Raw genomic sequence first — 57,671 nt, forward strand, 5'->3', positions numbered from 1 at the left:
GGTACCAGCGCATCCAGCCCGGGAAGCGCTGGACCAATCTGCGCGATTGCCACGAGCTCTATTGCGCCGGCCATCTGATCGAAGGCGCGGTCGCCTACTACCAGGCCACCGGCAAGCGCAAGCTGCTGGATATCATGTGCCGCTATGTCGACCATATCGCCGACACCTTCGGTCCGGAGCCGGGCAAGAAGAAGGGCTATTGCGGCCATGAGGAGATCGAGCTGGCGCTGGTCAAGCTGGCGCGGGCGACCGGCGAGCAGAAATACATGGACCTGGCCAGGTATTTCATCGACCAGCGCGGGCAACAGCCGCATTATTTCGACGAGGAGGCGCGTGCGCGCGGCGCCGACCCGAAGGCCTATCATTTCAAGACTTATGAGTACAACCAGTCGCACAAGCCGGTGCGCGAGCAGGACAAGGTCGTCGGCCATGCGGTCAGGGCGATGTACCTCTATTCCGGCATGGCCGACATCGCCACCGAATATGGCGACGATACGCTCAGGGTAGCGCTCGACCGGCTCTGGAACGATCTCACCACCAAGAACCTCTATGTCACCGGCGGCCTCGGGCCATCGGCGCACAATGAGGGCTTTACCAGCGACTACGACCTGCCCAACGAAACCGCCTATGCCGAGACCTGTGCCTCGGTCGGCCTCGTGTTCTGGGCCAGCCGCATGCTCGGCATGGGTCCCAACGCCCGCTACGCCGACATGATGGAGCGGGCACTCTACAACGGCTCGATCTCCGGCCTGTCGCTCGACGGCTCGCTGTTCTTCTACGAGAACCCGTTGGAGAGCCGGGGCAGGCACAATCGCTGGAAATGGCATCGCTGCCCCTGTTGCCCGCCCAATATCGGCCGCATGGTCGCCTCCATCGGCAGCTATTTCTACTCCCTGTCGGATGATGCGCTGGCCGTCCATCTCTACGGCGACAGCACCGCGCGCTTCGATATATCGAACCGGGCGGTCAGTCTGATTCAGACCAGCAATTATCCTTGGGATGGCGCGGTCTCGATCCGGATCGAAGCCGAAGCGCCGGTCGAGTTCACCTTGCACCTGCGCGTCCCCTCCTGGTGCGGCAAGGCGGCGCTCAAGATCAACGGCGCCGCGGTCGATCTGGACGGCATCACCAGCGACGGCTATGCCGCGATCCGGCGCGAGTGGCGCCAGGGCGACCGGGTCGAACTCGATCTCGAAATGTCGATCGCTCGTCTGTTCGCCAATCCGGAGGTGCGTCAGGACATCGGCCGCGTCGCACTTGCGCGCGGTCCGCTGATCTATTGCGTCGAGGAGACCGACAATGCCGGCCAGTTGCATCGGATCGCTCTGCCGCGAACGGCAAAAATCCAGGCGCATGCCGAGCCGAACCTGCTCGGCGGCATCGTCACGCTTTCGGCACTTGCCAGCAAGGAAGCCCAGGAAAACTGGGAAACCGGGCTCTATCGCACCGATCCGCCGGCGGTGAGCGAGACGAAAATCACCGCCGTCCCGTACTTTGCCTGGGACAACCGTGAACCCGGTGAGATGCTGGTCTGGCTGCGGGACGGATGAGTTACAGGCTGACGAACGCCGTCAGCGGCAAATGATCCGACGCAACCCGCGACAGCGGCGTGTCATGGGCTTCCACCGACGAGACCATGCCGTGCCGGTTGGCCATGATCCGGTCGAGCGCCAGCACCGGCAGGCCTGAGGGGAAAGTCGGCACCGCCGCCGGCGTGAAACCAAAGGTGGCGTGCAGCGTCTTGAGCGCCGAGCGGTTGCCCAGCCGCCATTCGTTGAGGTCGCCGAGCAGCAAGGTCGGCCTTTCATCCTGGTTGCTCATGATGTCGAGCACGACGCGGGCCTGCTCCGAACGCGAGCGGCGCAACAGGCCGAGATGCGCGGCGATGACGCGCAGAGTGCGCGTTTCGTCGAGGTCGATCTCGGCAACCAGCGCGCCGCGGGGCTCCAGTCCCGGAAGCTTGATCTGATGGACGTCGCGCACGGTGCCGCGCTTGAACAAAAGCACATTGCCGCGCCAGCCATGGCCCTTGCCGCTTCCGGAAACCGGCACCGGCACAAGCCCGGTTTCGTGTTCGATCCGGGCAAGATCGAGCAGCCCGGCGCGATCGCCGAAGCGGTTGTCGGCCTCCTGCAGCGCGATGACGTCGGGGCCGATCTCGCGGATGACGCGGGCGGTGCGTTCGGGGTCGAACCTGCGGTCGGTGCCGATGCATTTGTGGACGTTGTAGGAGGCGACCACCATCTGGGCGCCTTCAATGTGCTTGCGCGGCGTCGCGTTCGCCTTGCGCGCTTTCCTGCCGCGGATCGACAGGAGCACGGTTTCAGGAAGGCTGCGTCCGTTTATGTCCATAGGCCTGCGTTCAATCTGTCCTGATTCTAAAGATAGGGCGATCCCAGCCATAACAACCGGTCAAAAACCCGGATGACAAATGGCCGCGCTCTTAGGGTTGCGAGTGTGACGGGTTTGGCGGAAGCGATTGCCGCTCCGATGCGCCCCTCGATCTCGGCGGCAAAGCCGGTATCCAGCACCTCCAGGTCGATTTCGAAATTCAGCCGCAGCGACCGGGCGTCGAGGTTGGAGGAGCCGACATAGGCCCACACGCCATCGACCGACAACAGCTTCGAATGGTCGAACGACCCTTCATGGCGCCAGACGCGGCAATAGTGCTTCAGCACCTGGTCGTACTGCGCCGTCATGGCGCGGCCGACCAGGAAGAGATTGTTGACCGCGGGCACGACGATGTCGATCTCGACGCCGCGCCGGGCAGCCGTGACCAGCGCGCTGACAAATTCCCGGTCCGGCAGGAAATAGGGCGACATGATGCGGATCGATTTGCGGGCGACGGAAAATGCCCCCGTCAGCAATTTGTGGTTGGTTTCGATGCTGGCGTCCGGCCCCGACGCCACCGCCCGCACCAGGATCGGCTGACCGGGAGGCGGCGAGGGCTTTGCCACGTGCCAGACCTCGTCCTTGAGGGCCTCGTTGCCGGCAAAACGCCAGTCCTCGGCGGCAACCGCGAACAGGTCGGCCACGACCGGCCCCGTGACCTGGAAATGCGTATCCGCCGAGCTGGCAGTGCCAGCGAATTCAGCCGAGAACCCCTTGCGGATGTTCATGCCTCCGGTGAATGCCACCGCGCCGTCGACGATCAGGATTTTCCTGTGCGTCCTCAAATTCGCATAGGGAAGTCTCAGGCCCATGACGATGTTGCCGTTGAACAGATCGACGGTGACGCCGGCTTCCCGGAGTGTCCCAAGAATGCTGGGCACGGAATAGCGCACGCCCACCGCATCGATCAGCACGCGAACCGTCACGCCGCGCCGGACCGCTCCGGCCAGCGATCCGACAAAACGTCGTCCGATCTCGTCATTGTCGAAGATGTAGGTCTCGAGCAGAATGCTGCGCCGTGCGCCGTCGATCGCCCCGCACATTGCCGCGTAGGCTTCGTCGCCGGTCCTCAGGATGGTGATTGCATTTCCCGAAAGCAGGCCGCGCCGCGCCACCCTGTCGCCTAGCGTCTTCAGGCCGGCAAAGCGCTGGCCGAATTCGGCTGAGATGAGTGTTTCGAGCGCAATGTCGTGGTCGTGTTTGGCTGTCTCGGCTTCACCGGCGACGGGCCGCATGGCGCTGATCGTGGCGCGGCGGATGCGGTTGATGCCGGCAATGGCATAGATGATCGCGCCAAGGAACGGCGACAAGATCATCACGCCGACCCAGCCGGTGGCGGCGCGCACGTCTTCCTTGGTCATGATTGCGTGGACGATGCCGATGGCGGCCATCAGCATCGGAATGATCACAAGGATCAGAGGCCAGTAGGTCACAAAGGTCTGCCACATCGGCAGGACTATCGAGCCAGCGGCCGCAGAAGGCAATGCAACGGATCAACCAGGACGGAGGCGCTCGCGCCTCAGTCCTTCGCCCGCTCCACATAAGCGCCATCGGCCGTCATCACCACCACGCGGGTACCCGGCGCGATGTGCGGCGGCACCAGCGTGCGCACGCCGTTGGAAAGCACGGCCGGCTTGTATGACGAGGACGCCGTCTGGCCTTTGGTCGTCGGCTCCGTCTCGACCACTTCGAAAGTAGCGCGCTGCGGCAGCACCAGGGCTATGGCGATGCCGTTGAACTGCGAAATCTGCACCGCCATGCCTTCGAGCAGGTAGGGCGCCATGTCGCCGACCACGCTTTCCGGCACCGCGACCTGGTCGTAGCTTTCCGGGTTCATGAAGTGATACCCCTCGGCGTCGGCGTAGAGGAAGGTGTGCTCGCGCTCCTCGACATAGGCGCGCTCGACCTGCTCGGTGGTGCGGTAGCGCTCCGAAACCTTCACCCCGTCGGAGATGCGGCGCATGTCGAGCTGGGTGACCGGCGTACCCTTGCCAGGGTGGATGTTTTCGGCAAAGAGGATCACGTAAAGCTTGCCGTCCTTGTCGACGACATTGCCTTTACGGAGCGAACTGGCGATGACCTTCACCACGGTTTTCAATCCTAGACTTCGTTGGCCTGAAACGATCGTTCGGCGCAAATCGGCTGCGAGAGCCGTCGCCGTAGCGCATCTTGGCCCGAACCGCCAGCCCTGTCAGCAATTCCGTTGCCCGGCAAACCCATGACTGGCGCTTCGCCCTGGTGGACGCCGGATGTTCACGCCGACCGCCGGCCGCGGCTGATGGCGCGTAACGCCATAGCTGCCGCAATGCGCAGCTGGTTTGGCGAGCGCGACTTCATCGAGGTCGAGACGGCGGCGCTGCAGATATCACCGGGCAATGAGGCGCATCTCTCCGCCTTTGCCACCGAGGCTATCGGCGCCGACGGTGCGCGCCGGCCGCTTTACCTCCACACCTCACCGGAATTCGCCTGCAAGAAGCTGCTTGCCGCCGGCGAACGGCGCATCTTCAGCCTGGGCGCCGTCTGGCGCAACCGCGAGCGCGGTCCTTTGCATCACCCGGAGTTCACCATGCTCGAATGGTACCGAGTCGGCGAAACCTATGAGAGCCTGATGGCTGATTGCGCCGAACTGCTGAAGCTCGCGGCTGAGCGGGCCGGCGCCAAAACCTTCCGCTTTCGCGGCCGCGAGGCCGATCCGTTTGCCGAGCCGGAACGCGTGAGCGTGGCGGAAGCTTTTGCGCGTTACGCCGGCATCGATCTTCTTGCCACCGTTTCTGCCGATGGCGGCACAGACCGCGCCGCACTTCATGATGCTCTGGTCAAGGCCGGCCTGCGCACGGCCGACGATGACAACTGGGCCGATTTGTTCAGCCGCGTGATGGTGGAAAAGGTCGAACCGATGCTGGGGCAGGGGCGGGCCACAATCCTCTATGGCTATCCGATCTCCGAGGCCGCCTTGGCCCGGCCGAGCGCGGAGGACCAGCGCGTGGCCGAGCGCTTCGAGCTCTATTGCTGCGGCGTCGAGCTCGCCAATGCTTTTGGCGAACTGACCGATCCGGCCGAGCAGCGCCGGCGCTTTGCCGCCGAGATGGACGAGAAGGAGCGCGTCTATGGCGAGCGCTATCCGCTGGATGAGGATTTTCTCGCCGCCCTCGCCATCATGCCGCAAGCCAGCGGCTCGGCGCTTGGCTTCGACCGGCTGGTGATGCTGGCAACGGGCGCGACGAGGATCGATGACGTGATCTGGACGCCGGTCGCCACTCCTTGACGGAATCGGCCTCGGTTAAACTCACAAACCGGTCAAGCCGCGCGTCTGTGGCGCCGCCGCGGATGGCTTTGCGGGCCGCTTGGGCGCTATGCCGCAGCGGGACAATTGCCCGTGCGCCATTGCACAAGCCGCATTGGGACAATAGATGGTGCAGCAGCCGCTACCGCCCGGCGCGGCTTCAGCCAGGACCACGCGCATGACCGATACATCAGAGGCAGCGAAATTGACCGACCGCGTCGCGGCACTGGTCGAGGCTGCCAAGCGGGCCGGCGCCGACGCCGCCGACGCGGTTGCCGTGCGCGGCCGTTCGATCGGCGTGTCGGTGCGGCTGGGAAAGGTCGAGCACACCGAAGCGTCCGAGGGCGACGATGTCTCGCTGCGCGTCTTCGTCGGCAACCGGGTGGCGAGCGTCTCGGCGACGGCGGCATCGGACCCCAAGGCGCTGGCTGAGCGCGCCGTGGCCATGGCCAAAGTCTCGCCCGAGGACCCCTATCAGGGTCTCGCCGATCCGGCTTTGCTGGTTGGCAAGGTGCGCGACCTCGATCTGTTCGACGCCACCGAGGTTTCGGCCGATCAGTTGAAGGAAGCGGCCCTTGCCGCCGAGGAAGCGGCCCTTGCAGTCAAGGGTGTCACCAATTCGGCCGGCAGCGGCGCCAGCGCAGGCCTCGGCGGGCTGGTGCTTGCCACGTCGAACGGCTTCGTCGGCCACTATGTCGCGTCGCGCTTTTCGCGTTCGGCCAGCGTGATTGCGGGTGAAGGCACCGGCATGGAGCGCGACTACGAATACTCTTCGAACCAGCATTTTTCCGATCTGGACGCACCGGAATTGATCGGCCGCAAGGCCGGCGAGCGCGCCGTGCGCCGCCTCGGCGCCCGCAAGGCGGCGACCGGTCCGGTCAACGTGGTGTTCGATCCGCGCGTCGCGCGCGGCATTGCCGGTCATCTCGCCGGCGCCATCAACGGCGCTTCGGTGGCGCGCAAGACCAGTTTTTTGCGCGAGATGATGGGCAAGCAGGTTGCGTCGGCTGCCATCACCGTCACCGACGAGCCGCTACGGCGTCGCGGCCAGGCCTCGCGCCCGTTCGACGGCGAAGGCGTCGAGGGCGAAAAGCTGTTGATGGTCGAGAACGGCGTGCTGAAGCACTGGTTCCTGTCGACGTCCGCCGCGCGGGAATTGGGGCTGACCACCAACGGACGCGGCGCGCGCAGCGGCTCGTCGGTATCGCCGTCTTCGACCAATCTCGCCATCGAGCCGGGCGACAGGACGCCGGAAGACCTGATCAGGTCGCTAAAATCCGGCTTTTATGTCACTGAAGTGTTCGGCCAGGGCGTCGACATGGTGACCGGCGAATACAGCCGTGGCGCATCCGGCTTCTGGATCGACAATGGTGAGCTTGCCTATCCGGTGGCCGAGGTGACCATCGCCTCGAATTTGAAGACGATGTTCCTCAATATGGTTCCGGCGAGCGATCTTGACCGCGATTTCGGCACTGCCGCACCGACGCTGCTGATCGAAGGAATGACCCTTGCCGGAGCGTGACCCGGTCATATCGGCCGGGGCCTCGGAAGACCTCGATCTGCTGCGCGACGCCGCCCGCGAGGCGGGCGCGATCGCCATGCGCTATTTCGGCAAGAACCCGCAAGTGTGGATGAAGGGCGGCACCTCGCCGGTCAGCGAAGCCGACCACGCGGCGGACGCCTATCTGCGCGAGACCCTGCTTGCGGCGCGGCCGGACTATGGCTGGCTATCAGAGGAAACGACTGACGATCCGGCGCGGCTTCTGGCGCGGCGCACCTTTGTCGTCGACCCCATAGACGGCACCCGCGGCTTCCTCGAAGGTCTGCGCTCCTGGTGCGTCAGCGTCGCCGTGGTCGAGAACGGCCGCACGCTCACCGGTGTGCTCGAATGTCCGGCCAAGGGCGAAACCTATTGGGCGTTGCCTGGCCATGGAGCTTTCCGCAACGGCAAGCCGATTGCCGTGCGCGGCCTGGGTAAGACGGTCGAGATCGGCGGGCTGAAGCAGTTGATCGACCTGATGCCGGCGCAATGGCAAAGCCGGGTGCGGCGCGCGGCGCACATTCCCTCTCTCGCCTACCGGCTGGCGATGGTCGCCAACGGCACGCTCGACGCAACCTTCGTCAAGCCCAACGCGCATGACTGGGATATCGCCGCCGCCGATCTCATCTTGCGCGAGGCTGGCGGCGCCGTGCTCGACGGCCATGGCCGCGCGCCGCTTTATGCCGGGGAGATCATCCGTCACGGCGCGCTGGTCGCCGGCAGCGGGCAGCTGCTGACCGTGCTTGCCGGCGTCATTGCCGATACGGAAGCGTGATCGAAGGTTCCAAAGTCGGCAGCTTTGGGCTAGACCTGTCGCAAACTCACAATATGTGAAGGACCGAAATGGCCGCGGAAGACGGAAAGAAACAGCTTTTGCACCTGGTGTTCGGCGGCGAGCTGAAGCAACTGGGAGGCACCGAGTTCCGCGATCTCGACGCGCTCGACATCGTTGGCGTCTATCCGGACTATCAAACCGCGCACACCGCGTGGAAGGCCAAGGCGCAAGCCAGCGTGGACAATGCCCATATGCGCTATTTCGTCGTCCATCTGCACCGGCTGCTCGACCCTGAAAGCAAGGCCGCCGGTTGACAGTGATGGAGCATGAAGCGGTGAAAGGGCAGCCCACCGGCGCCGCGGTCCGAAGAAGACGCGGCGGCAGTTCGAAGACGTTCTGGCGCAAGATCCGCGAGCCGTTGGCGCAGTCGCGAATCGTCAAGAGCATCATCGTCAGCCTGCTCGCCCAGTTCGTCCGCCTGGTGCGCCTGACCAACCGCGTGGTCGAAGGCTCGGCTAAATTTTCAGGCGGCGACTACGCCGAATTCGAACCCGGCATCATCGCGCTCTGGCATGGCCAGCATCTGCTGACCCCAGCCTATTATCCCAAGGGACGGCCGCTGGTCGCCATGGTCTCGCGCAGCGCCGACGCCGAACTCAACGCGCTGATGATCGAAAAATTCGGCATCGAGGCGGTGCGCGGCTCCGGCGGGCGTGAAAGCACGAAGCATCTCGACAAGGGCGGCGCCAAGGCGCTCATCGCCCTGAAAAAGTCACTCGTCGCCGGCAAGAACGTCGCCATGATCGCCGACATTCCCCACGGCACGCCGCGCGACGCGGGGCTTGGTATCGTTCTGCTGGCACGCCTTTCCGGCCGGCCGATCATGCCTGCCGCCATCGCCACCAGCCGCCGCAAGGTGCTGGAAAGAAGCTGGGACAAGACCACCATCAACCTGCCGTTCGGCCGCTCCTCGATCGTCATCGGAACGCCGGTTTTCGTGCCGGCCAATGCCGACGAGGCCGAAATGGAGCGCAAGCGCCAGGAAGTCACGGCCGCGCTCAATGCCGCGACCGCCGAGGCCTATCGGCTCGTGGACGGCAGGCCATGAGCGTCGGCTGGGCGCGCGCCTTCCTGGCGGCGTACCGCCTTGCCGGTGCCGCCGCCTATCCGCTGATGGGTCCCTATGTCGCCTGGCGCACATCGCAGGGCAAGGAAGACCGCAGCCGCAGCCGTGAGCGCTACGGCGTTGCCGGGCGGCCGCGCCCTGAAGGGCCGGTGATCTGGATCCATGCGGCAAGCGTCGGCGAGACCCTTGCGGTCGTGCCGCTGGTGCAAAGCATCCTCGACTACGGTGTCAACATCGTGCTGACGACGGGCACCGTCACTTCGGCGCAGGTTGCCGACGAACGGCTGGGCGACCGCATCATCCACCAATATGTTCCGCTCGACCTGAAGCCGGCCGTCAGCCGCTTTCTCGATCACTGGCGGCCGGACCTGGCGATCATCGCCGAATCCGAGATATGGCCGATGACCATCCTCGAGCTCGGCGCCCGACACGTGCCGCAGGTGCTGGTCAACGGCCGGCTGTCCGACCGTTCGTTCAAATCCTGGAAGAAGCGCGCCAACATCGCCGAGGCGCTGTTCGAGAACCTCGCACATGTCGTTGCCCAGTCGGATGTCGACGGCGAACGGTTTCGCGCGCTTGGCGCCCGGCCGGTCACCGTGTCCGGCAACCTCAAGGTCGACACCTTGCCGCCGCCCGTCGACGAACGGGCGCTGGCGACGCTGAAGCGCCAGATCGCCGGCCGCCCGACCTGGGCGGCAATTTCGACCCATGACGGCGAGGAGGTGGTCGCGGCGGAAGTCCACGCCACGCTCTACAAGCGCCACCATGGCCTGCTGACAATCATCGTCCCGCGCCATCCCGACCGCGCCGAAGCGCTGGCAGCACAGATTTCCGGCATGGGCCTGAAGCTGGCGCGGCGCAGCAAGGGGGACCGGATCACCGCCGACACCGATATCCTCCTTGGCGATACGATCGGCGAGATGGGGCTTTATCTCCGGCTGACGGAAATCGCCTTTGTCGGCCGCTCGCTGACCTCGGAAGGCGGCCAGAATCCGCTGGAGCCGGCCATGCTCGACACCGCTGTGCTGGCCGGCCGCAACGTCCAGAATTTTCGCGAGGCCTATCAGCGCCTGCTCGACAGTGGCGGCGCCAAGCTGGTGCGCGACCGCGACATGCTGGCCGGCGCCGTCAATTTCCTGCTGAGCAATGAAGTTGCGCGCCATGAGATGATGGCGGCCGGTGCCGCCACAGTCGACCAGATGCGCGGTGCGCTGGCGCACACGCTGAAGTCGCTCGAGCCTTATATCCAGCCATTGATCGTCAAGTCGCGCCTGAAGGGCGCCGACGGGCGATAGGTGGCGTCGGAAGCACCACCTTTCTGGTGGGAAGCGCCGGACTGGCGGGTCTTTGCGCTGTCGCCGCTATCAGCGGTCTATGGCATGGTCGCCGGCCGCCATATGCATCGGGCGATACGTGAAAAGATCGACGCGCCAGTGCTTTGCGTCGGCAACTTCACCGTCGGCGGCAGCGGCAAGACGCCGGTCGCCATCGCGCTGGCCAAGCAGGCCCGGCGCATGCAGCTCAATCCCGGATTCCTGTCGCGCGGCCATGGCGGCTCGTTCGCGCAGCCGCATGTCGTCGATGCCAGTCACGACGCTGCAAAGCATGTCGGCGACGAGCCGCTGCTTTTGGCCGAGCACGCGCCGGTTGCGGTGAGCCCCAACCGCGCTGCCGGCGCCAAGCTGCTCCTGGAAGCCCATGGTTGCGATTTCCTGATCATGGATGACGGTTTTCAGAGCGCGCGCATCCATATTGACTATGCGCTGGTCGTCGTCGACGCCCGCTACGGCATCGGCAACGGCCGCGTCATTCCGGGTGGACCGCTGAGAGCCAACATCGTCGACCAACTGGTGTTCACCGATGGGCTGTTGAAGATGGGCGAGGGCGCTGCCGCCGACAAGGTCGTGCGCCAGGCGGCGCGCGCCGGCCGGCCGATCTTCGAGGCGCATGCCGAGCCCGCCGCCAAGGAGCGGTTCGCCGGCCGGCGGTTCCTCGCCTTTGCCGGCATCGGTCACCCCGAAAAATTCTTCGAGACGCTGCGCGGCACGGGCGCGGAAGTGGCGCTGAGCCGGTCGTTTCCGGACCATCATTTTTATGCCCCCGACGAACTCGCCGAACTGGCGGCAACCGCGCGCCGTGAGGGACTGGGCCTCGTGACCACCGCCAAGGACGCAGCCCGGCTGCGCCACGGCGCTGCCCCGGCCGATTTCCTCGCTGAACTCGCCGTGCTGGAGATCGACGCCACGTTCGAACTCGACACTGTGCCGGAGCGCATCATCGACGAGACGCTGGATGCCTGGAGACAGCGGAAGCTGCGAGGGTAGGGCGTGCAGCGTCACGCGGAGATGCTGGCGGGACAGCACCCCCCTCTGGCCTGCCGGCCATCTCCCCCGCAAGGAGGGAGATCAGCAGCTTTGCCAATGGCGCTCATTCTGCAACGCTGTTGATTTGGCGAAAGCAAAGATGATCATCCAATCTCCCCCGTTGCGGGGGAGATGTCCGGCAGGACAGAGGGGGGTGTGAAGGAACGCGACCAACGGCTCTGTGCGCGCCTTTAACCCCGGCTGCGCAGGTCCGGATGCATCTCGATCTCGCGGCGCAGCGAGGCGGCGGCGCTGACATAGGGCTCCTGCCTGGCGACGCTCCAATATTTGAGCTCGTCCAGCGGAATGCTCTCGCCGGTCACCGCGCAGCGCACGAAGGCGCCGGGGCTGGTGACCTGGAAGTCGCCGTCGAGATAGCGGATACGGGCTTCCTTGCCGCCGGGGCCTTCGAAGCGGTTCATCATGGAGTGGTGCCAAGGTTCATGCTGATTTCATCGCCATAAATTGCCGGCAAGGTCAAGCTTGACGCAATGCTGAGGCGCTATTGTCGCTCCAAACCATTCTTATGGGACCGGTATGGACATTTCATCCGCCCGCCTGACCGCGCTGCTGCGTGAGGCCATGATGTTGGCAGCGTTGCCGTCGGCGAAGGCCGATCCGGCGAAAGCAGCACTTATAAAGGCGCTGGTGCAGCCGCCGACGCCGTCCGGCGCGCCTTTGCAGCAGGCAGCGGCGCCGGCGCTGCAGGCGCTGTTGTCCGCAGCCACCGCAAAGGGGCAGCAGACGGGTTCTGCCGAGGTCCTGCAAGCCTATCTGGCCCTTGCCGAACCTGGTGACGCCACGCCCGACGATACCGGGCCGACAACCGCTGCGATAGGCAAGGCGACGCCAGCCAACGACGATGCACAGCGCGGTCTGCCGCTGCCGCCGGCAAGGGCCGAAGATGGCGCTGCCGCAAAGCCCGCAGGACTGCCCTGGTTTGCGCTTCTCGCACCCGTGGTTTCGCCGCAGCGCCGCGCTGCCACCACCGATATGCCAATGAAGCGGGAGCAGGCGACGTCTGGGCCGAATGACGCGGCCCAGCCGCAAGGCCGAAAGCAGACGCGTGTCGGTCTGATGGCGCTGGCAACCGGGTTTCTGGCCGTCGCCATTGTCGGGCTAGCCCTGCTGGTGCTTCGCTGAGCACCGAACGATCGCCGCTATCGCTCGGCTTCGAGGAATGCTTCCATCTTGTCCATCGCCAGCCCCGCCTCGACAGCGATACGGCGTGAAAGTTCGGCGGCAGCCGTGCGTGGCCGCCCCAGCGGTCGGTCGAGCCAGTACGACACCGGGTTCAGCGCCGTGCGCTCGTCAACGGCGACGATGCGGCCTGCCTCCAACTGGTGTCCGGTCAGCGGTGGCCGCGCCAGCGCGATGCCGAGCCCGTAAGCTGCGGCGTCGAGCACCAGATTGTAGTCCTCGAAGCGGCGATCCTGCGGGCGCGGGCGGTAGTCCATCCCTTGCGCGGCAAACCAGGCACGCCAGCCGGAGGCGTCGGAATCGTTGATCAGTGGAAACCTCAGCAGCCGGGCCGGGTCGCCGCGGCCGATCTCGCGGGCAAGGCCGGGCGCGGCGACGGGAAAGACATGTTCCTCGAACAGCTTCACCGAGATGCGGCCCGGAATGCCGCCGCGGCCGCAGCGGACCGACAGGTCGATGCCTTCATCGGCAAGGTCGGCCTGGCGGATGTCGACGTCGAGGACGATGCGCAGCTTGGTGGGATTGTTCTCCAGCGCCGCCATGCGTGGCATCAGCCACAGCCCGCTGACGGAGGGTATCGAGGTCAGCCGCACCACGGCGGTGCCGCGCGGCTCGACCCAGCGGTCGGAATGGCTGGAGATCAGCGCAAAGGCTTCCGCCGTGCGCAGATGCAGGCGGTTGCCCTCGATGGTCAGCGAGACGCCGCGCGCGCCGCGGTCGAACACTTTCAAGCCCAGCCAGTCCTCCAGCTTGGCGATCTGCCGGCTGACGGCGCCGTGGGTGATGTTGAGCTTCTCGGCCGCGGCCGAAAAGCTCCCCGTTCGCGCCGCCGCATCGAAGGCGCGCAGGGTCTCGAGCGGCACCATTGTGTCTGAGCTGTGATCCATAGTCACAGGTGATCCTCGATTTGATCGTTTGTCAACGGCGCCGAAAAGGCGCTTTCTGCCTTTCAACACTCTGGGAACCCGAGGACAGGCAGATGAGCGCAACGACCAGCACGTCGAATCCGACACAGCGGATGGACACCACGGCGGCCATCGCCGTGGCGTTGACGGTGGTCGGCTGGGCCTCGGCCTTTCCGGCGATCCGTGCCGGCCTCGCCGCTTTCGGGCCGCTGGAACTCGGTGCGCTGCGCTTTGCCATTGCCGCGGTGCCGGCGGCGATCTTTCTTGCCGTCAAGCGCCCGGCGCTGCCGAGGCTCGACGAAGTGTGGCGCCTGGTCTTTGGCGGCGCCATCTTCGTCGCGCTCTACACTGTCATGCTCAATTTCGGCGAACTGACCGTGTCGGCGGGTGCCGCCGGTTTCATCATCAATGTCAGCCCGATCTTCACCGCCATCATGGCAATGGCATTGCTCGGCGAGCGCTTCTCAAGCTGGGCCTGGTTCGGCACGGCGATTTCTTTCGCCGGCATCGGCATCATCGCCGTGGCTGACGGTAATGGCTTGAGTTTCGACACCGGCACGCTGCTGGTTCTTGGCTCCGCGCTGTGCTCGGCCGTCAACACGATCGTCCAGAAGCCGCTCTTTGCCCGCCATCACCCGCTGACCATTTCGGCCTCCAACATGATCCTTGGCGCGCTTTGCCTGGCACCCTTTCTGCCAAGCGGCTTTGCGCAGGCCGCGGTCGCCAACACAGCCGGGATCGGCGCCGTGATCTTTCTTGGCATCGTGCCCAGCCTGATCGCCTATGCCGCATGGGCAACCGCTCTGTCGCGTCTTCCGGCAGCGCGCGCCTCGAACTTCCTCTATCTGGTCTCGCCCATGTCGGCCCTGATCGGCTTCTTCTGGCTGGGCGAAGTGCCGACGCTACTTGGTATCCTCGGCGGCGCCCTGGCGCTGGGCGGCGTGATCGTGGTGAATTTAAAGCTTTAAAACAAATTATTTGAGCTGTTTTCGGACTCAAACCGAGAACCGCTTCCATCAGAATGCAGACACCCAGAGGAAGGACAGCTATGGTACGCTGCCTTCACTGGGGGACGGAATGGGAAGACTGTTCATATCGGCAATTTTTTTGCGTTTTGCTGCTGACCGGGAAAGCCGCCGCGGGCTGGTATCAGGTCGAAAACTACGAAGGCTCCATCGGACCTAACCCCGTCCACCTATCGCTGCAGAGATATGACAGTTTCGGCAGCGGGATTACGGTCGAGGGGAGCTATTTCCACGACGCGAAGCAAAGCCCGATAGCGGTGTACGGCAAGATCAGTGGCACCAGCGTCTTCCTTTGCGAGATTGCGGACGACAGGGAGTTCGACCGGGTGCTGGTCATGGGATCGAAAACGCCCGTTGGCACCACCGGATGTCCGTTTTCTCTCGACCTTGGCGAAAGCGGCGCAACAGGGACTTGGAGCAAGGGCTCGGACAAGTTCCCGATCACGCTGAAGAAGGTCGCAAACCTCGACGATACCGGTGAGGCGAAGGTTGACGGCACCGTCGAGATTCCCTTCTGGGCGCAGACAGCAACCCACAGATTTGCCGGGGTCTACGAGAAAGCGGGCTTTCTCGTCTGCATGAATAAGCTGCGGGTCATCGATAAGAAGAAAAAGAAGGTCGTTCAGGCAATCGCTTTCGATGACGACGATTGCGATGCCGGCATGCTGATGACTCCCATCTACATGAATGTTCAAAAACAGGTTGGGAGAAGCTTCGAGATAATCTCCGTGAATTTTCGCGGCGGTAGCGCCGGTTACTCAAGGGATTACGTTTTCTCTCATAGGTTCAAGGATTATCGCCTGTTGGTGAATTGAGCGTGTGGCCTGACCTGGCTTGTGCTCACCGCCGCCCAAACAGCCGCTCTATGTCGGCGAGCTTGAGTTCGATATAGGTCGGGCGGCCGTGGTTGCAGGTGCCGGAGCCGGGAGTCGCCTCCATCTGTCGCAGCAGTGCGTTCATCTCCTCGGCCTTGAGCAGCCGGCCGGAGCGCACCGAGCCATGGCAGGCCATGGTGGCGGCGATCTTGTCCAGCCGCTCTTTCAGCGTCTCGACGGTATCGTTGTCGGCGATCTCGTCGGCAAGATCACGCACCAATTGCTGGACATTGGTTTCGCCGAGCATCGACGGCGTCTCGCGCACCGCCACCGCGCCGGGACCGAAACGCTCAATGCCAAGGCCGAACCGGGCCAGCGTTTCGGAATGCATGGCCAGCCGCTCGGCATCCTCTTCCGGCAGGTCGACGATCTCCGGCAAGAGCAGCATCTGCGAGGGCACCGCGCGCGAGTGCAGGGCATTCTTCAGCGCCTCGTAGACCAGCCGCTCATGCGCCGCGTGCTGGTCGACGATGACAAGCGAATCCCTGGTCTGGGCGACGATGTAGTTCTCGTGGACCTGCGCGCGGGCGGCGCCCAGCGCGGTGCCGAGCAGCGTCTCGGCCGGCTCGGCTAAGCCGGCACGCGCATCGGCGCTGGCGAGCGGACCGGCGTCGAATGCAGCCTGGTCGTTTTCGCGGAAGCCGGCGCCGTCAAATCCCATATCCAGCGGCCGCTGTGGCGAGCGGTCAAAGCCCGAAAAGCCCGAGGCCCGGTAGGCCGCGTCATAACTGCGATGACCGTTGGCAGGACCCGCATGGGCGTAGGAGGCGGCTCCCGGCCGGAACGCCGCCACCATCCCGGCGGCCCCGCTGGTGGCGGCGCGGATGCCGGCATTGGCCAGCACCTCGCGGATGGCGCCAACGATCAGCCCGCGCACCAGGCCGGGATCGCGGAAGCGAACATCGGCCTTGGCTGGGTGGACATTGACGTCGACGGTCGCCGGATCAAGCGTCAGGAACAGCACCGTGACAGCATGCCGGTCGCGCGGCAGCACGTCGGCGAAGGCGCCGCGAATGGCGCCGGCGATCAGCTTGTCGCGCACCGGACGGCCGTTGACATAGGCATATTGCTGCAGCGCGTTGGCGCGGGTGAAGGACGGGATCGAGACGTGGCCGGTCAAGTGCACGCCGTCCCGGCTGGCGTCGATAGCGATGGAATTGTCGGGAAACTCGGCGCCCATGACTTGCGCGACGCGGCGCAGGCTGCCTTCCGCCGTGTCGTCGGTCGCCGGCAATTCCAGCGTCGAGCGGTCCGAGCCGGCGAGCGTAAAGCGCACGGCGGGGAAGGCGATAGCGATGCGCTTGAGCACGTCGCTGGTGGCGGAGCTTTCTGCGCGCTCGCCCTTCATGAATTTGAGCCGGGCCGGCGTGGCGAAGAACAGGTCGCGCACCTCGACCGTGGTGCCGCGGTTGGCCGCCGCCGGTTTGACCGCCGAAACGCGGCCGCCTTCGATGGCGATCTCGGCTGCAGCGTCGCCTGCGGCCGTGCGCGAGCGAACCGACAGTCGCGACACCGAACCAATCGACGGCAATGCCTCGCCACGGAACCCGAGCGAGCGGATATCGCGAATGTTGTCGGCAAGTTTCGAGGTGCAGTGGCGCGCAATGGCCAGCGCCAGTTCCTGTTCGGGGATACCGGAGCCGTCATCGGTGACGCGGATCAGGTTCAGCCCGCCGCCGGCAGTGACGACCTCGACGCGGGAGGCGCCGGCGTCGAGCGCGTTTTCGACCAGTTCCTTCACCACGCTCGCCGGACGCTCGATGACTTCGCCGGCGGCGATCTGGTTGATCATCGTTTCGGAAAGCTGGCGAATGGGCATGGGGGTATTATAGGCGGATTCGAAGGGTGTGCGGAAGGCTTCAATGAATGCCGGACATTGGAGACGCCAGCGGGACAGCACCCCCCTCTGGCCTGCCGGCCATCTCCCCCGCAAGGAGGGAGATCAGATGTCACGACGGCTTTCGCCAATCTTCAATGCCTGAAGGGTGACGCGACATATGAACTGCCAATCTCCCCCCTTGCGGGGGAGATGTCCGGCAGGACAGAGGGGGGTGTGAAGGAACTCCGCGATAGTGACTACGCTGCAACCGATTTCAAGCCTGCGCCGCCAGCCAGTCCCTGACTTTCCGCGCATTCTCGCTCAGCTCACGGTTCTTAGGCCAAACCACGTAGAACGCCTTGCCGGTTCTCAGCACATGGTCGGTCACCGGCACCAGCAGCCCCGAAGCCAGGAGCCGTTCGGCCAGATGCCGCCAGCCGAGCGCGATGCCCTGGCCCTCCATGACGCCCTGGATCACGAGGCCGTAATCGTTGATGCGCAGGCCGCGCGCGCTGTTGTCGAGGCTGCCGCCCGCCGACTGGAACCATTCGTCCCAGCTAGCCGCCTCGCGGTAGGGCTCCTCAAGGTGGATCAGGCGATGCGTCGCCAGCTCCGCGACGCTCCTTGGCATGCCGAATTTCGCGAGATAGCTGGCGCCTACGACTGGAAAAATCTCCTCGTCGGCCAGCGGCAGCGAATGATAGTCGGCCCAGTCGCGCGGCTCGCCGCCGCGCACGGCGAGCGGGATGCCCTCGGCGATGATGTCGAGATCGCGGTCGGCGGTCTGGATGCGCAAGTCGATGCCCGGCAGTTCGTCGCGGAACTGCTGCAGCCGCGGCATCATCCAGAACGAGCCGAAGGCGGTCGACGCCGCCAGCGTGACATGACCGCCGGTCGCCTGCAGGCGCAGATCCTCCGCCGATTTGCGGATATGCGACAGGCCGAGTGAGACGTCGGCATGGAAGCGTTCGCCCGCTTCTGTCAGGACGACCTGGCGGTGGCGGCGCTGGAACAGCTGGGCGCCAAGCTGTTCCTCCAACCCGCGCACCGCATAGGAGACGGCGGCCTGCGTCATGCCAAGCTCGCGCCCGGCAGCGGTGAAGCTCGACAGCCGGCCCGCCGCCTCGAAGACGATCAGGCTGCCGGCCGAGGGCAAGAGGTGGCGCAGGCTTCGCATAAGCTGAGCTTATACAAGAGATCAGGATTTTCCAGCATCACATCCATATTTCCTCTCGCTAACTTGGTTGGACGGAATGAGGAGGCTCCATGAACGCACCGGCCACTGAACTGACCGAGCAAACCCACCGCCGCGGCGGCGGTCGCCTCGGACGCAAGGCGCTGAGGAGCGCCCCCGTCACCTCGTTCCCAACGCTGGTCCGCGAGATCCCCACCTACCAGATGGTCCCGGACGAGGCGGTGGAACTGATCCACCAGGAGTCACTCGCCATCCTCGAAGAGGTCGGTTGCGAGTTCCGCGACGACGAGGCGATCGCCATGTGGAAGGCGGCGGGCGCCGACGTGTCCGAGACACGCGTCCGCATCGACCGCGGCCTGCTGATGGAACTGGTCGCGAAGGTTCCGTCCGAATTCACCCTCAATGCGCGTAATCCCGAGCGCACCGTGCGCGTCGGCGGCAAGAACTCCATCTTCGCGCCGATGTATGGCGCGCCTTACGTGCGCGACCTCGACAACAACCGGCGTTATGGCACGCTTGAAGACCTCAACAATTTTCACAAGCTCGCCTACATGGCCCCGGCGCTGCATTCGTCGAGTTCGATCATCTGCGAGCCGATGGAGATCGCGGTGCCGAAACGGCATCTCCACATCATCCATTCGGCGCTGAAGCATTCCGACAAGCCGTTCATGGGCATCGTTACTTCCAAAGACCGCGCCGAAGACACGATGGCGATGGCGGGCATCGTCTTTGGCGAAGATTTCGTTCGCGACAATCCGGTGCTGGTGTCGATTACCAACTGCAACTCGCCGCTGGTGTGGGACGCCACCATGCTGGACGCGATGAAGGTCTATGCCCGCAGCAATCAGCCGCTGATCCTGGCGCCCTTTGCGCTGTGCGGCGCATCGACTTCGGCCTCGGCCGTCGGCGCGGTGGCGCAGGTCAATGCCGAAGCATTGGCCGGGGTCGCTTTCACCCAACTGCTGCGCCCGGGTTCGCCCCAGATCTACGGCCAGTTCATGGTGACGGTCGACATGAAGACCGGCGCGCCGATGGGCGGCACGCCGGAGGCTGCGCAGATGATGTATCTGATGGGCGCGTTGGCGCGGAAATACAAACTGCCCTGGCGAACCTCCGGCTTCCATGTCGGCTCCAAGCTCAACGACGCCCAGGCCGGCTATGAATCCAACATGCTGATGCATGCCGCCATCCTCGCCGGCGCCAATTACATCTGGCACTCCGCCGGCTGGCTCGAGGCCGGGCTCACCTGCGGCTATTCGAAATTCGCCACCGACTGCGAGCAGCTTGTCGGCTGGTACAAATATGCCGGCGGCCTGTCGTTCGACGACTTCAAGGAGGCCATGGCGGCGATCCGCGAAGTCGGGCCGCAGGGCCATTTCCTCGGCACCCAGCACACGCTCGATCACTACGAGTCGGCATTCTTCATGCCCACCATCATGGATTTCAACTCCTACGAACAATGGAAGGCTGGAGGGGCGAAGGACCACGACACGCGCGGCCGCGAGAAAGCCCGCAACATGCTGGCCGACTATGAAGAGCCGAAACTCGATGAGGGCATTGCCGAGGGCCTCAGGGATTTTATCGCGCAGCGCGAGGAGAGGCTGCCCGACAGCGTTAGCTAAGAGAACGACGAATGAGTTGATAACGGGCGAAGACCCGATGGGAACCGCAAGGGAGAAAGACATGACACTTTTCAAAAGCAATGGCGATCGCGTGCCAACGGCCATCGAGGCGATGGCGCAAGAGACGCGTGCTGGCCGTATGGACCGGCGCGAGTTTCTTGCATTGGCAAGTGCGTTCGGCGCATCGACGGCGCTGGCCTACGGCATGATCGGCCTTGCCGCGCCGGGACAGGCTTTTGCCGAGGAGCCGAAGAAGGGCGGCACGCTGCACATATCGATGTCGGTCAAGGCCCAAAAAGATCCGCGCACCTATGACTGGGTGGAACTCGCCAACATCTCGCGCTGCTGGCTGGAGCCGCTGGTCCGCTACACCAGGGAATTCACCTTCGAGCCAGTGCTGCTCGAAAGCTGGGACATCAATGACGACGCCACTGAATACACGTTGCATGTGCGCAAGGGCATCACCTGGAACAATGGCGATGCTTTCAACGCCGATGACGTGGTCTTCAATGTTACCCGCTGGTGCGAGAAGAAGGTCGCCGGCAACTCCATGGCCGCTCGCGTCGGCGGGCTGATCGACGAAAAGTCGGGCAAGGCCAGGGAAGGCGCGATCGCCAAGGTCGACGACAATACGGTCAAGCTGACGCTCAGCGCGCCCGACATTTCGCTGATTCCGAACCTCACCGATTATCCCGCGCTCGTCGTCCACCGCAATTTCGACGCCGAAGGCGCCGACCCGGTCAAGAAGCCGATCGGCACGGGCCCGTTCGAACTGGTCTCCTACGATGTCGGCCAGAAGGCGGTGGTCAAGCGTCGTGAAAACGGCAAGTGGTGGGGCGGCGAAGCGCCGCTCGACAGCGTCGAGTTCATCGACTACGGCACCGACTTCAACGCTTCGATCAACGCCTTCGAATCCGGCGAGATAGACCTCAATTTCGAGACGCCGGCCGACTTCATCGACATCCTGGATAAGATGGGGCTGGAGAAGTCCGAGGTTGCGACGGCAACCACGCTGGTTGCCCGCACGAACGTTACCCACAAGCCCTACGACGACCAGCGGGTGCGCAACGCGCTGCAGATGGCGGTCGACAACAATGCGGTGCTGGAACTCGGCTATGCCGGGCGAGGGACGGTCGGTGAAAACCACCATGTCAGCCCTATCCATCCTGAATATTTCGCGCTGCCCAAGAAGACGCGCGACGCGGCCGGCGCCAAGAAACTGATGGCCGACGCTGGGCAGGCCGATTTCGAGCACGAGCTGATCACCGTCGAGGACGATTGGCAGAAGAACACCGGCGACGCGATTGCCGGCCAACTGCGCGACGCCGGCATCAAGGTCAAGCGCACGGTGCTGCCGGGCTCGACCTTCTGGAACGACTGGACGAAATATCCCTATTCGATGACCATCTGGTACATGCGCCCGCTCGGCGTCCAGGTGCTGGCGCTTGGTTATCGCACCGGCGAAGCCTGGAATGAATCGGCATATTCCAACCCGGACTTCGACGCCAAGCTGAAGCAGGCGCTGGCGCTGATCGACGTGGAGAAACGGCGTGAGGTAATGAAGGATGTCGAGCAGATCCTGCAGGATTCCGGCGTCATCATTCAACCCTTCTGGCAGAAGCTCTACAGCCACATGAACAAGAAGGTGAAAAACTACGGCGTCCACCAGACCTTCGAGATGGACCTGCAGAACGTCTGGCTGGATGGCTGAGAGGGTGTAAGCCGGGGCTTCATGAGCCGCAAAAAAGCCGATATGCAGGATGTCTGGTATTGCCGCCTTGCCGCCAAACGTCCGGAGATCCCGCATGAAACCGATAGTGCTTGCCGCTGTCTTTTCGATTGTCTTGCCTGCGACGGTGCTGGCCGGGCCGGCTTCCAACGCCGTGAAGTTCTTTTATGTGCCCGAGGTGAAATTCGAGGGAGATGCAAAGTACCGCGACCGCTTCACCGAGCCGGTGACCAAGCTGTTCGATCTCAACGACCAGGCCACGAAGAACAAGCCCGACGAAGTCGCATGCCTCGACTTCGATCCCGGCCTCGACGCGCAGGATTTCGACCAGAAGTCGATTGCCAAGACATTGAAGCTGACCGAAACCGTCAATGGCGATACGGCCGAAGTCACCGCCACCTTCAGCCTTTTTGCGGAAGGCGATGATTCCAAACGCGAAATGCTGTGGTCGCTGAAGAAGATCGACGGCAAATGGAAGGTCGCCGACATCACCTCCAAGACCAGCAGCTGGACGCTGAGCGCGCTGGAATGCATGCCCGACAAAGCGCCGGAGTGATCCCGTGCTCCGCCGTCTTGCCCTGGCGCTGTCGCCCATGTGCGTGCTGGCGGTGGGTATGAGCGCAGCCGCAGCACAAGGCCTGTTGGGCCCGCCGCCAGCCAATGCGCCGGCCGTGGCGGCACCGGCCGGCGCAGCACCGCCCGCAAATCCACCCGGGACAGCGGTGGAACCGGCGACACCGCCGGTTGGGTGGCCGCCGGCCGACGCCGCACCGGCCGCACCCATTCTGCCGGGATCCCCGACGGCGGTGGTGCGACCATTTTACGATCAGGTGGGACTGGAGCTCGATCCGACCCAGCGCAAAAACTTCGTCGACCCGGCCAAGACCGTACTCGACAAGAGCGACGCGTTGCGCAAATCCGGGCAGGGCGAATGCCTCGACCCCAACATGGCGCTCGACAATGCCGACTATGACAAGGCCGAGATCGACAACAGCCTGAAGACGCTCGAAGCGATCAATGGCGACCAGGCCAAGGTCATTGTCGCCTTCGTCGTCGCCGGCAATCCACATCGCCTTGAATGGAAGTTCAGGAAGGTCGACGGCGACTGGAAGATATCCGATCTGCTTTCGGTGACCGGTGAATGGGCGCTCAGCCAGTACCAGTGCGAATAATGTTGATTGAGGATCAGCGCCTGCGATCCTTCGCGCCCCCTCTCTGTCCTGCCGGACATCTCCCCCACGGGTGGGGAGATCAGCAGTTCCAACGTCTCGCCCGCTCCGCATCATTTGAGATTAGCTAAAGCCGGCGTAGCGGCCAATCTCCCCCCGTGTGGGGGAGATGTCCGGCAGGACAGAGGGGGGCGCTGTCCCGCTAAAGTTCCGCAAAATAGCTTCAGCCCCTTCCGCGATAGGGGGCAACGCCGGTGTCGGGCAACCAGGCGCCTTCGGGCGGAGCGCCGGTCTGCCAGAAGACATCGATCGGAATGCCGCCGCGCGGATACCAATAGCCGCCTATGCGCAACCACAGCGGCTTCGTTGCCGCCACAATGCGGCGGCCGATCATCACCGTGCAGTCTTCATGGAAAGCGCCATGGTTGCGAAACGAGGTCATGAACAGTTTGAGCGACTTCGATTCCACGAGCGTGGTATCGGGTGCGTAGTCGATGACGATTTGAGCGAAATCCGGCTGTCCGGTTACCGGGCAGAGCGAGGTGAATTCCGGGCAGGTGAAGCGCACGATCGCCGGCGGTCCGTCGCCGCGCTGGAACGGCACGGTCTCCAGGACCGCAGTCTCCGGGCTCTGTGGCGTCTCGACGTGGGCGCCGAGCTGGGTGAGGGTTTTGGTATCGATCATCGCGGTTTTCCTGGGGATTTCCGCGCTCATTAGCACCGGACCGAAAAGTGTGCAGCGATTTTCGAATAAATTCGATGCTTAAGACAAGAACTGGAGCAGCACGCGCTGCTCCGACACAAATTGGAATGGCAGGAAGATGATGACCAGCAACGACCCGCTTCTCCAGCCTTACCAGCTCAAACACCTGACGCTGAAGAACAGGGTGATGTCGACCAGCCACGAGCCGGCCTATTCCGAGGACGGCATGCCGAAACAGCGCTACCGGCTCTACCACGCCGAAAAGGCCAAGGGCGGCATGGCGCTGACCATGACGGCGGGCTCGGCGATCGTCTCGCGCGACAGCCCGGCCGCCTTTGGCAATCTGCATGTCTATGACGACCGCATCGTGCCGTGGCTGGCCCAACTGGCGGACGCCTGCCACGAGTATGACTGCAAGGTGATGATCCAGATCACCCATCTTGGTCGCCGCACCGGCTGGAACAAGGCCGACTGGCTGCCGGTGCTGTCGGCCTCGCCGGTGCGTGAGCCGGCGCACCGCGCGTTCCCGAAAACTATCGAGGACTGGGACATCGAGCGCATCGTCGCCGACTATGCGTCCGCTGCGCAGCGCTGCCAGGCGGCCGGCCTCGACGGCATCGAGTTCGAATCCTACGGCCATCTGATGGACGGCTTCTGGTCGCCGGCCACAAACCATCGCGACGACGAGTTCGGCGGTTCGCTCGACAACCGGATGCGCTTCACCGACATGGTGCTGGATGCCGTGCGGGCTGCCGTCGGTGAAAAGTTCATCGTCGGCATCCGCATGGTCGCCGATGAGGACTTTGACAAAGGCCTGTCGAAGGCCGAGGGCGTCGAGATCGCGAGACGGCTCGCCAATTCTGGCAAGGTCGATTTCCTGAACATAATCCGCGGCTCGATCGAAAGCGACGCGGCGCTCACCAAGGTTATCCCGGTGACCGGCATGCGCTCTTCGCCGCATCTCGATTTCGCCGGCGAGGTGAGGGCGGCAACAAAATTCCCGACCTTCCATGCGGCGCGGATTTCCGATGTCGCCACTGCGCGCCATGCCATCGCCACCGGTAAGCTCGATATGGTCGGCATGACCCGCGCCCATATCGCCGACCCGCACATCATCAAGAAGGTCATGGAAGGTCGCGAGCACGAGATCCGGCCTTGCGTCGGCGCCACCTATTGCCTCGATCGTATCTATGAAGGCGGCGAGGCGCTGTGCGTCCACAATGCCGCGACCGGCCGCGAGGCCGAGATTCCGCACATCATCGTCATGACCGAAGGGCCCAGGCGGAAAGTCGTCGTCGTTGGCGCCGGCGCCGGCGGGCTGGAGGCAGCTCGCGTCATGGCCGAACGCGGCCACCATGTCACGGTGCTCGAAGCCTCCGGTCAGGCCGGCGGCCAGGTTCGGCTGGCGACGCAGAACCCGCGCCGCAAGGAGTTGATCGGCATCATCGACTGGCGGCTGGCCGAACTCGACCGGCTCGGCGTCGGGATCCGCTACGACACCTGGGCCGAGCAGGACGAAGTGCTGGCGCTGTCGCCCGACGTGGTGGTGATCGCCACCGGCGGCCTGCCGCAGAACCCGCCGCTGACATCAGGCGACAATCTCGTCACGTCGAGTTGGGACATCATGGCCGGCAGCGTCAAGCCGGCGGAGAACGTGCTGCTCTTCGACGACAATGGTGGCCACCAGGGCATGGGCGCGGCGGAGCTGATCGCCAATGCAGGGTCAAAACTGGAGCTGGTTTCGCCGGAGCGCTTCTTCGCCCCCGAAATGGGCGGCATGAACCACGTGCCCTATATGCGCGCCTTCCAGGAGAAGGGCGTCACCATCACCATCAACACCAGGCTGCGCTCGGTACGGCGCGAGGGCAACCAACTGGTCGCCGAACTCGCCTCCGACTTTGCCGATGGCTGGCGTGGCGAAAGGCGGGTCGACCAGGTGGTGGTCGAGCACGGCACGGCGCCGCTCGACGATCTCTATCTCCAGCTGAAACCGCTGTCGAAGAATGGTGGCGCGGTCGATTACGAGCGGCTGGTCGGCGGCGGCGATATTTTTCCTTCACGCAACCCCGAAGGCGGCTTCGTGCTGTTGCGCATCGGCGATGCGGTCGCCTCGCGCAACATCCACGCCGCCATCTATGATGGCATCAGGTTCGGCTTGCGGGTTTGAGCCTACAAGCCGGCCTACGGCTTGTTCCAAAGCTCGATCTCACCCTTCCGGCGGGCGCATCTCGATCGATCAAAGTGATGGGTGGCGCGCAGCCAAACCTCTGTGCGGAGAGCCACCTTGCACATCCGTCCGAACTGCGCGCCGCGTACGCCACTAGCCGAGAGCCGGGCGACGCACGATGCGGAATGCTTAAACCGGGCGGCAACGCGCGGCAGGGCTCAAATCATCCTTGCGGTCGCCATGCAAAGCACGGTGAGTACCAGCAGCCAGGCGGCGATGCGCTCGCCGCGTGCCATTTGGCTGCGCAGCGCCGCTTCCCTTGCGGCGTCCGCGCCGGCAAGCTGCCGGCTGGTCTTGCGGACGACGACGCTGAGAACGCCTGCAGCGGCGAAGGCGGCCAGGATGCCCAGCGCCAGCACCATTTCCATCGAGCCGAAATAGGCGCCGTGAAAGAAATACCAGAGCAGGGCGCCGGTCACGAACACCATACCGGCCGAGCCCATTTGCGGTCCAATAAAGCGCTCCGCCCTGATCTCGGGGTCGCGGGCAAGCGTGATGGTGGTGCCGGCCCAGAACACACCGGCCATGACGTGAAGGCCGATAACGACGATGTAGACATATTGCATGACCGCTTCCTCCTTGCCCGCCGCCCGTCCTCGGATCCCTGTCGAATGCGGGACAATACGAACTCGGTAGATCGACACGCATGATAGTTAGGTATCAAATGGTTCGATGTCAATGTATAATGCCGCGTTCCATCGCTCGGCGCCTTGTTCTACTGTCGGCGCATGACTCCCTTTGACCGTCCGCCAATCGGCATGAATCTCGCGCGCACCTCCAAGCTGGTGGCGCAGGCCTTTGACGCCGCTTTGGTCGAGGCCGGCGGCACGCTGCCGGTGTGGCTGACCTTGCTTTCGGTCAAGTCGAGCGAGCTTGCCAACCAGCGCGAACTTGCCGGCATGATCGGCATCCAGGGCGCCACGCTCACCCACCATCTCAACGCCATGGAGGCGCAAGGCTTGCTGACGCGCCGCCGCGATCCGGACAACCGCCGGGTTCATCTGGTCGAGCTGACGCAGGCGGGCGAAACGATGTTCCTGAAGCTCCGGGCGGCGGCTCTCATCTTCGACAAGCGGCTGCGCGCGGGATTGCCGGACGACAGGCTGGCGGAGTTCGCCGAGGTGCTGGCGGCATTGCGGGCGAATGTCGCGCCGGCCAAATGACCGGCACCGGTGGGCAATAGTCTAGGCTAAATTGCCCTGAAGCACCTTCAGCTTGGCTTTCTTCGGGCTGCGCGCCAGCAGCCATTCGCGCGCCTTGTCCTGCGGCATCGGGAAGGCGATGGAATAGCCCTGCACCTGGTCGCAGCCGATCGCCATCAGCGAATCGAGCTCGGCTTCGGTTTCCGCGCCCTCGGCGACGATCGAAATGCCGAGACCGCGCGCCAGCTCGGTGATGGCGCGCACGATCTTGGTGTTGTCGCCATTCTCGTTGATGTTCTGGACGAAGCGGCGGTCGATCTTCAGCCGGTCGATCTCGTTGGGATTGACATGGCTGAGCGAGGCATAGCCGGTGCCGAAATCGTCGAGCTCAAGATGGACGCCGGCAGCGCGGATGTGGCGCAGCTTCGCCGCGATGCCCGTCTTCTCGTCGTCGAGAATGACGGATTCGACGATTTCCAGCGACAGTTTCTGCGGCGCCAGGCCCGCCTTTTCCAGCGTCGCGAACAGGAAGCGGTTGAAGTCGGGTTCGCGCAGCTCGGTGCCGGACACGTTGACGGCAAGCCGGCCGAAGGCAATGCCGGCGCGATCCCATTCGGCTGCTTGCTCGATCGCCTTGGTAAAGACGATGCGGCCGATCTCGGGCATGAAGCCGCATTTTTCGGCGACCGGAATGAACTCGCCCGGCGCAATCATGCCGCGCTCGGCATGCTTCCAGCGCACCAGCGCCTCGATGCCGCTGATGGCGCCGTTGCTCAGCGACACCTGCGGCTGGAAATAGACCTCGAAGGCGTTCTCCGAAATGGCGACCTTGATGTCGTGCTCGAGCTGCTTGCGGTAATCGAGTTCGCGCCTGAGTTCCTCGGAGAAGAACGAGAAGCTGCCGCCGCCGAGCTTCTTGGCGGAATAGAGCGCGAGGTCGGCGTGGACGAGCAGATCCTCGGCATTGTCGGCGTCGATGGGATAGACAGCAATGCCGGCGCTGGCCCCCGGAAGGATGGTCGTGCCCTGGAAGGTAATCGGCTCGTTGATCTCCTCCAGGATGCGCCGGGCCAGCATGTTGATGTCCTCGGGGCCGCCGGCGCCATTGAGGATCATCACGAATTCGTCGCCGCCAAGGCGCGCGCAGAGATCCGACGCACGGCAGGAATCGCGCATGCGCTGCGCGGTGATGACCAGCACATAGTCGCCGGCGGCGTGGCCGAGTGTGTCGTTGATCTGCTTGAACCGGTCGAGGTCGAGCTGGATGACCGCCAGCCTCTCGCGCCGGCGATGCGCGCCCTTGATCAGCGTTTCGAAGTGGTCGGTCAGGAAGGTGCGGTTGTGGAGGCCGGTCAGCCCGTCATGTACGGCGATGAAGGCCATCGAGTTGCGGGCATCGACAAGCTCGTGCGTCTTGCGCAGGATCGCCTTCGACATCGGCCGGAAGATGAAAAGCGCCACCAGGACGATGACGCCGATGGTGGCGTAGAACAAGGTGCGATGGAGATCGAGGAGCTTTTCCGACCGCTCGTCTGCGAATGCGGCGATGCGTTGGCCGAGCGCGGCATAACCCGACAGCGTCGCATTGGCGACGGAAGCATCGAGATTGACGCGCTCGCCGCCGCCCTTGTAGGCGGCATTGCCGGAGAGCTGGGATTCGAAGGACGAGATCAGCCTTTCGCCATTGGCGACCAGCCCGACCGAGAAATAGTCGAGGTGGAACGGCTTGCCGTAAAGGACGCTCTCGATCGACCTTGGGTCGGACAATGCCGGCGACAGCGGGTCGGCTCCCGTCTGTTTGAGGAGCAGGTCGTAGTTCGCCTCGAACTCGGCGGTCGCCTGTTTCAGCGCGGCAACCAGGGCCGGCTGCTTGTCACGCGCGGCGGAGCCGGTTGCGCTTGTCAAAAAGACGATGCGCTGCGACAGCGCCTTCTGGGTGCTGACGATGTCGAGCAGAGTATGGTTGTGCTGTTGCGCCGCCATCATCTGCTGCAGCAGGATGAAGGAAGCCATCACCATGGCGGCGATGATCAGCAGCGCCAGCCAGTAGCCGCTCTTGATCAGCAGGATGAGTTTGCCCGAGACGGTTTGCGCCGGCTGCTGCGACATATTCTAGGTGACCCCTCGGTCGACTGATTCTGCCACCGATTCGTGGCGAGAAGACCATTGGCTTGAAAGGGTTAACAGGTCTGGAAGCCGGCGGAACTGTTGCTTCCGCAGTAAACGAAAGCTGCTGAAATGGTTATCATGTTCTTTCGCGGCACGGCCGTATTCGCGTGCCTGCTACTCCAGCATGCTGGCCATGCGATCGGATCGCGCCAGGGTTGAGCCCGCCGTGCCACCGAAACGGTCGCTTTTGCGATGGATTTTTAGTGCGCGTAGCGCGACAGTCGCGCCAATCTCAACAGGACCTGATCATGAGCGCGGCATTCCTCTCCCATATCGACAACGAACTGCAAGGGCTGAAATCCGCCGGGCTCTACAAATCCGAGCGGGTGATCACCTCGACCCAGTCGGCTGAGATCGAAGTCGGCGGCGACAAGGTGCTGAACTTCTGCGCCAACAACTATCTCGGCCTCGCCGACAGCGCCGAGTTGCGCACCGCGGCCAAAGGCGCGCTCGACCGCTACGGTTACGGCATGGCCTCGGTGCGCTTCATCTGCGGCACGCAGGAAGAGCACAAGCAGCTTGAATCAACGATTTCATCCTTCCTCGGCCTGGACGACACCATCCTTTACGGCTCCTGCTTCGACGCCAATGGCGGCCTGTTCGAAACGCTGCTCGGCGAGGAGGATGCGATCATCTCCGATGCGCTGAACCATGCCTCGATCATCGACGGCGTGCGGCTGTCGAAGGCCAAGCGTTTCCGCTATGCCAACAACGACATGGCCGACCTCGAAGCGCGGCTGAAAGAGGCGAAAGACTGCCGCTTCCGCCTGATCGCCACCGACGGCGTGTTCTCCATGGACGGCATCATCGCCAATCTGAAAGGCGTCTGCGACCTCGCGGAAAAGTACGGCGCCATGGTGATGGTCGACGACAGCCATGCCGTCGGCTTCGTCGGCAAGAACGGCCGCGGCTCGGCCGAGCATTGCGGCGTCGAGGGCAGGGTGGATATCATCACCGGCACGCTCGGCAAGGCGCTCGGCGGCGCCTCCGGCGGCTACACCTCCGGCAAAAGCCAGGTCGTCGACTGGCTGCGCCAGCGTTCGCGGCCTTATCTCTTCTCCAACACGCTGATGCCGGCGATTGCCGGCGCTTCCATCAAGGTGTTCGAGCTGATCCGCAATGGCGACGCCCTGCGCGAACGCCTCTATGCCAATGCGGCGCGCTTTCGCTCCGAAATGGGCAAGCTCGGCTTCACGCTGGCCGGCGCCGATCATCCGATCATTCCGGTGATGCTGGGCGATGCCAGCCTGGCGCAGGAAATGGCGGCGCGCATGCTGAAGCGCGGCATCTATGTCATCGGCTTTTCCTTCCCGGTGGTGCCGAAAGGCCAGGCGCGCATCCGCACGCAGATGTCGGCGGCGCATTCCAGCGCCGACATCGACCGCGCCGTGGCAGCGTTCGCGGCGGTGGGAAAAGAGTTGGGCGTCATTTCCTGATCGCCAAAAGCGATTCCGGATCAAGGGATTCAAGGGACAAAAGCATGTCGAACATGATGAAGGCGCTGGTGAAGGCCAAGGCCGAACCGGGCATCTGGATGGAAGAGGTACCGGTGCCGGAGATCGGCCCCAACGACGTGCTGATCAAGGTCAAGAAGACGGCGATCTGCGGCACCGACGTCCACATCTACAATTGGGACCAGTGGGCGCAGAAGACCGTGCCGGTGCCGATGGTGACCGGCCATGAATTCGTCGGCACGGTGGCCGATTTCGGCGCTGCGGTCACCGAATACAAGGTCGGCCAGCGTGTCTCCGGCGAAGGTCACATCGTCTGCGGCCATTGCCGCAATTGCCGCGCCGGCAGGGGGCATCTCTGCCGTAACACGCTCGGCGTCGGCGTCAACCGCCCCGGCGCCTTCGGCGAATATCTGGCGATCCCGCAGCACAATGTCGTGCCGATCCCCGACGATGTGCCCGACGAGATCGCCGCGATCTTCGATCCCCTGGGCAATGCCGTCCACACCGCTCTGTCCTTCGACCTGGTCGGTGAGGATGTGCTGGTCACCGGCGCCGGGCCAATCGGCATCATGGGCGCGCTGGTGGCGCAATGTGTGGGCGCGCGAAAAGTCGTCATCACCGACATCAACCCGGTGCGGCTGGCGCTGGCCAAAAAGCTCGGCGTCCAGCATGTCGTCGACGCTTCGAAGGAAAAGCTTAGGGATGTCATGCCGGCGCTCGGCATGACCGAAGGTTTTGATGTCGGCTTGGAAATGTCGGGCGCCGCGCCCGCCTTCCGCGACATGATCGACACGATGAACAATGGCGGCAAGATCGCCATTCTGGGCATCGCGCCGACCGGCTTTGAGATCGACTGGAACAAGGTCATCTTCAAGATGCTGCACTTGAAGGGCATTTACGGCCGCGAGATGTTCGAGACTTGGTACAAAATGATCGCGCTGGTGCAAGGCCCGCTGGATGTCGGCGGGCTCATCACGCATCGGATCGGTATCGATGATTTCCAGACAGGGTTCGATGCGATGAGGAGCGGCAGTTCGGGTAAGGTGGTGATGGATTGGTAGGCGCAGAGGCACGTTCTAGCTGGAGAAGCCGGCGGGACAGCACCCCCCTCTGGCCTGCCGGCCATCTCCCCCGCAAGGAGGGAGATTGGCAGCTTTGACGGCTCGCCAACCTCTGCAACATTGGAGATTGGCGAAAGCCTTCGCGACATCTGGTCTCCCCCCTTGCGGGGGAGATGTCCGGCAGGACAGAGGGGGGTGTGAAGGATCACGGCGGAGCAGATTCTTTATTCACCCAACGCTCCCTCCAGCGCCGCCACGCCGCTCACAATCGCTGTCCGCTCCTCTGTGCTCAGCCTCTCCAGCAACTCCCGTTCAAACGCCTTCGCCAGCGGCACCATTTCGCCATAGGCCGCCAGCCCCGCCTTCGTCAGCGCCAGATGCTCTACACGTCGATCATTCTCGTCGGTTGTGCGTACCAGCCAGCGTCGCCGCTCGAGCTCGGCCACGGCGCGCGACACCTTGGTCTTGTGCATGGCCGACTGTTCGCCAAGCGCTGTCGCCGTCATGGTGCCGCGCTGTCCGAGCCCTGACAGCGTGCGCCATTCCGGCCGCGTCAGACCGTGACGGTCGCGGTAGATTTTTGAAAATTCTCGGCTGACAGCGTCGGCCAGCCGGTAAAGCCGGTAGGGCAGGAAATTTTCGAGTTCGAGGGTTTCCATATGCGCACCGTGGATGCGGCATCAGCCGTTGATAGTTACATTTTCGATGGTTACAAATGAAACCAGTTTGGTCAACATCGCCGGCAGGCCGCGCTTCGCGGCGGTCGGGATTAGGGAGGATCGGATGGAATTTTCCTACATGCCGGGCTTCGGCAATGATTTTGAGACCGAAACGCTGCCCGGCTCGCTGCCGCAAGGGCGCAATTCCCCGCAGCGGCCGGCTTACGGACTTTATGCCGAGCAGCTCTCGGGCTCGCCCTTCACCGCCCCGCGCGGCACCAATGAGCGCTCCTGGCTCTACCGCATCCGGCCGAGCGTAAAACACACCGGCCGCTTCAAGGCGGCGAGCTATCCCCTGTGGAAGACCGCTCCCAATGTCGGCGACCACGAGCTGGCGCTCGGCCAGTACCGCTGGAACCCGGTGCCGATGCCGAAGGAGCCGACCGATTTCATTCAAGGGATGCGCACCATCACCACCGCCGGCGACGTGCTGGGCCAAAGCGGCATGGCGGCGCATGTCTATGTCGCCAACCGCTCGATGGTCGACGACCATTTCTTCAACGCCGACGGCGAGTTGCTGATTGTCCCCCAGGTCGGTGCCTTGCGCTTTGTCACCGAGATGGGCGTCATCGAGCTTCGGCCCGGCGAGATCGCCGTGCTGCCGCGCGGTCTGGTGTTCAAGGTCGAGCTCGCCGACAAGGAAGTGCGCGGCTATGTCTGCGAGAATTACGGCGCCAAGCTGACGCTGCCCGACCGCGGCCCGATCGGCGCCAACTGCCTGGCCAACCCACGCGACTTCAAGACGCCCAGCGCCTGGTTCGAGGAGAAGGAGACGCCGTGCCGGCTGACGGTGAAATGGTGCGGCAATTTCAACGTCACCGAGATCGGCCATTCGCCGCTCGACGTCGTCGCCTGGCACGGCAACTATGCGCCCTACAAATATGATCTGGCGACGTTTTCGCCGGTCGGCGCCATCCTGTTCGACCATCCCGATCCGTCGATCTTCACCGTGCTGACGGCGCCGAGCGGCGAGGAGGGCACCGCCAATATCGACTTCGTCATCTTCCCGCCGCGCTGGCTGGTGGCGGAAGACACGTTCCGGCCGCCCTGGTACCACCGCAACATCATGAGCGAGTTCATGGGCCTGATCCATGGCCAGTACGACGCCAAGGAAGAAGGCTTCGTGCCCGGCGGCATCAGCCTGCACAATCTGATGCTGGCCCACGGCCCCGACGCACCTGGCTTCGAAAAGGCCTCGCGCTCCGAGCTGAAACCGGTCAAGCTCGACAACACGATGGCCTTCATGTTCGAGACCCGATTCCCGCAAATGCTGACCCGCTACGGCGCCGAGCTTGAAACAAGGCAGGACAATTACATTGACTGCTGGACCGACCTGAAGAAGCGCTTCAACGGCACGCCGGAGGGCGACTGGTCTTGAGATCAGCTCGATGAGCGACCGGCTGGTGCTTCTCGGCTCGAAAGGCGGCCCGGCGTTGCGGTCGGGCGGGCCGTGGCCGAGTTCGTCGCTGCTGGAGCTTGGCGGGCGGACCATCGTCGTCGATTGCGGGCTGGGTGTCACGCGTGGCCTGGTCGATGCCGGCGTCAGCCTGAAGGCGCTCGACCTGATCTTCGTCACCCATCTGCATTCCGATCATGTGCTGGAACTGGGGGCGCTGCTCCACACCGCCTGGACCGCCGGTCTGGCCAGTCCGGTGACGTTGTTCGGACCGCCCGGCACCGGCCATTACTGGCGGCGCTTCTGCCAGGCGATGGAGTTCGACATCGAGATCCGAATCGTCGACGAAGGCAGGCCGGACATCCGCGAACTGGTTTCGATCGTTGAATTCGGCGAAGGCCAGGTTTTCGCACAACGCGGCCTGAAGGTCTCGGCACTGCGCGTCGACCATCCACCGGTAACCGACTGTTTCGCGCTGCGGTTCGAGCAAGGCGGTAAAAGCGTCGTCTTCTCATCCGACACCGCCTTCTTCCCGCCGCTCGCCGGCTTCGCCAAAAATGCCGACATCCTCGTCCATGAAGCCATGCTGGACGAGGGCATCGAGCGGCTGGTCGCCAGGACCGGCAATGGCGCGCGGCTGAAAGAACATCTGCTCGCCAGCCACTCCTTTGCCGAGGAAGCCGGGCGCATCGCCAGCGATGCCGGGGTGAAGAGGCTGGTGCTCAACCACCTCATTCCGGCCGACGATGCCGCGATCGGCGATGCCGACTGGGAGGCCGCCGTCAGGAAATCGTGGGCGGGTGACTTGACGATTGCCCGCGACGGCCTTGTTGTGAACTTAGACGGCGCCAAAGCCGCATCAGGAGAGGAAACCGCATGAAGCTTGCCACATTGAAGGACGGGACGCGCGACGGAAAACTCGTCGTCGTCTCGCGCGACCTGACGCGCTTCACCGACGCCTCGTTCCTGGCGCGCACGCTGCAGGCCGCGCTCGACGACTGGCAACGGATTTCGCCGCATCTGGCGACCATCGCCGAATCGCTGGAGAACAATGCGGTGCCGTCGGCACGCTTCCATGAGCATGATGCCCATTCGCCGCTGCCACGCGCCTATCAATGGGCCGATGGTTCGGCCTACGTGAACCATGTCGAGCTGGTGCGCAAAGCCCGCGGCGCCGAGATGCCGGCAAGCTTCTGGACCGATCCGCTGATCTATCAGGGTGGCTCGGATTCCTTTATCGCGCCGCGCGAGCCGATCCGCGCGGCGGACGAAGCCTTCGGCATCGACATGGAGGCGGAGGTCGCCGTCGTCGTCGAGGATGTGCCGATGGGCGCCAGCCTCGACCAGGCGCGCGCTGCGATCCGGCTGGTCATGCTGGTCAATGATGTGACGCTGCGCGCGCTCACCGGACCCGAACTCGCCAAGGGGTTTGGCTTCTTCCAGTCGAAGCCGTCCTCGGCTTTTTCGCCGGTGGCGGTGACGCCGGACGAACTCGGCGACGCCTGGGATGGCGGCAAGGTCAACCTGCCTCTGCTCGCCGACGTCAACGGCAAGCCGTTCGGCCGTGCCAATGCCGGCGTCGACATGACCTTCGACTTCCCGGCGCTGATTGCCCATGCCGCAAAGACACGGCCGCTGGTTGCCGGCACCGTCATCGGTTCCGGCACCGTCTCCAACAAGCTGGATGGCGGGCCGGGCAAACCGGTGGCGGCCGGCGGCGCCGGCTATTCCTGCATCGCTGAACTGCGCATGATCGAGACCATTGAGTCTGGCGAGCCCAAGACGCCGTTCCTGCGCTTTGGCGATACGGTGCGTATCGAGATGAAGAATAAAAGCGGAAACTCGATCTTCGGCGCCATCGAGCAGAAGGTCGAGAAGTCCCAGGCATAAGAGGGGGCAATGCAATGACGGGCGAGGCGTTCTACCTGCTGGCCGGCGTCTGGGCGCTGGCCATTCTGGTGGTCTTCATCCAGGCGATCCGGCTGAGCTACCGCATCGAGGCGCGCTCGCCTGATCTGACCAACCGCAGCGGCTACCCGCGCAAGGCGATGATGTTCCACACCATCACCAAGACCAATGTGGCGCGGGACGAGGAGACGCAGGCGATGCGGCGGCGCATGAACCGGCTGCTGCTGATCGTTGTCGCCGGCTTCGCGGTGATGGCGGCAGGCATTGGCCTGATCAGACGAATGAACGCGTGACCCTGCTCGAGCATTTCAGCCGCATGGCCGGCAACAATCTCTGGTCGAACGACCGGCTCTGTCGCGCCGTGCTGCAGCTAAAGCCCGGCGAATTCGAAGCCGAGCGCACAAGCTTCTTCCCGTCGATCAAGGCGACGCTCAACCACATCCTCGCGGTCGATCAACTCTATCTCGATTTTCTCGAAGAAGGCGGCGTCGGTGCGGCCGCTTATGACGACTACGTGCCGTTCGATGTGCCGCAGGCGCTGTTTGCCGCCCAGGTCGCAGCAGATCGACGCCTAATCGCCTTTTGCGAGAAGCTGTCGGAGGCGGATCTCGACCGTCAGGTCATCACGGACCGGCGCGAGGACGGCATGATCCCCGAAAAGATCGGCGACATTCTCGCCCATGTCTTCCTCCACGACATCCACCATCGCGGCCAGGTTCACGCGATGCTCTCGGGCAGCTCGGTCGCGCCGCCGCAGCTGGACGAGTTTTTGCTCGATTATGATTTGAAGGTGAGGAAGGAAGAGGTCGAGCGGCTGGGCCTCTGACCTTTATCTGGTGTACTCGTTCCATTCAGGGCCGAGTTTGTCGAAATCGTCAGAAATCCAAATCTTGCCCTTCAGGGCACCTATGCGCGACAACAAGTCTTCTCGAACTGGTGCCACGAGCCGCGCCGCGATCTTGCCGTGACGAGTGATGACTATCTCCTCGCCGGCTTCCGCGCGGCCGACGAGTTCCGATAGTTTGGCCTTTGCTTCGGTTATGGAGACGTTCACGGCTCGACCTCTCTTGTGATCGGAACTTAGATCAAAGCCGATCGAGCCGCAAACGAGCTTACGGTTTTCACGCCGCCTTGCCATCGACCTTGATCACGCCGCGCTTGATCTGGTCCTGCTCGATCGACTCGAACAGCGCGCGGAAATTGCCTTCGCCAAAACCTTCGTCGCCCTTCCTCTGGATGAATTCGAAGAAGATCGGGCCGATCACGGTTTTGGAGAATATCTGCAGCAGGATCTTGGTCATGCCGCCGTCGACCACGCCTTCGCCGTCGATCAGGATGCCGTGCTTCTTCATCCGCTCGATCGGCTCGTCATGCCCGTTCACCCTGTTGTACGACATGTCGTAGTAGGTCTCCGGCGGACCGGGCATGAACTTCAGCCCGTTGTCGGCAAGCTTGTCGGTGGCGGCGTAGATGTCGTCGGTGCCGACAGCGATATGCTGGATGCCTTCGCCATTGTACTTCTTCAGATACTCGGCGATCTGGCTGGTGTCGTCCTTGGACTCGTTCAGCGGGATACGGATCTTGCCGCAGGGCGAGGTGATGGCGCGGCTGACGAGGCCGGTGATCTTGCCGTCGATGTCGAAGAAATGGATCTGCTTGAAGCCGAACAATTCGCGATAAAAGTCCCACCATTTGTCCATCTGGCCGCGATAGACATTGTGGGTGAGGTGGTCGAGGAAATAGAAGCCGACGCCCTGGGGCCGCGGGTCGCGTTCGCCCAGCCACTCGAACTCGGCATCATAGGCCGAGCCCTTCTTGCCATAGGCTTCGATGAAATAGAGCAGTGAGCCGCCAATGCCGACAATGGCCGGCACGTCGAGCGCCTTGTCGTTGCCGTCGTAGGGCGTGGCGCCTTTCGATACCGCATGCTCGAACGCATGCTTTGCATCGACCACGCGCCAGGCCATCGAGGCGGCGCAGGGGCCGTGCTTGTCGACGAATTTCATCGCATGCGAACCCGGCTCGGCATTGACGACATAGTTGATGTCGCCCTGGCGCCAGACGGTGATGTCCTTCGTGCGGTGCTTGGCCACCGCGACATAGCCCATGCGGGTGAACAGCTCGGCGAGCTTCTGCGGCTCCGCATGGGCGAACTCGACGAACTCGAAACCGTCGGTGCCGGCGGGGTTTTCCTTGCTGATCTTGGCGGGCGGGGCGTCGTGCGGAAAGGGACCCATGGCATTGCTCCAAAACTGGCGGTGGCCGCAGCGGACCACGTGCAATCATAACGCGGAGCGGCTGCACGGTGCTTGCATTCAAACGCTTGAAATGATCAGATCGTGCGTGAATTGTGCACAAACGGGCCAAAGATCATGAATGAGACGCGCATCGATCAGTTCGACCGCAAGATAATGGCACTTCTGCAGGGCGATGCGCGGCTGACCAACAACGACCTGTCGGAGCGGGTGAACCTCTCCGCCTCCCAATGCTCGCGCCGCCGCCAGCGGTTGGAAGAGGACGGCTATATCAAGGGCTACCGGGCGGTGCTCGACCGCGACAAGCTCGGCTTCTCGCTGGTCAACGTCATCTCGGTGACGCTCGCCACCCACAACCGCGACAATGCGCGGCGCTTCGGCGAATTGCTGGCGCGGCTGCCGGAAGTGCAGGAGGCGCACGCGCTGACCGGTGAGATGGATTATATCTTGAAGGTGGTGACGCCCGATCTGAAATCATTGTCGGAATTCGTCAACGGTGTGCTCCTGCCGCACGACTCCGTGCAGCATGTGAAGACGGCGATCGTGTTGGAGACGCTGAAGGAGACCGGCGCGCTGCCGATCTAGTTTGAGAGAGTTTCAGTTGATACGTCGGCGGGACAGCACCCCTCTCTGGCCTGCCGGCCATCTCCCCCGCAAGGAGGAGATCAGCAGCTTTGTCCAGCGCTCATCCTGCAACGTCGGCGATTGGCGAAGAGCGAAGGCGACATCCGATCTCCCCCCTTGCGGGGGAGATGTCCGGCAGGACAGAGGGGGGTGTGAGGGATCGCCAGCGCCTCAGGATGCTCACCCCTTGGACTGCTGGATCAGCCCGTAGAGATTGGTGCAGCGCGCGCCGGAGCGGCAATAGGCAAACACCGGGCCTTCGAGCGCGTCGAGCGCTTCGGCCTGATCTTCGACATTCTCGGCTGTGATCTGGCCGCTGATCACCGGGATGTAACGGAAGGCCAGCCCCGCGGCTTCGACCGCCGCCTTGACGCTGTCGGCCGAAGGCTGGTCGGGCTGCTCGTCATCCGGCCGGTTGCAGATCACGCTCTTGAAACCGGCTTCCTTGATGGCGGCGGCATCTTCGGGCTGGATCTGGCCCGAGACCGAATAGTCCTCGCTGATTTCGCGATATTCCATGGCTCTCATCCTCCAATCTGGTTTGGCGCAAAGTCTTGCCACTCTCACACGAGGTCGGCAATCCGCGCCGGAAAGAAATCCCTCGGCGCAGATAGACATTTGCGGCCCAAGATCCAACCCAGGCTCAAGAGGTTTCGCGCTGTTGGCCTTGCCCGGAGGCGGCAGCGACTCTAAACAGGCGCACCGACAAACGAAGGAACCATCCCATGAGCATTCGTCGCATCGATGTTGGCCCGCGCATGAGCCAGATCGTCATCCACGGCAACACCGTCTATCTCGCCGGCCAGGTCGGAACGCCCGGCGCCAGCGTTGGCGAACAGACGAGGTCGATCCTCGCATCTATCGACGAACTGCTGGCCAAGGCCGGCACCGACAAGACCAAGATCCTGCAGGCGATCATCTGGCTGGCCGATATGGGCACCTTCGCCGAGATGAACAAGGAATGGGACAAGTGGGTCCCGCAAGGCAACACGCCCGCCCGCGCCACGGGTGAGGCCAAGCTTGCAGGGCCGGAATACACTGTCGAGATTATCGTTACGGCGGCGATTTAAAGTGCAGCCTTCTACCTCCCCCTTGTGGGGAGGTCGGACCGAAGGTCCGGGCGGGGGGCTGGCGCCGACCCCCACCCCGCTGCTTCGCAGCGACCCTCCCCACAAGGGGGAGGGTAAAGGAGCTATCCCTGCGAAGGCTTGAACCTCGCCACCAACGTGTGGCTCTCCGCGGCGTAGGTGAACCTCACCTGCGTCACCGGGTGCTCGGCGCTCCAGGTTCGGCGCTCGACCACCAGGCAGGGCGCGCCGGTTGCGACGTCGAGGGCTTCGGCAATATGCCTGTCGGCCGCGACCGCGCGGATACGGTGCTCGGCCTCGCTCCATGGCACGCGGCCGATCAGCCAAGGACCGGGGGCAATGTCGAGAAACTCCTCCTCGGCGGCTTCCGCGACGGCGGCCAGATTGATCAGCCGCTGTTCGTGCGCGAACGGCCGCTTGCCGGCAAAATGCCGGCATTCCAGCGCCAGCACCTGTCCAGCCGCTCCCAATTCCAGCAAGGCGCGATCCTCGGCGCTGCTGCGCCTTTTCTGCCGCGCCATGCGCTCATAGCGATAGGCCAGCCCAAGCGCTTCGACCTCGATCCTGATGTCGTGAATTTCCAGCACCGCGGCCTGCGACTGCGGCTGGCGGACAAAGCTGCCCGAACGGCGGCGGCGCTCTATCAGCCCGGCCTTGGCCAGTTGCGACAGCGCCTTGTTCACCGTCATGCGCGAGCAATTGTATTCGGCCGTCAACTCGTGCTCGAACGGGATGCGGTGACCCGGCGCCCAGGCGCCGGACATTATTTTCTCGCTGATGTCGGACAGGATGCGCTGGTGCAGCGAACCGCCGCCTTCCACCGCCGCTGTCTCTGATATGCTCATGCCGAAAGCGCCGTCATCACATGGCGAAAGCGCTCGGCGATCGTCTCACGCACTGCATGCCGGCCGCCGCTGACTTGTTTTTTTCCGTGCACCCAGACGCAATCGACCTTGCCGCCATTGGCAAAGATCCAGGCGTCGAGGATCGCATCGCCACTTTTTCCGGCCAGCGAAGGATGGTTTTCGTCGAGGGAGACGAAATCAGCCGCGGCGCCGGCGGCGATCCGCGACGGGCCGGCGCCGAGTGCGGTGCTGCCGCCATCGAGGGCGGCGTCGAACAGAGCCCGCCCGGTCGAGCCGCCGGCCACCGCCAGCACATTGCGGGCGCGGTGTGCGAGGCGCTGCGAATATTCGAGCTGGCGCAATTCATCCGGCAGGCCGATCAGCACGTTGGAATCCGAGCCGACGCCGAAGCGGCCGCCATGTTCGATGAACAGAGGTGCTGAAAAGGTGCCGTCGCCGAGATTGGCCTCGGTGATCGGGCAAAGCCCGGCAATGGCGCCGCTTCTGGCCATGCCGGTTGTCTCAGCCTCGGTCATGTGGGTGGCGTGGATCAGGCACCAACGCTTGTCGATCCCGGCATTGGCGAGCAGCCATTCGACCGGTCGCGCACCCGACCACGCCAGGCAATCCTCGACCTCCTTCGCCTGCTCGGCGACGTGGATGTGGATCGGTCCGTCCGGCGCAATGGCGGCAACAGCGCTGAGTTCCTCCGGCGTCGCGGCGCGCAGGCTGTGCGGGGCGACGCCGACGACAGCCTGATTCAACGCACGAACCGATTCGCGGCTTTTCTCAAGCAAGCGTTCGAACCGATTCACATCGTTGATGAATCGCCGCTGGCCTTCGTTGGGCGCAGCGCCGCCGAAGGAGGAATGGGCATAAAACACCGGCAGCAGCGTCAGGCCGATCCCGGTTTCGCCGGCGGCCGCGGCAATACGTTCGGCCATCTCGGCAAGGTTGGCATAGGGTTTTCCGTCGCGATCGTGGTGGAGATAATGAAATTCGCCGACGCGCGAGAATCCGGCCTCCAGCATTTCGACATAAAGCTGGGCGGCGACCGCCTCGACCTGGTCCGGCGTCATCGACAGCGCGAAGCGGTACATCACCTCGCGCCAGCTCCAGAAGCTGTCGGCGGAGGGACCGCGCAGTTCGGCAAGCCCGGCCATGCCGCGCTGGAAGGCGTGGCTGTGCAGGTTCGGCATGCCCGGCACCAGAATGGCGTGGCGTTCGTCGTCAGCCTGTATCGACGTGCCGGCTTCGACTGCCGTGATGCGACCGTCGTTCAACAAAATCCGCACCTTGTCGTGCCAGCCATTGGGCAGCAGCGCCTGTTCCGCAAAGATCGCCGTCACGTTTTTCTCCGCATTCCCTGAACAATTGCACTTGCAGTGCTTTTCAATATGTATATACATAATCGCCATCCAATCAAACGGAAAAAGATGATGGCGGCACAGAACAAAAGCCGGGCAGGGGGCCTTCACCTTTGGCGCAATGCGCGCTTGGCAACCATGGCCAAAGGCGACGCCGGACTGGGCATTGTCGACAAGGGCGCGATCGTCGCCCGTGACGGCGTCATCGTCTATGCCGGTCCGGAAGCCGACATGCCGTCAGCGTTGGCTCAGGGCGGCGAGACTACCGATTGCGAAGGCCGCTGGATCACGCCCGGCCTGATCGACTGCCACACCCATCTCATCCATGCCGGCAACCGTGCCAACGAGTTCGAGATGCGGCTGGCCGGCGCCACCTATGAAGAAGTCGCCCGTGCCGGCGGCGGCATCGTCTCCTCGGTCAAATCCCTGCGTGCCGCGAGCGAAGACGCACTGGTTGCGCAGACGCTGCCACGCCTCGATGCGCTGATGGCCGAGGGTGTCACCACGGTAGAGGTAAAGTCGGGTTACGGGCTCGATCTCGAAAATGAACAGAAGTCGCTTCGCGCCGCGCGGCAGCTGGACAAGCAACGCCCGGTCACGGTCCGCACCACCTTCCTCGGCGCGCATGCGCTGCCGCCGGAAGCAAAAGGCGACAAGGACGCTTTTGTCGATCTCGTCGCCAACACGATCCTGCCCGCAATCGCCGCCGAGGGCCTGGCTGACGCCGTAGACGGCTTTTGCGAGGGCATTGCCTTTTCGCCGGAACAGATTGCCCGCGTCTTCGACAAGGCCAAGGCGCTTGGCCTGCCGGTAAAGCTCCATGCCGACCAGCTGTCGAACCTGCGTGGCGCCGAACTTGCCGCCCGCTATGGCGCGCTGTCGGCCGACCATCTCGAATACACCGACGAGGCCGGCGCCGCAGCGATGGCCAAGGCCGGCACCGTGGCGACCATCCTGCCCGGCGCCTACTATTTCATCCGCGAAACCAGGAAGCCGCCGATCGGCCTGTTTCGCCAGCACGGCGTCAAGATGGCGGTCGCCACCGACAACAATCCCGGGACGTCGCCGCTGACCTCGCTGTTGCTGACCATGAACATGGCAGCGACGCTTTTCGGCCTGACCGTCGAGGAATGCCTGGCCGGCACCACTCGCGAGGCTGCCCGCGCGCTTGGGCTGCTTGGCAAGACCGGCACGCTTGAGGCAGGAAAATCCGCCGACCTGGCGATCTGGGACATCGAGCGTCCGGCCGAACTCGTCTACCGCATGGGCTTCAACCCGCTCTATGCCCGCATCTGGAGAGGACAATGACCGAACTTAACCTGAAGCCCGGCAATGCGACGCTGGCCGACTGGCGCGCTATCTATCGTGGCGCCATGCCGAAGCTCGACGCCTCCTGCCGGCCAAAAATCAAGGCCAGCGCCGAGGCAGTCGCCCGCATCGTCGCCAAGGGTGAGCCGGTCTACGGCATCAACACCGGCTTCGGCAAACTGGCCAGCGTCCGCATTCCGGCCGAGGATCTAGAGACCCTGCAACGCAACATCGTTTTGTCGCATGCCGCCGGTGTCGGCGAGCCGATGCCGGTTTCGGTGGTTCGGCTGATGATGGCGCTGAAGCTCGCCAGCCTTGCGCAGGGCGCGTCGGGCGTACGGCCGCAAACAATCGAGTTGCTGGAAGCGATGCTGGCCAACGACGTCATCCCCATGGTGCCGGCGCAGGGCTCGGTCGGCGCCTCCGGCGATCTCGCGCCGCTGTCGCACATGACGGCGGTGATGATCGGCGTCGGCGAATGCTTTACACCGCATGGCCGCTTCCCGGCCAAGGTCGCTTTCGTCTCGCACGGCCTGGAGCCGGTGACGCTTGGCGCCAAGGAAGGCCTGGCGCTGCTCAACGGCACGCAGTTCTCCACCGCCTATGCGTTGGCCGCTCTCTTCGAGGCCGAAGTGCTTTATCAGTCGGCTCTGGTCGCCGGCGCGCTGTCGACCGACGCTGCCAAGGGCTCGGATGCACCCTTCGATCCGCGCATCCATCTCCTCAGAAAACACCCGGGCCAGATCGAGACGGCGGCAGCGCTGCGCAATCTGATGTCCGGCAGCGCCATCCGTGAATCGCACCGCGTCGGCGATGAGCGCGTGCAGGATCCGTACTGCCTGCGATGCCAGCCGCAGGTGATGGGTGCTGCACTCAGCGTGCTGCGCCAGGCTGCCGATACGCTCGGCACCGAGGCCAATGGCGTCACCGACAATCCGCTGATCTTCGCCGAGGACGATACTGCGCTTTCAGGCGGCAATTTCCACGCCGAGCCGGTGGCTTTCGCTGCCGACATGATCGCGCTTGCCGTCTGCGAGATCGGCTCGCTGTCGGAGCGCCGCATCGCCATGCTGGTAGACCCCGCGCTGTCCGGCATGCCGGCCTTCCTGACGCCGAAGCCCGGCCTGAACTCCGGCTTCATGATCCCGCAGGTGACGGCGGCGGCGCTCGTCTCTGAGAACAAGCAGAAGGCCTATCCGGCAAGTGTCGATTCCATCCCGACCTCGGCCAACCAGGAAGACCATGTATCGATGGCCGCACACGGCGCTCGCCGGCTGATCGGCATGATCGAAAACGCCACGGCCGTCATCGGCATCGAACTCTTGGCCGCCGCGCAAGGCTGCGATTTCCATGCGCCGCTGGCGTCGAGTGCAGCTCTGGAAGCGGTTCGCAAGCTGGTCCGCGCAGAAGTGCCGCATCTCGACAATGACCGGCATTTCCACCCTGACATGGAAAAAGCCATCGCCATGGTGCGCAGCGGCGCAGCCATCAAGGCTGCGAGCGCGGTGACATTGCCTTCGATCTCGGGAGTCTGACATGACCGACTGGCTGACAGTGACCGAAGGCACGGCACCCCTGTTGGTGTCGATCCCGCACACGGGTATCGATCTCGCCGGCATCGACAATCGGCTGGTCTCGCCCTGGCTCGGCCGCCGCGATTGCGACTGGTGGATCGACAATCTCTACGATTTTGCCGCCGGCCTTGGCGCGACTGTCGTGCACACGTCGATCTCGCGCACCGTCATCGATGTCAACCGCGATCCTTCCGGCGCCTCGCTCTATCCCGGGCAGACGACAACGACGCTATGCCCGACCGAGACCTTCGACGGCGATCCGCTGTATTTGCCCGGCGCGGAACCGACGCCGTCGGAGATCGATCAACGCCGCATAGCGTATTTCGTGCCCTACCATGAAATGCTGGCGGCTCAGTCCGTCAGGCTGCGCGGCCTGCATGAGAAGGTCGTCATTTACGATTGCCACTCGATCCGGTCGGTGCTGCCGCGCCTGTTCTACGGCACGCTGCCGGTGTTCAATCTCGGCACCAATGACGGCCAGACCGCGGATCCTACGCTGCAGGCGCTGGTTGGCCAGATCATGGCCGAGAGCGGTGAAAGCAATGTCATCAACGGCCGTTTCAAGGGTGGCTGGATCACCCGCTATTTCGGCAATCCGCAAGGCGGCTACCATGCGCTGCAGATGGAACTTGCCGATCGCGGCTATTTGCGCGAGCCCGAGGGCAAGGGCGAACCGGACAATTGGCCGGTGCCTTATGATGCCGAGTTCGCCGCGCCGATGCGCGCCACACTGACGAAAATCCTCCAATCCGCCATTGACTGGGCCGGGCGCTGAGACGCCGCCTTACTCCAAAGGGACAATGATGAACAATCCTCGCCACAACATCCGCGAAGTGCGCGCGCCGCGCGGCGACAAGCTCAACGCCAAATACTGGACGACCGAAGCGCCGCTGCGCATGCTGATGAACAACCTCGATCCCGATGTCGCCGAAAACCCCAATGAGCTCGTCGTCTATGGCGGCATCGGCCGGGCCGCGCGCACCTGGAACGATTTCGACAGCATCGTCGCCTCGTTGAAGACCCTCAATGAAGACGAGACGCTGCTGGTCCAGTCCGGCAAGCCGGTCGGCGTCTTCCGGACGCACACCGATGCGCCGCGCGTGCTGATCGCCAACTCCAACATCGTGCCGCATTGGGCGACCTGGGATAAATTCAACGAGCTCGATAAAAAAGGCCTGATGATGTACGGCCAGATGACGGCCGGCTCCTGGATCTATATCGGCACGCAAGGCATCGTGCAGGGCACCTACGAGACCTTCGTCGAGGCCGGCCGCCAGCACTACAATGGCAACCTTACGGGCAAATGGATCCTGACCGGCGGCCTCGGCGGCATGGGCGGCGCCCAGCCGCTTGCCGCCGTCATGGCCGGCGCCTGCTGCCTCGCCATCGAATGCAATCCGGACTCGATCAATTTCCGGCTGCGCACCCGCTATGTCGACGAGAAGGCCGAGACGCTCGACGAAGCGATGGAAATGATCGAGCGCTGGACCAATGCCGGCGAGGCGAAGTCGGTCGGCCTGCTCGGCAATGCGGCCGAAATTGTGCCGGAAATGTTCAAGCGGGGCATCCGCCCCGACATGGTCACCGACCAGACCTCGGCGCATGACCCGATCAACGGCTATCTGCCCAAGGGCTGGACGATGGCTGAGTGGCGCGAGAAGCGCGTCTCCGATCCCAAGGCTGTCGAGAAGGCCGCCCGCGCCTCGATGCGCGAGCATGTCGAGGCGATGGTGGATTTCTGGAACGACGGCGTGCCGACGCTCGACTATGGCAACAACATCCGCCAGGTCGCCAAGGACGAAGGCTTCGAGAACGCCTTCGCCTTCCCGGGCTTCGTGCCGGCCTATATAAGGCCGCTGTTCTGCCGCGGCATCGGCCCGTTCCGCTGGGCTGCTCTTTCGGGCGATCCCGAGGATATCTACAAGACGGACGCCAAGGTGCGCGAACTCACCCCCGGCAACACCCATCTGCACAACTGGCTGGACATGGCACGTGAGCGCATCGCCTTTCAGGGCCTGCCGGCGCGCATCTGCTGGGTCGGCCTCGGCGACCGCCACAGGCTGGGGCTCGCCTTCAACGAGATGGTGGCCAGGGGCGAACTCAAGGCGCCCGTCGTCATCGGCCGCGACCACCTCGATTCCGGCTCGGTGGCTTCGCCCAACCGCGAGACGGAAGCGATGAAGGACGGCTCCGACGCCGTCTCCGACTGGCCGCTGCTCAATGCGTTGCTCAACACCGCGTCGGGCGCAACCTGGGTGTCGCTGCATCATGGCGGTGGCGTCGGCATGGGCTTCTCGCAGCATGCCGGCATGGTCATCGTCGCCGACGGCACGCCGGACGCCGCAAGGCGCCTGCAGCGCGTGTTGTGGAACGATCCGGCGACAGGCGTCATGCGCCACGCCGATGCCGGCTACGACATCGCCATCGAGTGCGCGAAGGAGCACCAGCTCAATCTGCCCGGTATTCAAGGCTGATTGGCTTAAATGATGCGCATCCTATGGGCCGCCGACTACCGGGTCATGCCGTGGAAGAATGGCGGCGGCACGACCACCGAGATCGCCGTCTCGCCGGACGGCGCCGGGCTGGACGATTTCGACTGGCGCGTTTCGATGGCGCGAGTCGAGGATAGCGGGCCGTTCTCGGGCTTTGCCGGCGTCGACCGCACGCTGGCCGTGCTGGAAGGCGAGGGCATCGTCCTCGACATTGCTGGCCGGCGGCCGGCCGAAGTGACGGCGGCTTCCGCCCCGCTGTCCTTCCCGGCCGATGTGCCGACCACGGCCGCGCTGATCTCCGGTCCGATCACCGACCTCAACGTCATGACCCGCCGCGGGCGGGCAACGCACTCGGTCCAGCGTCTGATAGTTTCGGTTCCGACCGATATCCGGCCGACCAGCGCTATGACCCTGATCCTGCCGTTCGACGGTGAGGTCGGCGTGACCGGCGCGACATCGTCGCGCCTTGGACCTCGCGACACGCTGTTGCTCGGACCGCAGGCCGCGAAACTGCGGCTTGAACCGGTGCGGCCGACGATCGTGTTCGTCGTCCGGATAGCCAGCCTGGGCTAGCCGCACCGCCAGCACAACGATTAACGCCTGTTGCCAAACATGATCGCACGCCGGAGAAATCTGGCGTAAGCTGTTGTCTGGATCACGAAAAAGCCCGAATCCTTCCGTCGTTCCAAGGCGGACGGGAGGGCAGGGGTGCTCGTCCTTAAGTTGTCGAAAGCCCCACTTAAAATGTCGAAGGGATAACGCCTCTGGCGTGGTGCGAAGCAAAACTTTCGGCCAGTGTAATCATGCAACCAATTGCATTTGAATCGGTTTTAGGGACATTGCCGTGGCGGTGGCGCCGCATCGCGTCCCCCATGCGGAATTTTCAATGAATATCCAGACAAATCCTGCCCATATCGAAAAGTCCAGCGCCGGCTTCCCGGTCATCACCGAAGAGCCGATACGCTCCAATTTCCTGCCCGAAGAGCGGCTGCGCGCGCTGGGCGAAAGCCTCGCCAAGGGCGACATCAAGGACCTGTTCGGCCTGACGCAGTTCGATTTCCAGGCCCGCATCCGCGACAGCGCCAAGAAAATCCTCGAAGTCTACCGCTCGACCAATGCCGCCCAGGCCAAGGGCGAAACCATCACGCCTGCCGCGCAATGGCTGCTCGACAACAATTATCTCGTCGAGGAGACCATTTTTCAGGTGAAGCGCGACCTGCCGCGCCGTTTCTACCGGCAGTTGCCGACCCTGGAAGTGGCCAACCGCGCCGCGGTGCCGCGCGCGCTGGCCCTGGCCTGGAGCTATGTCGCCCATTCCGACAGTTCGGTTTCGGCGACCATGTTCAAATCCATCGTCGAGGGTTTTCAGTCGGTCGAGCCGCTCAAGATCGGCGAATTGTGGGCGCTGCCGTCGCTGCTGCGCTTCGTTTTGATCGAGAATCTGCGCCGCATCGCCGTGCGCGTCGACCGCACCAGGCAGATGCGCCATATCGCCAACGAGGTCGCCGACCGCGTGCTGGCGACCGACGACAATGCAGACCGCCGGAAGATACTGTCGGGCTACGGCGCGCATGCGCAGGACACCACCTTCGCCACCCAGTTGCTCTACCGCCTGCGCGATGGCTCGCAGAATGCCGGCAGGGCGCTGGAATGGCTGGAGGTCGAGCTCGAGAAAACCGGCTCCGACGCCGAGGAAATCATCATTTCCGAGCATCGCACGCTGTCCAGCGGCAATGTCACCACCGGCAACATCATCCGCGGCCTGCGCCTCATCAACGACGTCGACTGGACGGTGTGGTTCGAGGGCGTCAGCCGCATCGACACGCTGTTGCGCGAGCGCACCGATTTCGCCGCGCTCGATTTCTTTTCGCGCGACCAGTACCGCACGTCGATCGAGCAACTGGCGCGCCGCTCCGACCTGTCCGAATTCCGTGTCGCCGAAAAGGCCATCGAGCTGGCCAGCCATGTTCCCGGGGTCACCGATGCCTCCGGCGTGCCGGATGCATCAGCCGATCCGGCCATGCATACCGATGTCGGCTTCTTCCTGGTCGGCCCGCGCCGGCCGGATCTGGAAAAGGCCATCGGCTACCGGCCGCCCTTCCATGTGACCTTCAAGCGCGCCTTCACCGCCACGGGCTGGCTCGGCATCGTTGTGCCGGTCTTCCTGCTGACGGTGCTGCTGCTGGTTGTCTCCGGCAATGCGCTTGCCCATCTCGGCCTGTCGGTGGAATCCATCACGCTGATGCTGGCGCTGTTTGCGGTGCCTGCCAGCGAAGGCGCGCTCGCCTTCTTCAACACCGTTGTTTCACTGTTCCTGAAGCCGACGCGGCTCGTCGGCTATGACTACAAGCACGGCATTCCGGCGGCATCACGCACCTTGGTCGTGGTGCCGTCGCTGATCGGCTCGCGCGATGATGTCGAGGAAAACATCCGCAACATCGAGGTGCATCACCTCGCCAACACGGCCGAAGAAATCCATTTCGCGCTGCTGTCCGACTGGCCGGATTCCAAGACCGAGATCGACGCCGCCGACATCGAGATCCTGCAATATGCGCGCGACGAGATCGCCAGGCTCAATGCCCGTTATCCCTCGGAAGGCGCGCCGCGTTTCTATATCCTGCATCGCCGCCGGCTCTACAACCAGGCGCAGGGCGCCTGGATGGGCTGGGAGCGCAAGCGCGGCAAGCTGCATGAGCTGAACCTTCTCTTGCGCGGCGACAGCGACACCACCTTCCTGCCGCTCGACGTGCCGCTGCCGGAAAAGGTCGTCTATGTCATGACGCTCGACGCCGACACGCGCACCACGCGCGACGCCGTGTCGTCACTGGTCGGCAAGCTCGCCCATCCGCTCAACCGCCCGCATTTCGACGCGACAAAGCGCGTCGTTACCGCCGGCTACACCATTCTGCAGCCGCGCATCACAGCCTCGCTCACCAGCGGCGACGACGCTTCTTTCTTCCAGCGCGTCTTCTCGTCCAACAGCGGTCTCGATCCTTACGTCTTTGCCGTCTCGGATCTCTACCAGGACGTCTTCAGCGACGGCTCCTTCACCGGCAAGGGCCTTTATCACGTCGACGCTTTCGAGGCGGCGCTGCAGGGCCGCATCGAGGAAAACACCGTCCTCAGCCACGATCTGCTCGAAGGTGCGCTGGCGCGCGCAGCACTTGTCACCGATGTCGAACTGGTCGAGGACTATCCTACCCGCTACTCGGTCGACGCCTCGCGCCACCACCGCTGGGCGCGCGGCGACTGGCAGCTGCTGCGCTTCATCGTCTCGCCGCGTTCCGGCGTGCCGGCGCTGTCGCGCTGGAAGATGGTCGACAATCTGCGCCGCTCGCTGACCCCGATCTTCTGGGTGATGGCGGCGATTGCCGGCTGGACGCTGCTGCCCTTCACGCAGGCCGCGCAGTGGCAGGCGCTGCTGATCCTGTCGCTGTTCATGGCGCCGACCTTCGATGTCGTCAACGCCATCCTGCCCAAGAGCGGCGACCAGACGCCGCGCGGCCATTTCTCCGCACTGGCGCACGACACCGTCTTCGGCACGGCCCTTGTGGCGCTGAAAGTGCTGTTGATGGCGCACAATGCCTGGATGATGGGCGACGCCATCGTGCGCACGCTCTACCGCCTGTTCGTCAGCCGCCAGAACCTGCTGGAATGGCGCACCGCGTCGCAGGCGCACAAGGGCGGCGACAACGATATCGGCTCCTATTACAGCATGATGTATGGCGCCGTGATCATCGGCGTCGTCGGTCTCGCTATCCCCGTGCTGGCCGATTCCACCGGTGCCTTCGTCGCCTTCTTCTTCGCTCTGTTCTGGATCGGTTCGCCGGCGGTTGCCTGCTGGATCAGCCGCTCGGCCGAGACCGAGGACCGCCTGCGCATATCGCAGGCCGACATCCACGCGCTGCGCACCGTGGCGCGCCGCACCTGGCATTATTTCGAAACCTTCGTCACGGCCGAGCACCACAATCTGCCGCCCGACAATTTTCAGGAAAGCCCGGCGCCGGTTGTAGCGCCGCGGACGTCGCCGACCAATATCGGCGTCTACCTGCTGTCGGTGGTGTCGGCACGCGATTTCGGCTGGATTGCGCTCTCCGACGCCATCACCCGGATCGACGCCACCATGACGACCATCGAGAGCATGCCGCGCAACCGTGGCCACCTCTTCAACTGGTACGACACCACGACGCTCAAACCGCTCTATCCGCTCTACATCTCCGCCGTCGACAGCGGCAATCTCGCCGGACATCTGGTCGCGGTGGCGGCTGCCTGCGCCGAATGGGCGGAAGCCCCGTCCGTTCACCTGCAGGGCGATTTCGAAGGCGTCCTCGACACGGTGAGTATCCTCGACGAGAGCCTCGAGGAATTGCCTGACGACCGCCGGCAACTGCGGCCGTTGCGCCAGCGTCTGGCCGATCGCCTCGATGGCATGCGGCGCGCCGTCATGACCATCAAGGCGCAGCCGGAGATGGCCTCGATCCGCACCATTAACCTGGCCGTGCTTGCCGGCGAGATCCGCAAGCTCGCCACCGCCATCCACACCGAGGCCGGATCGCAGCGCAGCGACATTATCGCCGACTGGGCGGCACGGCTGGAAGCGACCTGCGAGGCGCATGTGCATGACTCGCACAGCGACGAAAACGCCGTCGAAGCCTTGCGCGCCAAGCTGCTGGCGCTGCGCGAACGCTGCCGCCGCTATGCCTTCGAGATGGATTTCTCTTTCCTGATGCGTCAGGAGCGCAAACTGCTGTCGATCGGCTACCGGGTCGAGGAGCATCAGCTCGATGAGAGCTGCTACGATCTGCTCGCCTCCGAGGCGCGGCTGACCAGCCTGTTCGCCATCGCCAAGGGTGACCTGCCGACGGAGCATTGGTTCCGGCTTGGAAGGCCGATCGTCGAGATCGGCTTCCAGGGTGCGCTGATGTCCTGGTCGGGCTCGATGTTCGAGTATCTGATGCCGCCACTGGTGATGAAGGAACCGCAGGGCTCGATCCTCAACCAGACCAGCAAGCTGATCATCAAGCGTCAGATCCAGTACGCGCGTTCGAAGAACGTGCCCTGGGGCATTTCGGAAGCGGCCTACAATGCCCGCGACCGCGAACTGACCTACCAGTATACCAATTTCGGCGTGCCCGGACTTGGGCTCAAGCGTGGCCTTGGCCAGAACACGGTGATCGCGCCTTACGCCACGATCCTCGCGGCGCAGTTCACACCGCGCGAATCCGTCCAGAATCTGGCCAGGCTGCGCTCCATCGGCGCTCTCGGCCGGCATGGCTTTTACGACGCCGTCGACTTCACGCCGCAGCGCGTGCCGGAAGGCACCGACCATGCCGTTGTCCTGAACTACATGGCGCATCACTCCGGCATGTCGATCGCCGCCGTTGCCGACGCCATCTTCGAGGGCCGGCTGCGCGACCGCTTCCATAGCGATCCGGTGATCGAGTCTGCCGAACTCCTGCTGCAGGAGAGGGCGCCGCGCGACATCCCGACCGCCACGGTCAGGACCGAAGCCGACGAGCGTTCGAAGGACGAGACCGAGGTCGAGAGCCCGGACTCGCGCATTATCCTCGACCCGCTGAGGGCGTTGCGCGCCACCAGCGTCATGTCCAATGGCCGCTACTCCGTCATGGTCTCGGCCACCGGTTCCGGTTACAGCCGCTGGGGCGAACTCGCCGTCACCCGTTGGCAGCCCGACCCGACCGAAGACCGGCTCGGCTCCTACATCTTCCTGCGCGACGCCGGCAGCGGCGACTGGTGGTCGGCCACCGCAGAGCCGAAGCAGGCGACCGGCGAGAGAGTGCAAACGCTGTTTTCCGACGACAAGGCGAGCTTCGTCAAAACAGTGGGCTCGCTGCGTTCGGAGGTCGAATGCATCGTCATCTCGGAAGGCAATGGCGAGGGACGGCGCGTCACGCTCTACAACGACGGCGCCACTGACCGGCATATCGAGGTGACCTCCTTTGCCGAGCTGGTGCTGGGCAACGAAGCCTCCGACAATGCCCATCCTGCGTTCTCGAAAATGTTTATCGAGACCGAGATCGCTGCCAATAACGGCGCCATCTTTGCCACCAGGCGCAAGCGCGAGAAGAACGAGCCTGACGTCACCATGGTGCATTTCGTCACCGATCCGTCCGGGTCGGCGCGCGATGCCGAGGCCGAAACCGACCGCCGTGCCTTCATCGGCCGTGGCCGTACCATCGCGGAAGCGGCGGCCTTCGATCCCGGCGCCAAGCTTGGCGGTCACCACGGCTTCACCCTCGATCCGGTAGCGGCCCTGCGCCGCCAGGTGCGGGTGCCGGCCAACAAGAAGATATCGCTGACCTTCTGGACCGCCGTCGGCGCCAACCGCGCCGAACTGGACGAGGCCATCGCCAGGCTCGACCATCCCGAAAGTTTTGCTCGCCAGGCGATGCTTGCCTGGACGCGTTCGCAGGTGCAGACCCGCCATCTTGGTCTCAGCCTGACCGACGCCGCCAACGTGCAGAAGCTGGCGCGCTTCCTGATCTATCCCGATCCGTTCCTGCGCCTGCCCGGCGAATCCATCGCTTCGGGGCTGGGCAAGCAGTCCAGCCTGTGGCCGACCAGCATTTCGGGCGATTTCCCGATCTTCCTGGTCCGCATCGGCGACGTGGCCGACCTCGAAATTGTCGCCCAGGCGCTGCGCTTCCAGGAGTATATGCGCGCCCGCGGCATGATGATCGACTTCGTGGTCGTCAACGAGCAGGCATCGTCCTATGTCCAGGACCTGCAGCGCGCGGTCGAAACACTGTGCGAAAACAGCCGCCTGCGCGGCAAGGAACTCGGGCCGCGCCAGCACATCTTCGCCGTGCGCCGCGACCTGATGGACGAGGCGACCTACAAGACGCTGCTGGCGGTTGCCCGCGTGGTTCTGCACACCCGCAACGGCACCATCTTCGACCAGATCGAACGCGCCGAGGCGGCAGCCTTGCAAGCACGCGATGCCCTGCAGCCGGCGCCCCCCGCGTCACTGCGCGAGCCGTCTCTGCCGGTGCCGGCGGCGCCTGCATACCATGCCGCGTCCGACAGCAGCGCCGACGGCAGCGGCCTCAGCCAATGGAACGGCTTTGGCGGTTTCGAGGGCGACGGCCGCCACTATGTCACCCGCCTTGCCGGGCGGCGCTCGACGCCGCAGCCCTGGATCAACGTCGTCTCGAACGCCTCGTTCGGATTCCATGTCTCGGCCGAAGGCGCTGCCTTCACCTGGAGCCGCAACAGCCGCGATTACCAGCTGACGCCATGGTCGAATGATCCGGTCACCAACCGGCCGGGCGAGGGCATCTACATCTACGATCAGGCCAGCGGCAAGGCATTCTCGCCGCTGGCTGCCGTGGTCCGCGATCCCTCGATGACCTATGAGACATGGCACGGCCAGGGCTTCTCGACCTTCCGGTCCAAACGCGGCCCGCTGTCGATGGATCTGACGCACGTCGTCGATCCCGTCGATCCAGTGAAGATCACGCGGCTGCGCATCCAGAACTCAGGCTCGGGGCCGGCGCGGCTGCGCGTCTATGCCTATGCCGAATGGGTTCTCGGCAGCCATCGCTCGAGCACTGCTGCGACCATCATCCCGTCCAGGGATCCAGCGACCGGCGCGCTTCTGGCGCAAAACCCCTACGGTCTCGATTTCGGCGACCGGGTGGCCTTCCTGGCCGCCACCGGTCCGGTGCATTCGGTGACAGCCGATCGTGGCGAGTTCATCGGCAGGCACGGCACCAGCGCCTTCCCGCACACTGTCGTCAGCGGCGCCGGCCTGTCGGGCCGCGTCGAGGCCGGCGACGATCCGTGCGCAGCTGTCGCCAGCGACATCGACATCCCTGCCGGCGGCGACGTCACGCTGGTCTGGCTGCTTGGCGACGCCGCTACATCAGCCGAAGCGAGCGCGTTGGTGCAGACCCATTCGGGCAAGGATTTCGACCAGCGGCTGGCCGATAATGAACGCGTCTGGCGCGGCTTCCTCGACACCATCCAGGTCGAGACGCCCGACAAGGCGCTCGACGCCATGGTCAATCACTGGCTGCCCTATCAGAGCCTGGCCTGCCGCATCCGCGCCCGCTCGGCCTTTTATCAGGCAAGCGGCGCCTTCGGCTTCCGCGACCAGCTGCAGGACACGCTGGCCCTGCTTGCGCATGATCCGAAACTGGCGCGCGACCAGATCCTCAATGCGGCGCGCCGGCAGTTCCCCGAAGGCGACGTCCAGCATTGGTGGTTGCCGCGCACCGACGCCGGCGTGCGCACCATGATCTCCGACGATGTGGTCTGGCTGGCGCATGCCACCAATCGCTACATCGAGGTGACCGGCGATACAGGGATCCTGAAGGAGCAGCTGCCTTTCATCGACGGGCAGGTGTTGGGCGAGGGCGAGCACGACGCCTTCTTCACGCCGGAAATCTCCAAGACGAACGCTTCGCTTTACGACCATTGCGCGCGCGCGCTCGACCTTGCGATCAAGCGCAGCAGCCCGGCCGGGCTGCCGCTGATCCTCGGCGGCGACTGGAATGACGGCATGAACCGCGTCGGCGAAGCCGGCAAGGGGGAGAGTGTCTGGCTCGGCTGGTTCCTTTTGAAGACGCTGGGCGACTTTACCACCGTGGCCAAGGGGCAGGGCGACACCAAGCGGGCGCAGGCCTGGACAAAACACGCCGATGTGCTGAAGCGGGCGCTGGAAAGCACCGCCTGGGACGGCCAGTGGTATCGCCGCGGCAGCTACGATGACGGCACGCCGCTTGGCTCGCACAATTCGGACGAGTGCAAGATCGACTCCATCGCGCAGTCGTGGAGCGTGCTCTCCGGCGAGGGCGACCCCGCGCGCTCGACCACGGCGATGCAGCAGGCGACGAACCTGCTGGTCGACGACAAGCTCAAGATCGTCAAACTGTTTACCCCGGCCTTCCAGAACACGAGAAAGGACCCTGGTTACATCAAGAGTTATCCGCCGGGCGTGCGCGAGAACGGCGGCCAGTACACCCATGCGGCGACCTGGTTCGTGATCGCGCTCGCCGAAATGGGCCGCTCCGACGATGCCTATCGCTGCTTCTCGATGCTGAACCCGGTCAACCATGCTCTCGACGATGCATCGGCCGAGCATTACCGCGTCGAGCCGTACGTCGTCGCCGCCGACATCTATTCCGGTGAGGACAAGGGCGGTCGCGGCGGCTGGACCTGGTATACGGGCTCAGCGGGATGGCTCTACCGTGCTGCGGTCGAAGGCATTCTGGGCATCGAGCGGCGGGGCAAGCAGATCACGTTCCGGCCGAAACTGCCCAGCCATTGGGACGGCTATTCTGCAACGCTGAAGATGCTGGGGGCGGAGGTCAAGGTTCGCGTCATCCGCGACAAAAAGGCCAAATCCATCTCGCTCGAAGTCAATGGAACCAAGACAAAGTCTTCCGGTTTTCAGCCGAAAGCCGGCGACAAGACCGAGGTGGTCGTCAAGATACCCGCGTAAAATCAAAGGCTTCAGATTATTGACGCGCGCCTTTCGAGGCGCGCGTTTTCTACTTCGGCATGCTCCTGGCGCAGAACGGCGTGTCTTCCCGGATACCGGCGGTCCAAGCGTGCAGTGACTAAAAATGTGGCAGCGCCAGCTGCTGCCATGATTTTGCCGCAAGACTGACATTTCACCTTTTATCTCAAACCGTTAGGTGATCACGGCAGATTTCGCAACGTCGTCATCTTTTGTTCGCAGAATGGGAACGGAAGAGGTAGACGGGCATTGTTTTGCGACCCGTTAACCGGTACGTGTCAAGAAATGGTGCGGTGCACAATAATGTTTTGGGCGGAGTAGCTGAAGTGTCACTTCTGCAAATCTACTGGAGAGCGCTGGGTTATCTCGCAGCCGACAGGAAGCGCGTTGCGTTTATCTGCGGTGCGAATGTCGCGCTTGCCATTATCGCCATCCTCGAGCCGATCATGTTCGGCCGGGTGATCGACGCCATCTCCGATAAGGGTTCGGTGTTTTCGACGCTGGCGCTGTGGGCCGGTCTCGGCGCCTTTAACATCGTCGCCTTCGTGCTGGTGGCGCGCGGCGCCGACCGTTTTGCCCACAAGCGGCGCAGCGAGGTGCTGTGCCAGTCGTTCGAGCGCGTGATCACCATGCCGCTCGCCTGGCACCACCAGCGCGGCACCTCCAACGCGCTGCACACGCTGCTGCGCGCCGTCGAGACGCTGTTCAGCCTGTGGCTTGAATTCATGCGCCAGCATCTGTCGACGGCTGTTGCGCTGGCTCTGCTGATTCCGACCGCGATAAGCATGGATCTTCGCATGTCGCTGGTGCTGATGGCGCTGGGCGTTCTCTATGTCGG

At 63.9% G+C, this 57,671-nt stretch carries 49 protein-coding genes (2 of these 49 running past the window's edge); 33 read left to right on the forward strand and 16 right to left on the reverse strand.

The window, feature by feature from the left end; all coding sequences use genetic code 11:
- Window positions 1-1,550, forward strand: the 3' portion of a protein-coding gene (locus NKI88_RS09755; protein WP_352654868.1) for a glycoside hydrolase family 127 protein. The gene continues 418 nt to the left of window position 1, outside the view; the window shows 1,550 of its 1,968 coding nt (coding positions 419-1,968); its start codon lies off the left edge, out of view; the stop codon is at window positions 1,548-1,550.
- Window position 1,551: 1 nt separating this feature from the next.
- Here the strand turns inward: NKI88_RS09755 and NKI88_RS09760 are convergent, their stop codons facing one another.
- The 3 genes from NKI88_RS09760 to efp all read right to left on the reverse strand — a co-directional run bounded on the left by NKI88_RS09760 (window position 1,552) and on the right by efp (window position 4,480).
- Window positions 1,552-2,352, reverse strand: coding sequence for an endonuclease/exonuclease/phosphatase family protein (locus NKI88_RS09760; RefSeq protein WP_023671569.1), 801 nt, complete (start codon window positions 2,350-2,352; stop codon window positions 1,552-1,554).
- Window positions 2,353-2,378: 26 nt separating this feature from the next.
- A complete protein-coding gene (locus NKI88_RS09765; RefSeq protein ID WP_352654870.1) occupies window positions 2,379-3,839 on the reverse strand; it encodes a phospholipase D-like domain-containing protein in 1,461 nt (486 codons plus the stop codon).
- A gap of 71 nt (window positions 3,840-3,910) precedes the next feature.
- The gene (gene efp / locus NKI88_RS09770; protein ID WP_023682947.1) at window positions 3,911-4,480 is read right to left on the reverse strand and encodes an elongation factor P; all 570 of its coding nucleotides are present in this window, start codon (window positions 4,478-4,480) and stop codon (window positions 3,911-3,913) included.
- Between the two features lie 129 nt (window positions 4,481-4,609).
- On the opposite strand from efp, the gene epmA reads away from it, so the two are divergent.
- The 7 genes from epmA (at window position 4,610) to lpxK (ending at window position 11,439) form a co-directional block, all read left to right on the forward strand.
- Window positions 4,610-5,656, forward strand: a complete 1,047-nt coding sequence (epmA, locus tag NKI88_RS09775) for an EF-P lysine aminoacylase EpmA (protein ID WP_023745485.1) — start codon at window positions 4,610-4,612, stop codon at window positions 5,654-5,656.
- A gap of 196 nt (window positions 5,657-5,852) precedes the next feature.
- On the forward strand, window positions 5,853-7,196 hold the full coding sequence (locus NKI88_RS09780; RefSeq protein WP_031194038.1) for a TldD/PmbA family protein: 1,344 nt from the start codon (window positions 5,853-5,855) through the stop codon (window positions 7,194-7,196).
- Window positions 7,183-7,989, forward strand: coding sequence for a 3'(2'),5'-bisphosphate nucleotidase CysQ (locus NKI88_RS09785; protein ID WP_023671574.1), 807 nt, complete (start codon window positions 7,183-7,185; stop codon window positions 7,987-7,989). The genes NKI88_RS09780 and NKI88_RS09785 overlap by 14 nt, the downstream gene beginning before the upstream one ends.
- Window positions 7,990-8,057: 68 nt before the next feature.
- Entirely contained in the window at window positions 8,058-8,303 is a 246-nt protein-coding gene (locus NKI88_RS09790) for a DUF4170 domain-containing protein (protein WP_023671575.1), read from the forward strand.
- A 5-nt stretch (window positions 8,304-8,308) separates the two neighbouring features.
- The gene (locus NKI88_RS09795; RefSeq protein WP_023671576.1) at window positions 8,309-9,097 is read left to right on the forward strand and encodes a lysophospholipid acyltransferase family protein; all 789 of its coding nucleotides are present in this window, start codon (window positions 8,309-8,311) and stop codon (window positions 9,095-9,097) included.
- Window positions 9,094-10,410 carry a lipid IV(A) 3-deoxy-D-manno-octulosonic acid transferase gene (gene waaA / locus NKI88_RS09800; protein WP_023671577.1) on the forward strand — a complete coding sequence of 439 codons (1,317 nt, stop codon included), beginning with the start codon at window positions 9,094-9,096 and terminating at the stop codon, window positions 10,408-10,410. Before NKI88_RS09795 ends, waaA begins: the two co-directional genes overlap by 4 nt.
- Window positions 10,411-11,439, forward strand: a complete 1,029-nt coding sequence (gene lpxK, locus NKI88_RS09805) for a tetraacyldisaccharide 4'-kinase (protein WP_023753739.1) — start codon at window positions 10,411-10,413, stop codon at window positions 11,437-11,439.
- A 230-nt stretch (window positions 11,440-11,669) separates the two neighbouring features.
- Here the strand turns inward: lpxK and NKI88_RS09810 are convergent, their stop codons facing one another.
- The gene (locus tag NKI88_RS09810; protein WP_023694434.1) at window positions 11,670-11,903 is read right to left on the reverse strand and encodes a DUF2093 domain-containing protein; all 234 of its coding nucleotides are present in this window, start codon (window positions 11,901-11,903) and stop codon (window positions 11,670-11,672) included.
- A 112-nt stretch (window positions 11,904-12,015) separates the two neighbouring features.
- Between NKI88_RS09810 and NKI88_RS09815 the strand changes: the two genes are divergently transcribed.
- Entirely contained in the window at window positions 12,016-12,621 is a 606-nt protein-coding gene (locus NKI88_RS09815; protein ID WP_352654873.1) for a hypothetical protein, read from the forward strand.
- A gap of 17 nt (window positions 12,622-12,638) precedes the next feature.
- Here NKI88_RS09815 and NKI88_RS09820 read toward each other — a convergent pair whose 3' ends face one another.
- Window positions 12,639-13,565: a LysR substrate-binding domain-containing protein gene (locus NKI88_RS09820; RefSeq protein WP_023734233.1), complete on the reverse strand. Its 927-nt coding sequence runs from the start codon at window positions 13,563-13,565 to the stop codon at window positions 12,639-12,641.
- A gap of 92 nt (window positions 13,566-13,657) precedes the next feature.
- Between NKI88_RS09820 and NKI88_RS09825 the strand changes: the two genes are divergently transcribed.
- Complete coding sequence (locus tag NKI88_RS09825; protein WP_023753737.1) at window positions 13,658-14,551, forward strand: DMT family transporter; 894 nt, start codon at window positions 13,658-13,660, stop codon at window positions 14,549-14,551.
- 80 nt (window positions 14,552-14,631) lie between these two features.
- Window positions 14,632-15,423, forward strand: coding sequence for a hypothetical protein (locus NKI88_RS09830; RefSeq protein WP_156933766.1), 792 nt, complete (start codon window positions 14,632-14,634; stop codon window positions 15,421-15,423).
- 25 nt (window positions 15,424-15,448) lie between these two features.
- Here the strand turns inward: NKI88_RS09830 and mutL are convergent, their stop codons facing one another.
- Both mutL and NKI88_RS09840 read right to left on the reverse strand, forming a co-directional pair.
- Window positions 15,449-17,302, reverse strand: a complete 1,854-nt coding sequence (gene mutL / locus NKI88_RS09835) for a DNA mismatch repair endonuclease MutL (RefSeq protein ID WP_352654876.1) — start codon at window positions 17,300-17,302, stop codon at window positions 15,449-15,451.
- 274 nt (window positions 17,303-17,576) lie between these two features.
- Window positions 17,577-18,479 carry a LysR substrate-binding domain-containing protein gene (locus NKI88_RS09840; RefSeq protein WP_352654878.1) on the reverse strand — a complete coding sequence of 301 codons (903 nt, stop codon included), beginning with the start codon at window positions 18,477-18,479 and terminating at the stop codon, window positions 17,577-17,579.
- Between the two features lie 89 nt (window positions 18,480-18,568).
- Between NKI88_RS09840 and NKI88_RS09845 the strand changes: the two genes are divergently transcribed.
- From NKI88_RS09845 to NKI88_RS09860, 4 genes are all read left to right on the forward strand, one after another.
- Window positions 18,569-20,119, forward strand: a complete 1,551-nt coding sequence (locus NKI88_RS09845; protein WP_023753734.1) for a trimethylamine methyltransferase family protein — start codon at window positions 18,569-18,571, stop codon at window positions 20,117-20,119.
- A 61-nt stretch (window positions 20,120-20,180) separates the two neighbouring features.
- A complete protein-coding gene (locus tag NKI88_RS09850) occupies window positions 20,181-21,830 on the forward strand; it encodes an ABC transporter substrate-binding protein (protein WP_352654879.1) in 1,650 nt (549 codons plus the stop codon).
- Window positions 21,831-21,924: 94 nt separating this feature from the next.
- Window positions 21,925-22,404, forward strand: a complete 480-nt coding sequence (locus NKI88_RS09855) for a DUF3828 domain-containing protein (protein WP_352654881.1) — start codon at window positions 21,925-21,927, stop codon at window positions 22,402-22,404.
- A gap of 4 nt (window positions 22,405-22,408) precedes the next feature.
- A complete protein-coding gene (locus NKI88_RS09860; RefSeq protein WP_352654883.1) occupies window positions 22,409-23,020 on the forward strand; it encodes a hypothetical protein in 612 nt (203 codons plus the stop codon).
- Between the two features lie 220 nt (window positions 23,021-23,240).
- Here NKI88_RS09860 and queF read toward each other — a convergent pair whose 3' ends face one another.
- Window positions 23,241-23,702 (reverse strand): preQ(1) synthase, encoded by a 462-nt coding sequence (queF, locus tag NKI88_RS09865; protein WP_352654885.1) that lies wholly within the window; start codon window positions 23,700-23,702, stop codon window positions 23,241-23,243.
- A 139-nt stretch (window positions 23,703-23,841) separates the two neighbouring features.
- Between queF and NKI88_RS09870 the strand changes: the two genes are divergently transcribed.
- Window positions 23,842-25,887 (forward strand): oxidoreductase, encoded by a 2,046-nt coding sequence (locus tag NKI88_RS09870; RefSeq protein WP_352654923.1) that lies wholly within the window; start codon window positions 23,842-23,844, stop codon window positions 25,885-25,887.
- A gap of 218 nt (window positions 25,888-26,105) precedes the next feature.
- Here the strand turns inward: NKI88_RS09870 and NKI88_RS09875 are convergent, their stop codons facing one another.
- Window positions 26,106-26,513 carry a hypothetical protein gene (locus NKI88_RS09875; RefSeq protein ID WP_352460542.1) on the reverse strand — a complete coding sequence of 136 codons (408 nt, stop codon included), beginning with the start codon at window positions 26,511-26,513 and terminating at the stop codon, window positions 26,106-26,108.
- 192 nt (window positions 26,514-26,705) lie between these two features.
- On the opposite strand from NKI88_RS09875, the gene NKI88_RS09880 reads away from it, so the two are divergent.
- Window positions 26,706-27,110: a MarR family winged helix-turn-helix transcriptional regulator gene (locus NKI88_RS09880; RefSeq protein WP_023672921.1), complete on the forward strand. Its 405-nt coding sequence runs from the start codon at window positions 26,706-26,708 to the stop codon at window positions 27,108-27,110.
- Window positions 27,111-27,131: 21 nt separating this feature from the next.
- Here NKI88_RS09880 and NKI88_RS09885 read toward each other — a convergent pair whose 3' ends face one another.
- Window positions 27,132-29,198, reverse strand: a complete 2,067-nt coding sequence (locus tag NKI88_RS09885; protein WP_352654887.1) for a putative bifunctional diguanylate cyclase/phosphodiesterase — start codon at window positions 29,196-29,198, stop codon at window positions 27,132-27,134.
- Between the two features lie 308 nt (window positions 29,199-29,506).
- Between NKI88_RS09885 and NKI88_RS09890 the strand changes: the two genes are divergently transcribed.
- Together NKI88_RS09890 and tdh are read left to right on the forward strand one after the other, a co-directional pair.
- Complete coding sequence (locus tag NKI88_RS09890) at window positions 29,507-30,694, forward strand: glycine C-acetyltransferase (protein WP_352654889.1); 1,188 nt, start codon at window positions 29,507-29,509, stop codon at window positions 30,692-30,694.
- Window positions 30,695-30,738: 44 nt separating this feature from the next.
- Window positions 30,739-31,773 carry an L-threonine 3-dehydrogenase gene (gene tdh, locus NKI88_RS09895; protein ID WP_023698011.1) on the forward strand — a complete coding sequence of 345 codons (1,035 nt, stop codon included), beginning with the start codon at window positions 30,739-30,741 and terminating at the stop codon, window positions 31,771-31,773.
- Between the two features lie 224 nt (window positions 31,774-31,997).
- Here tdh and NKI88_RS09900 read toward each other — a convergent pair whose 3' ends face one another.
- Complete coding sequence (locus NKI88_RS09900) at window positions 31,998-32,432, reverse strand: MarR family winged helix-turn-helix transcriptional regulator (protein WP_352652159.1); 435 nt, start codon at window positions 32,430-32,432, stop codon at window positions 31,998-32,000.
- 124 nt (window positions 32,433-32,556) lie between these two features.
- On the opposite strand from NKI88_RS09900, the gene hmgA reads away from it, so the two are divergent.
- Genes hmgA through NKI88_RS09925 form a run of 5 tightly spaced genes read left to right on the forward strand, consistent with a single transcriptional unit; the run spans window position 32,557 to window position 36,622 of the window.
- A complete protein-coding gene (gene hmgA / locus NKI88_RS09905) occupies window positions 32,557-33,870 on the forward strand; it encodes a homogentisate 1,2-dioxygenase (RefSeq protein ID WP_023724853.1) in 1,314 nt (437 codons plus the stop codon).
- A gap of 10 nt (window positions 33,871-33,880) precedes the next feature.
- Complete coding sequence (locus tag NKI88_RS09910) at window positions 33,881-34,768, forward strand: MBL fold metallo-hydrolase (protein ID WP_023747726.1); 888 nt, start codon at window positions 33,881-33,883, stop codon at window positions 34,766-34,768.
- Complete coding sequence (locus tag NKI88_RS09915; protein WP_352654892.1) at window positions 34,765-35,778, forward strand: fumarylacetoacetate hydrolase family protein; 1,014 nt, start codon at window positions 34,765-34,767, stop codon at window positions 35,776-35,778. Before NKI88_RS09910 ends, NKI88_RS09915 begins: the two co-directional genes overlap by 4 nt.
- 14 nt (window positions 35,779-35,792) lie before the next feature.
- Complete coding sequence (locus NKI88_RS09920; RefSeq protein ID WP_352519324.1) at window positions 35,793-36,089, forward strand: hypothetical protein; 297 nt, start codon at window positions 35,793-35,795, stop codon at window positions 36,087-36,089.
- On the forward strand, window positions 36,086-36,622 hold the full coding sequence (locus NKI88_RS09925; RefSeq protein WP_352519323.1) for a DinB family protein: 537 nt from the start codon (window positions 36,086-36,088) through the stop codon (window positions 36,620-36,622). The genes NKI88_RS09920 and NKI88_RS09925 overlap by 4 nt, the downstream gene beginning before the upstream one ends.
- A gap of 3 nt (window positions 36,623-36,625) precedes the next feature.
- On the opposite strand, the gene NKI88_RS09930 is transcribed toward NKI88_RS09925, so the two are convergent.
- Both NKI88_RS09930 and hppD read right to left on the reverse strand, forming a co-directional pair.
- Window positions 36,626-36,850, reverse strand: a complete 225-nt coding sequence (locus NKI88_RS09930) for a type II toxin-antitoxin system Phd/YefM family antitoxin (RefSeq protein WP_023702307.1) — start codon at window positions 36,848-36,850, stop codon at window positions 36,626-36,628.
- A 67-nt stretch (window positions 36,851-36,917) separates the two neighbouring features.
- Window positions 36,918-38,033 carry a 4-hydroxyphenylpyruvate dioxygenase gene (gene hppD / locus NKI88_RS09935; RefSeq protein ID WP_023694412.1) on the reverse strand — a complete coding sequence of 372 codons (1,116 nt, stop codon included), beginning with the start codon at window positions 38,031-38,033 and terminating at the stop codon, window positions 36,918-36,920.
- Window positions 38,034-38,168: 135 nt separating this feature from the next.
- On the opposite strand from hppD, the gene NKI88_RS09940 reads away from it, so the two are divergent.
- Window positions 38,169-38,636, forward strand: coding sequence for an Lrp/AsnC family transcriptional regulator (locus NKI88_RS09940; protein WP_023689628.1), 468 nt, complete (start codon window positions 38,169-38,171; stop codon window positions 38,634-38,636).
- Between the two features lie 219 nt (window positions 38,637-38,855).
- On the opposite strand, the gene NKI88_RS09945 is transcribed toward NKI88_RS09940, so the two are convergent.
- Window positions 38,856-39,194 (reverse strand): protein tyrosine phosphatase family protein, encoded by a 339-nt coding sequence (locus NKI88_RS09945; protein ID WP_023672907.1) that lies wholly within the window; start codon window positions 39,192-39,194, stop codon window positions 38,856-38,858.
- Window positions 39,195-39,400: 206 nt separating this feature from the next.
- Between NKI88_RS09945 and NKI88_RS09950 the strand changes: the two genes are divergently transcribed.
- Window positions 39,401-39,745 (forward strand): RidA family protein, encoded by a 345-nt coding sequence (locus tag NKI88_RS09950; protein WP_023672906.1) that lies wholly within the window; start codon window positions 39,401-39,403, stop codon window positions 39,743-39,745.
- Between the two features lie 122 nt (window positions 39,746-39,867).
- Here NKI88_RS09950 and hutC read toward each other — a convergent pair whose 3' ends face one another.
- The gene (gene hutC, locus NKI88_RS09955) at window positions 39,868-40,608 is read right to left on the reverse strand and encodes a histidine utilization transcriptional repressor HutC (protein WP_352535511.1); all 741 of its coding nucleotides are present in this window, start codon (window positions 40,606-40,608) and stop codon (window positions 39,868-39,870) included.
- Entirely contained in the window at window positions 40,605-41,957 is a 1,353-nt protein-coding gene (locus tag NKI88_RS09960) for a formimidoylglutamate deiminase (protein WP_352535510.1), read from the reverse strand. The genes hutC and NKI88_RS09960 overlap by 4 nt, the downstream gene beginning before the upstream one ends.
- Before the next feature lie 90 nt (window positions 41,958-42,047).
- Here NKI88_RS09960 and hutI point away from each other — a divergent pair, with 90 nt between their 5' ends.
- The 7 genes from hutI to NKI88_RS09995 form a co-directional block, all read left to right on the forward strand.
- Window positions 42,048-43,283, forward strand: a complete 1,236-nt coding sequence (gene hutI / locus NKI88_RS09965; RefSeq protein ID WP_352654896.1) for an imidazolonepropionase — start codon at window positions 42,048-42,050, stop codon at window positions 43,281-43,283.
- Window positions 43,280-44,818, forward strand: a complete 1,539-nt coding sequence (gene hutH, locus NKI88_RS09970) for a histidine ammonia-lyase (protein ID WP_352654898.1) — start codon at window positions 43,280-43,282, stop codon at window positions 44,816-44,818. Before hutI ends, hutH begins: the two co-directional genes overlap by 4 nt.
- 1 nt (window position 44,819) lies before the next feature.
- Window positions 44,820-45,632 carry an N-formylglutamate deformylase gene (hutG, locus tag NKI88_RS09975; RefSeq protein ID WP_023689634.1) on the forward strand — a complete coding sequence of 271 codons (813 nt, stop codon included), beginning with the start codon at window positions 44,820-44,822 and terminating at the stop codon, window positions 45,630-45,632.
- Between the two features lie 28 nt (window positions 45,633-45,660).
- On the forward strand, window positions 45,661-47,331 hold the full coding sequence (hutU, locus tag NKI88_RS09980) for a urocanate hydratase (protein ID WP_502909444.1): 1,671 nt from the start codon (window positions 45,661-45,663) through the stop codon (window positions 47,329-47,331).
- A 12-nt stretch (window positions 47,332-47,343) separates the two neighbouring features.
- Window positions 47,344-47,922 carry a HutD/Ves family protein gene (locus NKI88_RS09985; RefSeq protein ID WP_352460141.1) on the forward strand — a complete coding sequence of 193 codons (579 nt, stop codon included), beginning with the start codon at window positions 47,344-47,346 and terminating at the stop codon, window positions 47,920-47,922.
- Between the two features lie 313 nt (window positions 47,923-48,235).
- The gene (locus NKI88_RS09990) at window positions 48,236-56,815 is read left to right on the forward strand and encodes a glycoside hydrolase family 94 protein (RefSeq protein ID WP_352654902.1); all 8,580 of its coding nucleotides are present in this window, start codon (window positions 48,236-48,238) and stop codon (window positions 56,813-56,815) included.
- Between the two features lie 344 nt (window positions 56,816-57,159).
- Window positions 57,160-57,671, forward strand: partial view of a glucan ABC transporter ATP-binding protein/ permease gene (locus NKI88_RS09995; RefSeq protein ID WP_023672897.1) — the beginning only. 1,261 nt of this gene lie beyond the right edge of the window; 512 of the gene's 1,773 nt are visible here — the first part of the coding sequence; the start codon lies at window positions 57,160-57,162; its stop codon lies beyond the right edge, outside the window.

Source organism: Mesorhizobium sp. M0317 (assembly GCF_040321555.1).
Taxonomy (GTDB): domain Bacteria; phylum Pseudomonadota; class Alphaproteobacteria; order Rhizobiales; family Rhizobiaceae; genus Mesorhizobium.

Coding starts and splice junctions, on each gene's coding strand:
- NKI88_RS09760 (WP_023671569.1), bottom strand. CDS start 2,352: ATGGACATAAACGGACGCAGCCTTCCTGAAACCGTGCTCCTGTCGATC.
- NKI88_RS09765 (WP_352654870.1), bottom strand. CDS start 3,839: ATGTGGCAGACCTTTGTGACCTACTGGCCTCTGATCCTTGTGATCATT.
- epmA (WP_023745485.1), top strand. CDS start 4,610: ATGACTGGCGCTTCGCCCTGGTGGACGCCGGATGTTCACGCCGACCGC.
- NKI88_RS09780 (WP_031194038.1), top strand. CDS start 5,853: ATGACCGATACATCAGAGGCAGCGAAATTGACCGACCGCGTCGCGGCA.
- NKI88_RS09790 (WP_023671575.1), top strand. CDS start 8,058: ATGGCCGCGGAAGACGGAAAGAAACAGCTTTTGCACCTGGTGTTCGGC.
- NKI88_RS09795 (WP_023671576.1), top strand. CDS start 8,309: ATGGAGCATGAAGCGGTGAAAGGGCAGCCCACCGGCGCCGCGGTCCGA.
- waaA (WP_023671577.1), top strand. CDS start 9,094: ATGAGCGTCGGCTGGGCGCGCGCCTTCCTGGCGGCGTACCGCCTTGCC.
- NKI88_RS09810 (WP_023694434.1), bottom strand. CDS start 11,903: ATGATGAACCGCTTCGAAGGCCCCGGCGGCAAGGAAGCCCGTATCCGC.
- NKI88_RS09815 (WP_352654873.1), top strand. CDS start 12,016: ATGGACATTTCATCCGCCCGCCTGACCGCGCTGCTGCGTGAGGCCATG.
- NKI88_RS09820 (WP_023734233.1), bottom strand. CDS start 13,565: ATGGATCACAGCTCAGACACAATGGTGCCGCTCGAGACCCTGCGCGCC.
- NKI88_RS09825 (WP_023753737.1), top strand. CDS start 13,658: ATGAGCGCAACGACCAGCACGTCGAATCCGACACAGCGGATGGACACC.
- NKI88_RS09830 (WP_156933766.1), top strand. CDS start 14,632: ATGGTACGCTGCCTTCACTGGGGGACGGAATGGGAAGACTGTTCATAT.
- mutL (WP_352654876.1), bottom strand. CDS start 17,302: ATGCCCATTCGCCAGCTTTCCGAAACGATGATCAACCAGATCGCCGCC.
- NKI88_RS09840 (WP_352654878.1), bottom strand. CDS start 18,479: ATGCGAAGCCTGCGCCACCTCTTGCCCTCGGCCGGCAGCCTGATCGTC.
- NKI88_RS09845 (WP_023753734.1), top strand. CDS start 18,569: ATGAACGCACCGGCCACTGAACTGACCGAGCAAACCCACCGCCGCGGC.
- NKI88_RS09850 (WP_352654879.1), top strand. CDS start 20,181: ATGACACTTTTCAAAAGCAATGGCGATCGCGTGCCAACGGCCATCGAG.
- NKI88_RS09855 (WP_352654881.1), top strand. CDS start 21,925: ATGAAACCGATAGTGCTTGCCGCTGTCTTTTCGATTGTCTTGCCTGCG.
- queF (WP_352654885.1), bottom strand. CDS start 23,702: ATGATCGATACCAAAACCCTCACCCAGCTCGGCGCCCACGTCGAGACG.
- NKI88_RS09870 (WP_352654923.1), top strand. CDS start 23,842: ATGACCAGCAACGACCCGCTTCTCCAGCCTTACCAGCTCAAACACCTG.
- NKI88_RS09875 (WP_352460542.1), bottom strand. CDS start 26,513: ATGCAATATGTCTACATCGTCGTTATCGGCCTTCACGTCATGGCCGGT.
- NKI88_RS09880 (WP_023672921.1), top strand. CDS start 26,706: ATGAATCTCGCGCGCACCTCCAAGCTGGTGGCGCAGGCCTTTGACGCC.
- NKI88_RS09885 (WP_352654887.1), bottom strand. CDS start 29,198: ATGTCGCAGCAGCCGGCGCAAACCGTCTCGGGCAAACTCATCCTGCTG.
- NKI88_RS09890 (WP_352654889.1), top strand. CDS start 29,507: ATGAGCGCGGCATTCCTCTCCCATATCGACAACGAACTGCAAGGGCTG.
- tdh (WP_023698011.1), top strand. CDS start 30,739: ATGTCGAACATGATGAAGGCGCTGGTGAAGGCCAAGGCCGAACCGGGC.
- NKI88_RS09900 (WP_352652159.1), bottom strand. CDS start 32,432: ATGGAAACCCTCGAACTCGAAAATTTCCTGCCCTACCGGCTTTACCGG.
- hmgA (WP_023724853.1), top strand. CDS start 32,557: ATGGAATTTTCCTACATGCCGGGCTTCGGCAATGATTTTGAGACCGAA.
- NKI88_RS09910 (WP_023747726.1), top strand. CDS start 33,881: ATGAGCGACCGGCTGGTGCTTCTCGGCTCGAAAGGCGGCCCGGCGTTG.
- NKI88_RS09915 (WP_352654892.1), top strand. CDS start 34,765: ATGAAGCTTGCCACATTGAAGGACGGGACGCGCGACGGAAAACTCGTC.
- NKI88_RS09920 (WP_352519324.1), top strand. CDS start 35,793: ATGACGGGCGAGGCGTTCTACCTGCTGGCCGGCGTCTGGGCGCTGGCC.
- hppD (WP_023694412.1), bottom strand. CDS start 38,033: ATGGGTCCCTTTCCGCACGACGCCCCGCCCGCCAAGATCAGCAAGGAA.
- NKI88_RS09940 (WP_023689628.1), top strand. CDS start 38,169: ATGAATGAGACGCGCATCGATCAGTTCGACCGCAAGATAATGGCACTT.
- NKI88_RS09945 (WP_023672907.1), bottom strand. CDS start 39,194: ATGGAATATCGCGAAATCAGCGAGGACTATTCGGTCTCGGGCCAGATC.
- NKI88_RS09950 (WP_023672906.1), top strand. CDS start 39,401: ATGAGCATTCGTCGCATCGATGTTGGCCCGCGCATGAGCCAGATCGTC.
- hutC (WP_352535511.1), bottom strand. CDS start 40,608: ATGAGCATATCAGAGACAGCGGCGGTGGAAGGCGGCGGTTCGCTGCAC.
- hutI (WP_352654896.1), top strand. CDS start 42,048: ATGGCGGCACAGAACAAAAGCCGGGCAGGGGGCCTTCACCTTTGGCGC.
- hutH (WP_352654898.1), top strand. CDS start 43,280: ATGACCGAACTTAACCTGAAGCCCGGCAATGCGACGCTGGCCGACTGG.
- hutG (WP_023689634.1), top strand. CDS start 44,820: ATGACCGACTGGCTGACAGTGACCGAAGGCACGGCACCCCTGTTGGTG.
- hutU (WP_502909444.1), top strand. CDS start 45,661: ATGAACAATCCTCGCCACAACATCCGCGAAGTGCGCGCGCCGCGCGGC.
- NKI88_RS09985 (WP_352460141.1), top strand. CDS start 47,344: ATGCGCATCCTATGGGCCGCCGACTACCGGGTCATGCCGTGGAAGAAT.
- NKI88_RS09990 (WP_352654902.1), top strand. CDS start 48,236: ATGAATATCCAGACAAATCCTGCCCATATCGAAAAGTCCAGCGCCGGC.